Raw genomic sequence first — 55991 nt, 5'->3', positions numbered from 1 at the left:
GCGCTCGTGCCGGGCGACGATGCGCCCGTCGCGCATCACCACCACGCGGTCGGCGATTTGGGCGATCTCGTCCAGCCGGTGGCTAATATAGATGAAGGACATGCCTTCCGCCTTGAGCTTGCGGATTTGCTGGAACAGGAGCTCCGTTTCCTCGCCGCCAAGGGCGGCCGTCGGTTCGTCGAAGATCAGCAACTCGGCCTTGAGCGTCAGCGCCTTGGCGATTTCGACCTGCTGCTGGGCGGCGATACGCAGCGTGCGCACTTTGCGCTCCGGCGAGACATCGAGGCCGAGGCGCTTCAACTGGGCCGATGCCCGTGCATTCATTGCCGCGCGGTCGATGCGGCCGCCGCGCATCGGCAGGCGCCCCACATAGACGTTTTCGGCGACCGACAGATCGGGCAAGAGCTTAAGCTCCTGATGGATCATGCCGATGCCAGCGTCGATCGCCGCGGCAGGATTGGCGGGGGAATAAGCGCTCCCCCGCCAGGTGATGGTACCGGCATCGGGTTTCGTCGACCCGGCTATGATGTTCGAGACGGTCGACTTGCCGGCGCCGTTTTCGCCAAGCAGCGCCACGACCTCGCCCGGCCGCACCTCGAAGCTCGCATCGGCCAGGACCTGCACCGGCCCGTAGCTCTTGCAGAGGCCGCTGACGACGAGCCCGTTATGGGGGCTGTGCGTATGGCGAGGATCGGTGGACATCGTTGCGCTCGCTGACTGCCGGACTGGTCTTAATCAGGGATGTTTGGCGATGAACTGCTCGACATTGTCCTTGGTGGTCAAAGTCGCATCCTGCAGCTGTTCGGCGGGAATGGTCTCGCCGGCCACCAGCTTGATTGCCGCGTCGACGGCAAGCCGGCCCATGCCTTGCGTCTGCTGCGTTGCCGTCACGTCGAAGACGCCGTCCTTCAGTGCTTTAAGCGCCGCCACGTCGCCGTCGAAGCCGGCAACCCAGACCTTATGGCCCGGATTGGCGACCTTTACCGCCTGCGCCGCACCGAGCGCCAGCGCGTCGGCCTGGCCGATGACGATCGACACATCCGGATGCGACTGCAACAGATCCTGCGTCAGCTTGAAGCCTTCGTCCTGGTGCCAGCCTTCGCTCCACAATTCGCCGACCACCTTGATGTCGGGATAGCCCTTCAATGCTTCGCCACAGCCCTTCGAGCGATCGACCTCGGGCGTCGTACCCTTCTGGCCGTGGATGATGATCAACTCGCCCTTGCCGCCGGCCTGCTTGGCGATGTAGTCGCAAACCGCCTTGGCCGATGCCACGCTGTTGGTGGCGATGAAGGTGTCGCCGGGTGCGCCGTCGGCGTTGCGATCGACATTGATGACTGGGATGCCGGCCGCCTTGGCCGTCTTGGTCGGCACGGTGGCGGCGGTGGCGCCGGCCGGAATGTAGATCAGCGCGTCGATGTTTTGCGTGATCAGGTCCTGCACCTGGCTGACCTGGGTCGCCGAATCGCCCTTGGCATCGACGGTAACGACCTCGATGCCCTTTTCCTTGCCATAGGCTTCGACGGACTGCTTGATCTGGTTGAAGAAGTCGGCCTGCAGATTGGCGACGGCGAGGCCGAGCTTCTTGGCCTCCTTGGCCGAGGCCATATCGGGCAGGCCAAGCAGCGGGATGACGGCCGCGGCGGCAAGCAGCAATGAACGTTTGGTTAGCATGTTATTCCTCCGTTGATGTTCAATCTGTCCTGCCCGCGCATCGCGGCGCCCCTTGGCCGAACAACTCCCAGTTTCGGATCACCGATCCGTTTTCGCCCGAATATCCGGGTGAATCTCATTGAGCCCCATTCTTCATTGTGCCCATTCTTCATTGTGCTCGGCGCCGCCAGGTGTCGGTGGCCACCGCCAGCGCGATCACCACGCCGATAACCACTTGCTGGATGAAGGGCGAGACACCGAGCAGGTTCAGCCCGTTGCGCAGCACGCCGATGATGAGGACGCCGATGGCGGTGCCGCCGATCGAGCCGACGCCGCCCGACAGGCTGGCGCCGCCGATCACTACCGCCGCGATGGTGTCGAGTTCGTAGCCGAGGCCGGAACTCGGCTGGACGGAATCGAGCCGCGCGGCAAGCACGATGCCGGCGAGACCGGCCAGCACGGCGCAGATCGCATAGACCCAGTTCGTCAGCGACTTGACCGGTATGCCGGACAGCCGGGCGACTTCGGCACTGCCGCCGATTGCGTACAGGCTACGGCCGGTGGCGCGGTAGTTGAGGAAGATCGCGAAAATGACGGCAAGCACGATCATCAGCCCGACAGTGACCGAGAGGAAACCGAAATGCCGGATGATCGACAGGCTGGTGAACCAGTCGGGAAAGCCGACGATCTGCGAGCCGTCGGTGATCATGTTGGCGAGACCGCGCGCCACAGACATCATCGCCAACGTGGCGATGAAGGGCGGCAGCTTGGTGATCGTGACCAGCAGGCCCGAAACCAGGCCGCAAAGACCGGCGACAACGAGGGCCGCGGCGATGCCGGCGGGCAGGCCGAGATTGAGATAGTCCGGATGGGCGACGAAGCCCATCACCATGGAAGCCAGTGCCAGCACCGAGCCGACGGACAGGTCGATGCCGCCGATCAGGATGACCAGCGTCATGCCGATCGCCATGATGCCGAGCACGGTGACCTGGTCGAGCACGTTGAGGATGTTGCGGATGGTCAGGAACGTGTCGGTGGTCAGCGAGAGCGCCAGGCACAGCAGAACCAGCCCGATCAGCGGACCCATGGTTCCGGCAAAGACAGCTGAAAACCTTGCGCCCGCCGTAGCCTGTGCGCCAGCGCCTGCCTTCAACTCGCCTGCCTTCAAATTGCTTGTGTCGTTGCTCACAGCCACTCTGTCTCCTCCACAGCAATCCGGCGCTGCATCACCGGGCCACTTTGCTCACCAGGCTCCTCCCTGTGAACAATTTATCTTTAACATGCAATTTTGTTCAGCTAAACTGTTCGTCGGAAAATTGTCAAGGCCTGCCGCTTCATTCGAGGACGGGTTTGCGCTGTCCGCCGGTTTGGCTTACGCAAGGTCTCCGAAATCTTGGGCATTTCGAAGTCGCCGGATTGGAATTTCATGAGCAGAGCCGGCGGCTGCGGCAAGGCAAACAGATGACGATCGTAGAGAACGAAAGAGCCTCGCGCTTCCCCGACGCTGAACTCAAGGCCCGCGCCGCCTGGCACTATTACGTCGAGGGTCTTACACAGGAACGGATTTCCGAAATTCTCGGCGTCGGCCGCATCAAGGTGCATCGCATTCTCTCCGCCGCCCGCGAAGAGGGGGTCGTCCAGTTTCGCATCCGTGACAGCGTCGTCGAATGCGTGATTTTGGAGGAAAGCCTGAAGCAGCGGTTCGGGCTCAGCCAGGCCGTGGTCGTGCCGTCGGCAGCCGACCGAAGCAATGCGCCGCTGATGATCGGCCACGCCGCTGCCGCCTACCTGGCCGACCATGTGAATGCCGGCGATGTCATCGCGCTGGGCTGGGGGCGGACACTGAAATTCGCCATCAATGAATTGCCGCGGCGGCCCATCGCCAGGACGACGGTGGTTTCGATGCTTGGCGGCCTCACCCATGCCCAGCCGCTCAACCCGACAGAAAGCGCCTGGGATTTCGCCGAAAAGATTGGTGCGGAGTGCTTCCTGCTGCCGGTGCCGGTCTATGCCGACAGGCCGGAGCAGCGCGACGCCTTCATGAGCCAGCGCAGCGTTCAGGACGTCGTCTTCCGCGCACGCCGGGCAAACATCGCCGTGCTCAGCGTCGGCTCGTTTTCCAACGACAGCCCGATCGCCAATTATGGCTTCATCAAGCCAAGCGAACTGGAGGAATTGCAGGCGGCCGGTGCCGTCGGCGATATTCTGTGTCATTTCATCGACGCCGAGGGCCGCCCGGTCGACCACGAGGTCAACCGCCGCGTCTGCGCCTATCCGCTGCAGGATCTGTCGGATATCCCGAGCATCATCCTGGTGTCGGGAGGCAGCGAGAAGGTTGCGGTGATGCGGGCTGCGCTCGCCAACACCAAGGTATCGGTTCTGATCACCGACGAAGACGCGGCAAAGGGCCTGCTCAACCGCTAGATTTCGCCGAGAGCGCCGAGGCGGGTGTGGATATCGCGCGTCGCCCGGTAAAGGTCGCGGTAGATTGCCTTGCGGTCGCGATAGACGGCGACAAGCCCGTCGACCGGATCGACATGCCTGGTGGGAGCGGCAGCCATTACCTCTGCTGCGGCTTCCGGCGAGGCAAACCAGCCGATAGCCGCTGCCGCCAGCATGGCAGCGCCGAGCGCGGCGGCTTCGTTGACCGGCGAGACCGAGAGCGGCCGCTCGAGCACGCTTGCCATGATCTGCATGAGCAGCGCGCAATTGGTGCCGCCGCCGGCGGCAATCATCGCCGCCGGTCCGCCGGCCTGGGCTTCCATGGCCTCGGTGGCGACGGCCTGCTCGAAGGCGATGCCTTCCAGGACAGCGCGGAAGAGATGCTCCGGCCGGTGGTCGAGCGACAGGCCGACAATGGCGCCGCGCGCCGCACCGTCCCAATAGGGGCTCATGACGCCGGCCCAATAGGGCATGATGAGCAGGCCGTCGCTGCCTGCAGCAACATCCAGCGCCGCGTTCTCCAGCGCTGCCGCCGATGGCGAACCGGTCGTGCGAACGATCCAGTCGACCAGCTGCATGCCCGAGCGCAGCACGGTCTCAAGCATGAAACCGGAGCCGGTCGGCGAGACCAGCGTTCGAAAAGCGTCCGAGGTTTTCACCTTGCCGGAATAGCAGCCGCTGACCACGCCGGAGCCGAGCGAGAGATAGCTCTTGCCTTCCCCGTAGACGCCCATGCCGAGGCCCATAGCTTGCCCGTCACCGGCTCCTGCCACAACCGGCGTGCCAGCCTTCAGGCCGGTCAGTTGCGCAGCGGTTGTGGAAAGCCCGCCGCAAATTGCGCCCGGCGCGGCCAACTCGGGCAATTGCTCCATCTGCAGTCCGGCGGCCGCAACGAGGCGGGGATGCCAGGTACCTTTCTCGACGTCGAGCAGCCCGAGCGGATCCGCACTTGCGGTGCTGGTGACCAATCGCCCGGTCAGTCGCTGAACGAAGAATCCATGCACGTCGACCAGCGCCGCTGCCTGGCGAAGCACTTGCGGCTGGTGCTCGGCAAGCCAGGCGATGGCGTAGAGTGCCGGCGTCGGGTCCGGCGGCTTGCCGCTCCAGTCGCGGATCGCCTCGCGGCCGAGTTCGGCCGAAAGCCTGATAACCTGCGGACGGGCGCGTTCGTCCAGCCACAGGATCGCCGGGATGAGTGCTTTGCCGGCGCTGTCCACCAGCGTGAAGGTCTCGCGCTGATGAGCGATGCAGATCGCCGCCACCCGCGCAGCGCCGACCGCCTCGGTGACCTGCTTCAATGCGCCAAGCAGCGCCGTCCACCAATGTTCGGCGTCCTGCTCGAAATGGCCGGGCTTCGGATTTGAAAGCGGGTACGGCTCGCGCGCCTGGAACAGCTCCTCGCCGTCGCGCGAGAAGGCAATTGCCTTCACGGCCGTGGTCGAGGCGTCGATCCCGATTACGACATCTTCCATCAGGCGGAGATCCGGCGGGGTCAGGCCGCGTTGGTGGCGAACCGTCCGTCTGACTGGTCGAGACGGCGGCGGATCTGGGTTATCACCATCGAATCGTCGGGTACACAATTTTCATAGCTCAGGAAGTCGCCGGTCTTGAGCGGCTTGACCACCTTGGCGCGTTCAGCAAGGCCGAGCGGCAGGGCGCCGCGGGCGCGCGCATCCTCCCAGGTCATGGCGAAGCCACGATAGTCGTTCTCGCCGATCATGCCGAGAGATTGGCCAACGCCGAGATCGCTCTTGGCAACCGCCACCGCCTCGGCGACCGGATGGTCGAGCGGCTCCATGTCGGCACGCTTGTAGACGACCGCGCGCGCCGCCGACAGCGGCACTTCCAGGCTGGTCAGATGATAGGGCCGGAAGATCGTGAAATAGGGGCCTTGGCCGACCTTGAGGTCGATCATGCGCTCCAGCACACGCGGATGCCGGGTCTCGATGATGCAGAACACGCCGGGCGCCACACCCTTGCCGATCGAGTAATCGACAACGCCCTTGCGGTGCAGCACGCCGCCATCCTCGCGCGGGCAAAGCACGCTTGCCAGCTCGTCCAGCGTCGCGGTCGGGCCGTGCATGCCCGGCACATCGGGCACCAGGCCGGTAGCATTGGCGATTGCCACCATTTCGATCGCCGTCTTCGAGCCGTCGACGAATTCGACCAGCATGCGCGCATTCATGTTGCGCTCGGCCGCCTCCTTCTCGTAGTCGGCCGGCATGGCGTCGATCTTCAGCGGATTGTTCTTGCCCTTGCCGGCGGCGATGATGTTGAAGCCGAGGCTTTTGGCAAAGCCGATGATCTCCAGCGTGCAGGCGGGCTCGTCGCCGGCGGCACCGGTATAGACGACGCCGGCCTTGCGTGCCTCCTCCTTGAGGAAGCGGCCGATGGTGATGTCGGCCTCGACATTGAGCATGACGATATGCTTGCCGTTCCTCATCACTTCGAGCGCAAACAGCGTGCCGATATTGGGATTACCCGTTGCGTCGATGATGACGTCGATCCGGCCGGCCGCCGCCAGCGCATGCAAATCTTCGGTCACCGCGATCTTGCCCGCCTCGATGGCGCGGTCGATCGCCGCGGCATTGCCGGCCTGAACGATGTCGGAATGGTCATGGCCAGCGAGCAGCGCCGCGTCGATCGCTGCCTGCGGCCTGACTTCAGAAATGGCGCCGATCCGCATGCCCGGCATCAGCGCGACCTGGACGACGATGTCGGTGCCCATCTGCCCGGCGCCGGCAAGCCCGATGGTGATCGGCCCCTGCTGTTCAGCGCGCTGCAGAAGTTCCGCTGCAAATTGCGGATGGGACATGTCGCTTCCTCCAGTTCCTGACGCGCCGCAGCGTCCAAATCAGCGTTTTGAACATTTCTATTTGCAAATGAAAAATATTTCAACCGGCAATTGGGTATTGTCGCTCTGCAATCGGCCGAAGACGATTGGATGAGCGGTCAATCCACACGACCGTGCCTCCGCAGTTAGAAGGACGCGGCATATTCAGGTTGATTCGGTGCAACCTTATTGCAGCTCAGCTGCCGATTTCGAAGAAGGGCGCACCGAGCAGGCCGGGAACGACATCGATGCCGAGGCCCGGCCCATCCGGAATGCCCATACGGCTTCCCGAAACCGGCGGCATGTTGGATGCGGTGCGCACCGTCACCCATTCGTGAAAGGCGATGGCGTGCAGCCGGCGCTCCTCCGGCGTCGACAGCGACAGATGCGCCATGGCCGATGTGTCGATCTCGGCGCCGCCAGTGTCCTCGACCGTGATCATGAAGCCGAGGTCGACGGCAAGGTCGCGGATCTGGCGCGTTTTGGTGACGCCGCCAAGGCGTGAGATCTTCAGCGTCAGCCCGTCGGCGGCCCCCTTGCGATGGATGTCGAGCATATCGTCCAGCGAGGCGACGGATTCGTCGAGCACCATCGGCTTGTCGAGCGAGCGGCGCACCGACAGGCATTCGTCGATCGTCGTGCAGGGCTGCTCGAACGTGTAGTCGATGGTGCGCGTCGCATCGGCGAACTGGCGCGCCTGGTAAGGCGTCCAGCCGGCATTGGCGTCGCAGAAGATGACGGTGCCCTTCGGCACGGCGGCGGCGACGGCTGTGACGCGTTCGATGTCGTCATGGACGTTGCCGCCGACCTTGACTTGCAGCCGATGAAAGCCGTCGTTGACGATGCGCTTGGCGAGTGCGGCCATCGCGTCGACGGTGCCGTGGGTGACGACCTTGTAGAGTTCGGCCGTCTCGCTCTCGCGTCCGCCAAGCAGCGTGACCAGCGGCACGTCGGCGGCGCGCGCCGCGAGATCCGAGCATGCCATGTCGAGCGCCGACTTGACGTAGGGATGGCCCTTGAACACCGTGTCCATCAGCCTGTTGATACTGGCAAGCCCGCGTGGGTCATGGCCGATGAGATGCGGCGCGATCTCGACGACGCCGGCGCGCGTGCCGGCGGCGAAGGCAGGCGAATAGAAGTTGCCGAGCGGCGCCATCTCGCCCCAGCCGGTGAGCCCGTTATCGGTGGTGACGGCGACGATCACCGCGTCGAACGCATCGGCCACGCGCCCCTTGGACATACGATAGGGCCCGTCAACGAAGGGCTGCACGACATGGTAGGCCTTGATGGTTTTGATCTGCACGTTTTCTGTCCGTTATCTGCGGTATTAAGGGTGGCCCGCCAAGCTTATCGGGCTCGTCACGCGGTTTCTGGCCGGCCGCGGGTCAGGCTTGCACGATCAGCGTCATTTGGGCGGCATCGCTCCAGCCCGCGCGCATAGGCGAGCAGTTCTTCGAAATCGAAATCGATGTGCTCCTTGGCGTGGCGCTGGGCAGCGCGCATGTCGCTGCCCTTGAGCAGCCGTACATAGGTCTCGTGAGCATCTTCGGCAGGCACCGGCTCGTTGCGCGCCCGCTGGTGCAGCGCGAAATACATCTGCAGCCGGCTGGTCAGCCGCTGCCACGTCTCAAGCAGCACAGAATTGTCGGCCCATTCGTGGATCAGGCCATGCAGTTGCAGCGCCGTTTCGATCTGCCGCGTCGTGTCCAGTTCGCGCGTCGCCTGCTTCACCGCCGCATGGCGCCGGTCGAGCTCGTCGAAGAAGCGCTGGTCGCGAAGCGGCCATGTCCGCGCGATGGCGAATTCGTCGAGCACCTTGTTGAGCGAATAGGCATCGTCGATGTCCTTGGCGGTAACGTCGATGACGAAGGTTCCGGCGTAGGGGATGCTGGTCAGGATGCCTTCCTGCACCAATTCGCGCATCGCCTCGCGCAGCGGCGCGCGGCTCACCCGCATCTGCTCGGAAATCCTGAGTTCGTTGAGTTTCTGCCCCGGTTCCAACTGGCCGGTCAGGATCGCCCGCCGGAGCAGCGCCACGATCTCGGCGCGTCTTGTCGTGTCGGCGATCGGACTGAAATCCAGCGTTGCCATTCCGGCTGCTCCAGCAAACCGAAAGGAAAAACAGATTGTCGACAATCTTACAAGAGGCGGGTCGTGGATTTCTTGACTTCCGCTTGGCCGCGGCTTGCGGCGCAGGCAAGGCCGTCAGGCCGCACGGCAGCAAAAACCGACCCGCTGAACATCACGCGGGCTTCTCGAAGCCGGCCTATGTAGCGCTTTCCCCAGGGAATTGCGTAAAACGAAACATAGCAAAACGGCGCCCTTGGCGTGGGAGCCGAGGGCGCCGCGGGACCGGACCTGATGGGGGTTATCAGGTGGCCGGTTTCTCGGGCAGCGGCGAGACCGGCATTCCCGGGCCGATCTTCTGCAGATTGCCGGTAATGACCCGGTCGCCTTCGGCCACACCGCTCAAGATGGCGACCTGATCGCCATTGGTCGGTCCGAGCGAAACGATACGCTGGTCGACCGTGTTGTCCTTGCCGACGACATAGAGGTATTTGCCGAGCTGGCCTGAGCCGAGTGCCGTCTGCGGTACCATCAGCGCATCGGGCTGCTCTTTGACGTGCAGCCGGACGCGGACATATTGGCCGGGGAGCAGCGTGAACTTGGCGTTGCCGATCGTCGCCCGTGCCGTGATCGTGCCGGTCGAGCGATCGATCGTGTTGTCTATGAAGGTAAGATCGCCCTTCTGGCGCGGTTCCGTTTCACCGGGAAGCAGGACGTCGACGCTGATCGGTCCCGCGGCCCGGGCTTCCTCGATCTGTGTCAGGTCGGTCTCGCTCGGATTGAAGGTGACGTAGATCGGATCGAGCTGCACCAGGGAGTTGAGCACGGTGCCGGCAACGCTGACCAGCGTTCCGACGGAAGCCTGGCTGCGTCCGATGCGTCCCGCGAATGGGGCACGGATTTCGGTATAGCTCAAATTGAGTTCGGCGGTCCGCAAGGCGGCCTGGTTCACGGCGAGCGAGGCCTGAGCCTCACGCAAGGTGCTGGTGCGCTGGTCGAACACGTCCTTGGCGAGATAGCCGCTCTTGGCGAGCTCGCTGCCGCGCCCGAGATTGGAGCGCGCATAGTCGAGTGTTGCCGTGTCGCGCTGGATAAGCGCCTTCGCCTGCTCGAGGGCAGCCTGGAAATCCTCAGGGGCGATCTTGTAGAGAAGGTCGCCCTTCGCAACGTCACTGCCGTCGATGGCGACCTGCTCCTGCAGGTAGCCTGGCACGCGCGCCTGCAGCGTGATGCTGCGGATCGGCTCCACCCGGGCGGCGTAGTCGAGATAGATCGGGATCGTCTTCTTGACGACGCTCACCACCGGCACCGGCATGACGAAGGCTTCCGGCTTGGGTGTTGCCGCCCCGGCTGTGCCGGCGTTGAGGCTGAGGCTGCCCATGTCGAGCAGGTGAACGCTCGCCACCGAAATCGCCCCAAGGGCGACGGCCGTTCCCAGCGCGATTTTCCATTTACGCATGATCAATTCTCCAGTCCTATTCAGCCGCTTCGGCCAATGGCTCGAAGGCGGGTTCGGCAGTTGGTTGTTCGGTCGCTTCGGAAACCGGTTCGCTCTCGCTGCGGCGCTCGCGCAGCTGCTCGATCACCGCATAGAAGACCGGCACGAACACCAGCGACAGGATCGTCGCCGCGACCATGCCGCCAAAGACGGTGGTGCCGATCGACTGCCGGCTTGCGGCACCCGCACCTGTGGCGAACATCAGCGGCAGCACGCCGAGGATGAAGGCGAAGGCGGTCATCAGGATCGGTCGCAGCCGAAGCCGCGCCGCTTCCATTGCGGCGTCGACGATGCTGAGGCCTTCTTCGCGCCGGCGCCGGGCAAACTCCACGATCAGAATCGCGTTCTTGGCCGCCAGTCCGATCAGCATGACGAAGCCGATCTGCGAATAGACGTCGATCTGCATGCCGCGCAGCCACAGCACGACGAACGCACCGAACAATGCGAGCGGCACCGCCAGCAGCACCATGAACGGCATCGCCCAGCTCTCATACTGCGCGGCGAGGATCAGGAAGACGAAGACGATTGCAAGGCCGAAGACGACGGATGCGATCGATCCTGCCTTGAGCTCCTGATAGGTGATGCCGGTCCATTCGTAGCCGAAATCTCTCGGCAATGCCGTGGCAGCGGCACGCTCCATCGCCGCCACCGCCTGGCCGGACGAAAAGCCGGGGGCGGCGCCGCCATTGATCAGCGCCGACGCATTGTTGTTGTAATGCGGCACGGTCTCGGGGCCGACGATCGGCACGAGCTTGCCCAACGTGCTCAACGGCACCATGCCACCCGACGCATTGCGGACATAGAGCCGCGATATGTCGGCCGGACCGGCGCGAGAGTCCTTGTCGGCCTGGATCGTCACCCGGAAGGTGCGGCCGAACAGGTTGAAATCGTTCACATAGAGCGAGCCGAGATAGATCTGCAGCGTGTTGAAGACGTCCGGCAGGTTGAGCCCGAGCAGCTTCGCCTTGGCGCGATCGAGATCGTAGTTGAACTGCGGCGTCGAGGTCGAGAACGACGAGAACAATTGCTGCGGGTTGAGCTCCGGCTGCTTGCGCGCCTCGGCAATCACCGCTTGCGTCGCATCGTTGAGCGCCACGCTGCCGCGGCCGGTCAGGTCCTCGACCTGGAACTCGAAGCCACCAGTGGTGCCGATGCCCGGGATCGACGGCGGGTCGAAGCTCAGCGCAAAAGCCTCCGGAATTTGCAACAGCTTGTTGCGCACGTCGGCCACGAGCTTCGAGGCGCTCTGGTCGGGGCCGCGTTCGTCCCATGGCTTCAGGATCGCGAATTCGACCGCCGAGTTCGACTGCGCGGCACTGGTCAGGAAGTTCAAGCCGCTGATCGAGCCGACGATATCGACGCCGGGCGTGTTTTGCAGGATGTCGCGCGCCTTTTGCGCCACTGCATCGGTGCGTTCCAGCGAGGCCCCGTCGGGGAGCTGGATGACGACGAAGAAATAGCCCTGGTCCTCGACCGGAAGGAAGGTCGACGGCAGGCGCTGCCAGACGAAATAGGTCGCGACAAGTCCGGCCGCGAACACGCCGAGCATGATCCAGCGCAGGCGGATGAGAATGCGTACGCCATTCGCATAGGCATGCGCCAGCCGTTCGAAGCCCATGTTGAACCAGCGGAACAGCACGAACTGTGTTTCCGGCCGGTGGCGCAGGAAGGCGGCGCTGAGCGACGGGGTAAGCGTCAGCGAGACGAAAGCCGAGATGCCGAAGGAGATCGCCACGGTCAGGGCGAACTGGTTGTAGAGTCGGCCGGACACGCCGGGAATGAAGGCGACCGGCACGAACACGGCCATCAGCACGGCAGTCGTGGCGATGATCGGGCCAGTGACCTCGGCCATCGCCGTGCGCGTGGCGGCCAGAGGTTTGAGGCCGGCCTCAAGTTGGCGTTCGACATTCTCGACGACGACGATGGCGTCGTCGACGACGAGGCCGATCGCCAGCACCATGCCGAGCAGGCTGAGCATGTTCAGCGAGAAGCCAAGCATATGCATGACGGCCAGCGTCGTCACCAGCGACACCGGAATTGCGATCGTCGGGATGATCGTGGTGCGCCAGCTTTGCAGGAAGATGAACACCACGGCGACCACCAGGACCAGCGCTTCGCCGAGCGTGATCAGCACGTCGTGCATTGAGGCCGAAACGAAACGTGTCGTATCGTAATGCATGGCGTAGCTGACGCCCTTCGGGAAACGGGCTGACAGCTCCTGCATCTTGTCCTTGACGCGCTGCTGCAGATCGAGCGCGTTGGAGCCCGGCATCTGGTAGACCGCGAGCACCACCGTCGGGTCCTTGCCGAAGAAGGCCGACGACGAATATTGCAGCGCACCGAGTTCGATGCGCGCAACGTCGCGCAGCCTGACCAGCGAGCCGTTGGCGGTATTGGCCCGCACGACGATGTCGCCGAACTCCTTGGGATCGCTCAGCCTGCCGACGGCGTTGACCTGCATCTCGAAGGCAGTGCCGGCCGGAGCCGGTGATTGCCCGATCTTGCCGGCCGCCACCTGGACGTTCTGCTCGGCGACGGCGTTCTGCACGTCGACGGCGGTAATGCCGAGATTGGCGAGCTTGTCGGGGTCGAGCCAAATGCGCATCGAATAGCGCCGCTCGCCGAAGATCTGCACGTCGCCGACGCCGGGCAGCCGCTTCAGCGGATCGACCACCTGCAGATAGGCGAGATTGCTCAGCGCGACCGGGTTGACGGAACCGTCCGGCGAGGTGAGGTCGACGATCAGGACGAAGTTCGGGTTCTGCTTCTTGATCGTCACGCCGCCCTGATTGACGATGGCCGGCAACGAGGAAGCCGCCTGCGAAACGCGGTTCTGGACGTCGACGGCCGCCGTGCTCAGATCGTAGCCGACGTCGAAGGTGATGGTGATCGTCGACGAGCCGTCATTGGAGCTCGACGACGACATATAGATCATGCCTTGGACGCCGTTGATCTGCTGTTCGAGCGGTGTCGTCACCGTGTCGGCGACGACCTGCGCGCTGGCGCCCGGGTAGTGGGCGCTGACCACGACCTGGGGCGGCGTGATGTCCGGAAATTGCGAGACCGGCAGAAGGAAATAAGAGATTCCCCCGGCGAGCACCATGATGATGGCGATCGCCGACGCAAAGATCGGACGATGGATGAAGAAGTTTACCATGAGATGCACGCCTCGCCCGATGCTCTGGCCCGGCCGAAGGCCTTGGCCACCCTGGACAGCCGCCGGCTGCGCGTTGAGCCGGAATCTTCTAGAAAGCCGAAATCTTGCAGGGGACGACGCGGCGCATTGCGGCGCTCGGCCTGCTCGTCCGCCAGCGCACGCAGCATCGCCTCGAAAGACCGCGGGTCGACGCGGTCGGCTTTCATCAGCATGCGGATCATCGGATCCCTCACGACTTCATCGATCGTCAGATCATTGCGCTGCGACATCGAAGCGGCTCCTGGTTTTGGCGATCCGCGGCAAGCCGCGGATCGGGTGTTCTCTTGCTCGCCGGCCGAGGCCGTGAGGTGCGGTTCGTGCCCTTGCCGATCGGGGCGGGGCTGATCGCCGGCACTTGCGAGTTTGACATGATGCAATGCGGGTGTTACAGGTAAGTAACATCGGTAACGTTACAGACCGGTAACACCCTAGTCAAGAGGTGCACCGAGGGAATTTCGGAAACGCAATCACGGAGGTTTTGATGACAGACGGTGTTGTGGAGCGTGTTCGCCCCCGGGACAGGATCCTGGAGACGGCACGGGACATGTTTCACAAGCATGGCATTCGCGGCGTCGGCATCGACGCCATCACCGAGGCCGCCGGCACCAACAAGATGACGCTCTACCGGCATTTCGAGTCCAAGGACGACCTGATCATCGAATGTCTGCGGGCGACCGCCTGCAGCGCCAACGCGATGTGGGAGAAGTTCGAGGCCGAGAATCCGGGCGACAAGCTGGCGCAACTGCACGCCTGGGTCCGGATGGCCGCCGATTGCCTGATGTCGGATCGCCGCGGTTGCGACATGGCCAACGCCGCCATCGAGCTGAGCGAGGCCGATCATCCGGCAAGGCAAGTGATCAAGGAACTCAAGGAAGCGCAGCGCGAGCGTCTGGTCTCGCTGTGTCGCGACGCGGGTATCGGACAGGCCGAGCTTCTCGCCGATACGCTGTCGCTTCTGCTCGAGGGCGCCCGCGTCAGCCTGCAAAGCGTCGGCGCCGAGGGCCCGAGCGCGCAGTTCGTCCGCATGGCGGAAGGCCTGATCACGTCTTTCAGGGCCAGATAATCTCGCAAGCGGCGAAACGATCCGCGGCGTTTCGATTGCGCGCCGTGCCGCCGGGTGATGTCTCGTCCATCGCGATGTGCCATCTCGCGTCCCCCTTGCCCCAACAGCATTGCTGGCGCGGCGTTGTTTGCTGGTCGTGAGGCAGGATAGGGCCGCTGGCGAACCGGTGAGAGTGACAAGTGTGACAGGATTCCGCCCCGATAAGCCGCGGCAGTCGCAGCGAAGCTCATCGATCCGCGGATCAGCAATTGTGTGCGGTGCCAGTCACGATCCCAGCATCGCCCGCTATCCCGGCGCCGGAACAAAAAAAGCCCGCTGCCGGGAGGAGGTGGCAGCGGGCTCGATTTCGAATACGGCACGGGAGGAGGTGTACCGCACTCAGCGTCGGCATCGCATCTGGGAGGAGTAGATGGCCGACACCTGCGAAACTATCAATTGCCCAATGATTCGGCAACCAAAAAAGTTGCATAGGTGATGTGCAGATTTGCGGTATCAACCGAATCTTAACGATCAAGGCCCGAGCGACCATCGCCCCCGCACGACATCACTGCACCGGGACATTTTCCTTGAAGATCAGGCGCGGCTCGATGAATTTCCGCGTCAGATAGGGCGCCGAGGAGGCGATCGAGCCGAGCAGGCGAATGACCGACTGTTCGGCGATCAGCCGCGCATTCTGGTCGATAACGACGTCGAGCAGATCGTCGACCAGATAGCCGCGCGTCTCGCGCGTCAGGTCATGGCAGATGAACACCGGCTTCGTCCGCGGCCTGGCTTCGAGCAATGCTTTTGCCACGCCCGAGCGCCCGGCCCCGATACAGTAGATCCCGAGCAGCTCCGGCTCGTTGTGCAGCGCCTTCATGGTCGCGGTATAACTGACCTCCGGCTCGTCGTTGATCTCGACGGCGCTGGTGACGGTCAGATTGGGGAACTCCTCGCCGAGCACGGAGCGAAAGCCCATCTCGCGTTCCTCATGGCCGCGATAGGAGCGTGATCCGACCACCATCGCCAAATGGCCCTGGCGGCCGCCGAGGAATCGTCCCATCAGCAGCGCCGCGGTGCGGCCGGCCACTCTGTTGTCGATGCCGACATAAGCTGAGCGCGGCGCGCCGGGAACGTCGGAAACCAGCGTGACCAGGCGGATGCCGGCCTCGACGATCTCGCGCAAGATGTTGCGCGTTCTCGGATGGTCGATGGCGATGACGCCGACACCGTTCGCCTTGAGAGAGAGGTTTTCGACGGCCATCTGCAAGGCACTCGGCGAGATGCCGGCGAGCTTGTGGATGCGGCAGGAGGCGACCAGCGGCAGGCGCGCCGCATAATCCTCGATGTGCCTGGCCAGATCGGCCATGAAGGCATTGCTGCCCATCGGCAGGAAGAATTCGAGATGTGCCGGCCGCGAGGGCAACGCGACCTGGTCGACGACCGGCAGATAGCCGAGCTGCTTGGCCGCCTCCATCACGCGCTGCCGGTTGGCGGCACTCGCCCCCGGCCGGTTGTTGAGCACACGGTCGACCGTCGCGGTCGACAGGCCGCAGCTCCTGGCAATATCCGAAACGGTGGCTTTCATGTCGCAACCATGTGGCGATGCGATCCAGTGCCTCGACGATAAGCCCGGCCCGGCTGCTCAGCCGGGCCGTTGCGTGCCCTCGGCCAGCGCGTCACGGATCTCCTTGTCCGACATGCCGGTGATGACGCGCTCGACTTCGGCGACGCTGGTCTTCTTCGGGTCGATATCGTCGGCGACCACCTTGCCGCGGCGCATGACGACGATGCGGTCGACCACCTGGAAGACATGATGGATGTTGTGGGCGATGAAGATGCAGGAATGGCCGGAATCGCGGGCACTGCGCACGAAGCTCAGCACCCCTTGCGTTTCGGCGACGCCGAGATTGTTGGTCGGCTCGTCGAGGATGATGAGGTCGCTGTCGAAATGCATGGCGCGCGCAATCGCCACCGCCTGCCGCTCGCCGCCGGAGAGTGAGCCGATCGGCGTGGTCGGCGGGATGTTCTTCGAGATGCCGACCTGCTTGAGCAGGTCACGGGCAACCACGTTCATCGCCTCCTGGTCCATGCGGTTGAGGAAACGCGGCGGCTTGATCGGCTCGCGTCCAAGGAACAGGTTACGGGCGATCGACAGCTGCGTCACCAACGCGGAATCCTGGTAGATCGTCTCGATGCCATGGGCGATGGCGTCGCTGGTACTGCGCAAATTCACCTTCTTGCCGCGGATAAAGATGTCGCCGCTGGTCAGCGGGACCGCGCCCGACAGCACTTTGATCAGCGTCGACTTGCCGGCGCCGTTGTCGCCGAGCAGTCCGACGATCTCTCTTTCGTTGACATGGAAATTGGCATCAACCAGCGCCTGCACGCGTCCATAGGACTTGCGGATATTTTCCATGCGGACAAGCGGTTCGGCCATGGTTCAAGTCCCTGCCTGATGCCGGCGTTCCAGCCATGAGTGGAGCGCCATCATGCCGAGGATGATGGCGCCGATGAAGATGTTGTAGGCAAGGCCCGGCACACCGATCAGCACGATGCCGTTGCGCATCACGCGCAGGATCAGGATACCGAGCACCGTGCCGATGATTGTGCCGCGCCCGCCGGTCAGCGCCGTGCCGCCGATCACTACCATGGCGATGACTTCGAGCTCGTAGCCGGTGCCGCTGTTGGGGTTGGCCGCCGAGGTACGCAGCGAGGAGATGACGCCGGCGAGCGAGGCCAGGATCGACGACAGGATGAACAGGCCGATCTTGACGCCGCTGACATTGACGCCGCGCGCCCTTGCAGCACTCGGGTTGCCGCCGGCCGCCTGGATCCAGTTGCCGGTCCGGCTCTGCGTCAGCACGTAGCCGAGCGCGATTGCGGCGGCGATGAACCAGAACAGCGACATATAGATACGGAACGGCCCGATGAAGAAATCGCCGACCAGGGCTTCCGCCAGCCAGCTGCCCTCGGCGCTCCAGGTCCGCTGCGGAAACCCGCTGGTGACGAACAAAGCGGTGCCGCGCACCACCAGCAGCATGCCAAGCGTCACCAGGAAGGACGGGATCTTGAGCTGCGTCACGAACCAGCCATTGACCAGTCCGATGAAGGCAGCGACCACCAGCGCAACGACGAAGGCGGCTTCGAGCGAGGCGACGCCGCTGTTGAACAAGGTCCACATCAGGACCGGCGAGAAGCCGAACACCGAGCCGACCGAGAGGTCGAATTCGCCTGATGTCATCAACAGCGTCATCGCCAGCGCGATCAGCCCGAGTTCGACCGTGAAGGCCAGCGTGTTCGAGATGTTTTGCGGCGACAGGAAGTCGTGGTTGATGCCCCAGAACACGGCGATCTCGATGACGAGCAGCACGAACGGCCCGAACTCAGGCCGCGCGATCGAGCGTTGGATAAGAGAACGATTTTCCACCTTGGACCCGCGATAGGATTGGATTTGGCCGAGACAGCAAGCGGTTCGGCGGAATGATGAGACTGTCACGGCCGCCAAAGCGGCCGTGACCAACTCGATCGCGGACCTATTTGCCGGACAGGATCTTGTCGTATACCGCGGCGGTGTCCTTCTCGTAGAGCGCGCCGGTGATCACGTCGAAGCCTGGCGGGATACCGCTTGCCGCCATGTTGGCGAGCGAGAGCGCGACGTAGCTGGTCGCCTGCGGATCCTGCCACTGCGCGGCATTGACGTAGCCGTTCAGCACTTCCTGGGTGGTGTCGAGCGAGTTGCCCCAGCCGACGACCGGGATTTCGCCCGGCTTGACGCCGACCTGGTCGAACACCCGCTTGATCGAACCGGTGACCAGGTCGCCGAGGCCGATAACCGCCTTGACCTTGGCCCTGTTGGCGGTGAGGTAATCGACCATGCGGTTGATCACTTCGGCCTGGTCGAGCGTCGCTTCGGTGATCTCGTAGGTGATGCCGAGCGGCTCGAACACGCTCTTGATGCCTTCCTCTTCCTGGACGCCATAGGTGGCGCCGGGAACCTCGACCGGCATCCAGACGAAGTCGCCCTTCTTCACAAGGCCCTTGTCGACCAGATACTGCGCCCAGTGCTTGCCGAAGGTGACGTTGTCGCCGCCGACATAGGCGTTGAAGTCCGCCTTCGGGTCGGGCGTGTTGAAGTTGATGATCGGGATGTTCGCCGCCCGCGCTTCCTTGACGATCTCGACAAGGCTGCCCGGATCAGGGCTGGTCGTGGTGATGCCGTCGGCCTTCGCGGAAATCGCGGCGCGAATAGCCTCCTGCTGCGACGCCACGTCGCCATTGTGGAACGATGTGTTGACAGTGTTTCCGGTGTCCGCCGCCCATTGCTTGGCGCCGGCAAGGAAGTAGGTCCAGACCGGATCGGCCGGGCCGCCATGCGAAATCCAGTAGAACGTCTTGGCCTGTGCCGCGGCCGGAATGGCCAGCGCCACTACCAAGCCAAGTACAAGCAGTCTTAGCCTCGTCAGCATTTGATTTCCTCCCATTTGAACCGAACTCCTCCTCCGACGACGATCACCGCGAAAAGCCGTGCGCGGCCAAAACGGTGGTCGCATTTTGCCAGCGTCGACCTGGGCGCATTAGAGCATTCCCTTTTTCGATCGATGGCAAGCCTCGATTGTCAATGGACGTTGGCGCAAAGCACGACGCCATCAGCAATCCCATCAGATTGCATCAGTTAGGCTGATATTTTCCGGGCGGCCGACGATCGGCCCTGCGACCGTCACGCAATGCCGCGCGGCGGCGCGCCGAGCACGGATTGCTCTAGGTCGATAAGCGTCCCGGTCATCAGCCCGGAGGCGTCGCTGAGCAGGAACAGCGTTAGCTGGGCGACTTCGTCCATGGTCAGCAATCGACCAAGCGGCAGGCCGGCGGCGGCGATCTTTGCCCAGTTTTCGCCCTTGCCCAGCGTGCGCGCCTGCATCTCTTGTTCGGCCGGCGTCGCTACCCAGCCCATGTTGATGCCGTTGACGCGGATGCGATCGGAAAGATGCGCGTTGGCAATGTTTCTGGTCAGCGTCGAAAGCGCGCCCTTGGTGGCGGAATAGATGGCAAGGTCCGGCGCACCGCAATGCGCATTCACCGACAGTATGTTGACGATGGCGCCCGCCGCCTGCCGTGTCTTCATGTCGGCTACGGCCGCTTGCATGAGGAAGAACGGCGCGCGCGCATTGACGGAAAACAACCTGTCCCAGTCGTCGATTGTGCCAGTTTCCAGCGAGGCCCGGTCGGTGAGGGCCGCAGCGTTCACCAGACAATCGATGCGGCCGAGTCTTTTGATCGCTTCCGCCATGACAGCTGCAGGCGCGGCCGGATCTCCAAGCTCGGCCTGGATGAAGACGACGGGCCGGCTTGGTCGTGAAAGCTCTTCGGCGATGCGTGCGCCACGCTCGGCATTGCGGCCGACAATGGCGATCCCTTCGCCGCCGCCGGCTGAGGCCAGCCGGGCGATGGTCTCGCCAAGCCCTTGCGTCCCGCCGGTAACGACAAGGGTCTTGCCCTCAAGAGCGACGATCAATGGACTCTCCCGAATGCCGACGAGCAGGTAATTTCCAATCAGAGAATTCTAGATCTATCGGATGTTAGGCTGGGGGACTAGATGAGGTCGGCCCTTGCGAGGTCACGCATCAGATGGCTGGCGCCGTAGGTCCAGTGTGGGCAGTCGGGTGACAGCCGCACGCGGTTGACCAAGGCACCGAACTTCTCCGAGGATATGGTGACGATGTCGCCGACCTTGTGGGTAAAGCCCTTGCCTGTTTCGCCGCGATCCTTCGACGGCACGAACATCGTGCCGAGATAGAGCGCCAGCCCGTCCGGGTATTGGTGATGTGGCCCCATGGCGGCGGCGACCAACTCTTCTGGCGAGCGGCTGATCTCGGCCATCGAACTGGCGCCTTCCAGCGAGAATCCATCCTCGCCTTCGACTTTCAACCGTACGATCGCCTGCTTCACGTCGCCGATGGAAAATGTCTCATCGAACAGCCGGATAAAGGGGCCAAGTGCTGCCGAAGCGTTGTTGTCCTTGGCTTTGCCGAGCAGCAGCGCCGAGCGCCCCTCGACGTCGCGCAGATTGACGTCGTTGCCGATCGTCGCCCCGACGATCCTGCCGCTGCTCGCGGCGATCATGGCGATCTCCGGCTCCGGATTGTTCCATGTCGAAACCGGATGCAGGCCGACATCGGCGCCGAAGCCGACCGAGGCCATCGGCTGGCATTTGGTGAAGATCTCGGCATCGGGGCCTATGCCGACTTCCAGATATTGCGACCAGGCGCCGCGCGCAATCAGCTTGGCCTTGATCTCCATCGCTTCCGGCGAGCCGGGCTTGAGCTTCGACAGATCGTGGCCGATCAGCCCGGCGATGTCGGCGCGAATGGCGTCGGCCTTGTCGGCTGAACCGCGCGCCTGCTCCTCGATCACCCGTTCGAGCAGGCTGACGACAAAGGTGACGCCAGACGCCTTGATCGCCTGCAGGTCGACGGGGGACAGCAGGTACGGTTTCCCCGGATCGCGCGCTGTCTCGAAACTGTTGGCCGCAATGGCGTCGAGCGGGCCGATCGGCCGCCCCTTTGCCGAGCGGACGTGTCCTGCCGGATCCGGCAATTCGCAAACGTCGCGTACGGTCGGTGCCACATTTGACGTGATGTCGAAGACCGTGCCGTCACGCACCGTGACCACCAGCGGATGGGAAGCATCGCTCGCCCGGGCGCGGCCCACGAAGAGGCCTTCGGCGGGCAAATGTGTGGCGTTCGTCATGGCTTGTATTTCCTGTTGTCTTGTCCTTCGGCCGCGGCACTTTCAACAAATTCCCGGCAAAGGTCTATCCCGTTTCGAAGGCCAGCTTTGTCAATCTGTTAAGGTCGTCTTGCGCTGCTGGATCGTAATCGATTTCGCCCTGCGCCAATGGCGAGCCGAAAACAGGCTGTCAAATCCATGAAATCGTCATTAGGATTTTCACTGAAAAGCGCAGCCCAGGTGACCCTTGTCCTTACGGTTTTCCGATCCGATCTGGCAAAGGCCGCGGACAGCCACCGCGTTCCAGTCGCTTTGTCCAGCCGGCCGACGCGTCGATGTCGTCATCGTCGGCGGCGGCATCCTGGGGCTGTCGACGGCCTTGCACGCTGCCCGGCTCGGCCTTGCGGTCCAGGTGCTGGAGGCCGGCGAAATTGGCAATGGCGCGTCCGGTCTGAACGGCGGTCAGGTTATTCCTGGCCTGAAATACGATCCGGACTGGCTGCTGGAGCATTTTGGTCTCGAACGCGGTGAGGCGCTCGTCAACTTTGCCGCCTCGACGGCGGACGCCGTTTTCGAAATGATCCGCGACGAAAGACTGGCGGTGCCGTTCGTCCGTAATGGCTGGATCCAGGCCGCACGCACCGAGACCGCGCTGAAAGCGGCGGCGAACCGGGATCGGCAGTGGCGGGCGCGGGGCGCCGATGTCCGGTTGCTGAGCGGGACGGTGATCGCGACGATGACCGGCGCGCAAGGCTATCTCGGCGGCTGGCTCGATCGCCGTGCCGGCGTCATCGATCCGCTCGCCTACACGTCGGAGCTGGCGCGCGTCGCTGCAGCGGCAGGCGTGAAGATCGCCGAGCGCCAGAACGTGATGCAGATCAGCAAGAATGCCGGCAATTGGCACGTTTTTACGGAAAGCGGCGCCGAACTCAAGGCCAAGGCGATTGTCCTGGCGACCAACGCCTATACCGGCGGCCTGCTTTCCGGCCTCGCCGAGACGATCGTCCCGCTGCATTCCTTTCAGATCGCGACAGCGCCGCTATCGTCCAATCTCGCGGCGGCGATCCTGCCGGAGGGGCAGGCGGTTTCGGATTCGCGCCGCATCCTCGTCTATTACCGCAAGAGTGCCGATGGTCGGCTGGTGCTTGGCGGACGCGGCCGCATGGCCTTGCCGAACAGCCCGGCCGACTGGGCGCATCTGGAACGCGCGCTGCTGCGGCTCTACCCGGCGCTGTCCGACGTGGTCATCGAAAAGCGCTGGTTCGGCCGGGTGGCAATGACGCCGGACCATCTCCCGCATATCCACGAGCCAGAGAAGGGTCTGCTGGCGGTGGTTGGCTGCCAGGGCCGCGGCATCGGCCTGATGACCGCGCTTGGCGAGCGCATTGCCTCCTATTTGTCGAGTGGCGACACCAGGCAATTGCCGTTCCCGGTCTCGCCGATCCGGCCGATTCCGTTTCACGCCTTTCGGCAGGTCGGCGTTGCCGCGACCATCGCCTGGTACCGGATGCTGGACGCCTTCGAACGCTGACGTTCATTCCCAAACGTGAAACAGCTTGACAGCTTCACGAATATGAAAAAAGCTTAGCCGATTTCAAATACCATAGGCAGTCGATGTCGACCATCGCCGCAACGCAGCCGCTGCCGGAACCCCGGTCTTCGCCGGGATTCCGCTTCGCCATGCTGCTGCCGGGCGGGCTCGTCACCTTTCTGCTGATCCTTTTCGCCCTTGGCCTGGCGTTCTTCCTGGCCTTTCGCGGCAATGACGGCTCGCTGCTGGGGACTGGTTTCACCCTTGCGAATTTCGTCACGGTGGCCACCGATCCGCTGTACTGGACGGTTACGCTGCGCTCGCTGGGCATCGCCGGCCTGGTAACGCTGGCAACCGTCGTCACGGCATATCCTGTCGCCTATTATCTGGCTTTCCATGCCGGGCGGTGGCGTGGGCTGCTGCTGTTCCTGCTGACCCTGCCGTTCTGGACCAGTTATCTGCTGCGCGTCTTCGCCTGGAAGATCGTACTTGCCTATAATGGCGTGCTGAACTCGGCGCTGATCGAAAGCGGCATCTGGTCGGAGCCGACATTGGCCTTCCTTAATACGCCGGCAGCGGTCATCGTCACGCTTGCCCACGCTTATGCCCCGTTCGCCATCCTGCCCATCTATGTGGCGCTGGACACGATCCCGAAATCGCTGCTCGAAGCCGCTTCCGATCTCGGCGCAAAACCGTTCACCAGCTTCCGCCGCATCGTGCTGCCCAATTCGATGCCGGGCGTGCTGGCGGCGGCCCTCGTCGTCTTCGTGCCGACCGTCGGCGACTATGTCACCCCGGCGTTGGTCGGCGGCCCGGCCAGCACCATGATCGGTACGCTGATCCAGGCCGAGTTCGGCAAGGCAAATGACTGGCCGTTCGGCGCCGCACTCGCCGTCGCCGTCATGCTGGTCATCCTCGCCGTGGTGCTGGTGGTGCGCTTCGCCGACCGCCGATACGGCAGCCGCACATGAACGCGGCGCGTGTCGATGCAAAACAGGGCGGCGGCTGGCTCGGCGCCTATGTCCTTGCCTATTTGATATTCCTGTATTTGCCGATATTGCTGATCCCGCTGTTTTCCTTCAACGATTCGATCCAGGCGGCGTTTCCGCTGCAAGGCTTCACGCTTGAGTGGTACGGCACGCTTTACGGCAATTCGGCGCTGTCCAGCGCGCTTGCCACCAGCCTCGTCATCGGCGCAATTGCTGCCACCGGCGCAACACTCTGCGGCGTGACCGTGTCCTATATGGACCTCTACGGCCGCTCGCCGCTGGCCGCCACGATCAGTGCTATAGCGCGGCTGCCGATCCTGATCCCAGGCGTCATCGTCGGCATATCGCTGCTCATCCTGGTCAACCTCGCCGGCTTTGGGCCGTCGCGCATTGCCATTGTGCTCGGCCATGTGTTGGTGGCGCTGCCGACGACGGTGGTGGTCATGCGCAGCCGCTTCGCCGCCATCCCGAAGACCATCCGCGAGGCAGCGCTCGACCTCGGCGCTTCCGACTGGACGACCTTCAGACGGGTGATGCTGCCGCTCAGCCTGCCTGCCATTATTTCGGCGTTCATGCTGGCCTTCCTGACCTCCTTCGACGAGTTCATCGTCGCCTTCTTCCTTGCCGGCACCGAGCCGACGCTGCCGCTTCATATCTGGAGCCAGCTGCGCTTCCCGAAATCGCTGCCGACCGTCATGGCGCTCGGCACTTCGATCCTGGCCGTGTCGTTCCTCATCGCCGCGCTCGCCGAAATGCTGCGCCATCGCGGGCTTGCTGCCACCCGGCGGTCAGCGCCCGCCAACCTGTCAAAACCAGAAGAAACCGAAGGAGGAGAACTGCAATGGCATTCGACCTGAAATCGATAACGGCAAAGACAGCGAAAACCGGACTGGCTGCCTTCGCGCTGGCGCTTGCGTCGACTGTCGCCTTTGCCGGGGACAAGCTGCAATATTTCACCTGGTCGGGTTATGAACTGCCCGACTTCAACAAGAGCTTCCTCGCCGCGCACCCCGACGGTGTCGAAGCCTCGATGTTTGGCGACGACGATGACGCTTTCACCAAGGTCAAGGCCGGCTTCCGCCCCGATATCGCGCACCCATGCTATGACAAGGTGGCGCGCTGGAACAAGGAAGGCCTGCTGCAGCCGATCGACACCAAGCGCATCAAGAACTGGGATTCGATCTTCCCGGTCTTCAAGAACCTGCCCGACCTGCAGGCCGGCGACGGCAAGGTCTGGATGGTGCCGTGGGACTGGGGCAACACCTCGATCCTCTACCGCACCGATCTGGTGAAGAACCCGGAAGCCAGCTGGAACCTGCTTTGGGACAAGCAATATGCCGGGCGTATGGCGACCATCGATGCCGTCCACGACACACCGGTGGTGGCGGCCCTTCTCGCCGGCGTCAATCCATTCGACATGACACCGGAACAGATGGACAAGGTGGCAGAAAAACTTCGCGAGCAGCGCCCGCTGCTCTCGAACTACACCACCGACATGACCTCGGTCGAACAGGCATTGGCAAGCGGGCAGCTGGTCGCGGCCATGACCTGGAACGCCTCGGCCACCTCGCTGAAGAAGCAGGGCGTGCCTGTGGAGTTCATGAAGCCGAAAGAAGGCATGCTGACCTGGGCTTGCGGCTTCGTCATGCTCAAGGACGCCAAGAACGTCGACCTAGCCTATGACTTCATCAACAGCCGGCTGGAGACGGATTCCGGAAAGTATCTGATCCAGGCCTACGGCTATGGAAGCTCGATCAGCTCGGCTTTCGCCGCCGTGCCGAAGGAGGAGTTGGAGAAACTGCAGCTGCCTTCCGATCCCGAGGTGATGCTGAAGACCACGATCTTTACCGGGCCGATGAAACAGAATGACGAACTCGCCAAGATGTTCGAGAAGGTCAAGGCAGGCGGCTGAGTTCGTACTTCCTTCTCCCCTTGCGGGAGAAGTGTCGCCGAAGGCGACGGATGAGGGGTGTTCCAGATGGCACCGACGGCACTCCGGCCAACACCCCTCATCCGTCTCGGCACTTCGCGTCGATCCACCTTCTCCCACAAGGGGAGGGAAAACCTTACCAAACAAGGACGAACGAATGGACATGCTGGACGAAGCGGCTGAGAAGCCGAAGGACGACGCCGACGTCAGGGTCGGCCGGCGCGTGCGGGCGCTCAGGCTGGAGCGCAATCTCTCGCTGGCCGAACTCGCCGCCAAAGCCGGTGTGTCGATCGGTGCGCTGAGCCAGATCGAGCGCGGCATGTCGTCATTGCGGGTGCGAGTGATCTGGCCGCTCGCCGCCGCACTCGACATCGAGCCGTCGGCGCTGATCGTTGACGGCAACGATGCCGGCAACGATCTTTATTGCGTGCGCGCCAACAGCCGGCGTCAGATCCCGGTCAAGTCGGAAGGCATCGCCAAGGCGCTGCTGTCGCCGCCGGCTGCCACGCTGACCGGCATGCTGGTGACGGTGGAAGCCGGTGGCGGCACCGCCGAAGCCTACGCCCATGCCGGCCATGAATTCGGCTTCGTACTGTCGGGCGAGGTCGAGCTGGTGGTCGATTCGACCAGATACGGGCTGAAGGCCGGTGACAGCTTCGCCTTCAAGAGCACCTTGCTGCATGCCTTCCGCAATCCGGGCAGCGAGCGCTGCCAGATCCTGTGGGTCAACACCACCAAGCCGTCCGAGGTTCGCGATGGCGCCTGATCCGCTCGTCCGGCTGGACAAGGTCTCCAAGATTTTCCCCGGCGGCATCGTCGGGCTCGACACCGTCGATCTCGATATTTCGCGCGGCGAGTTCCTGACCCTGCTCGGACCGTCCGGCTGCGGCAAGACCACCAGCCTGCGGGTCATCGCTGGTTTCGAAAGCCCGTCGAGCGGCAGGGTCCTGCTCGAAGGGCGCGACATCACGGGGCTCAGGCCCTTCGACCGCCCGGTCAACACCGTATTCCAGGACTACGCGCTGTTTCCGCACATGAACGTCGCCGAAAATGTAGGCTTCGGCTTGTCGCTGCGCAAGCTCGCGGGTGCCGAACAGGCAAAGCGCGTCGGCGCAGCGCTCGACATGGTCGGCCTTGCCGACAAGCTCGGCGCCCGCGTGTCCGAATTGTCGGGTGGCCAGCGCCAGCGCGTCGCGCTTGCCCGCGCCATAGTCTGCGAACCGCGCGTGCTGCTGCTCGACGAGCCGCTGTCGGCGCTCGATGCGCATCTGCGCGAACAGATGCAGGTCGAGTTGAAGCGCCTGCAGTCGCGCCTCGGCACCACTTTCGTCATGGTCACGCATGACCAGACCGAGGCGCTGTCGATCTCTGACCGCATCGTCGTCATGAACAAAGGCCGCATCGAGCAGATCGCGCCGCCGGCGACCCTCTACGACCGGCCCGCCACCAAATTCGTCGCCAGCTTCATCGGCACGATGAACCTTCTGCAGTCGCGCTTTGTCGGCCGCGACGGCGAGCGCTTGCGGTTCGCCGCCGGCGCCCTGCCGCTGGAAGCGGTTTCGGAGACGGGCGAATTGCCTGGCGAGGGCACGGTGCGCACCATCGGCGTGCGTCCGGAGGATCTTTTGGCGACGACCGAGGCCACGGCCGGCACTGTACCGGTGCGGGTGAACAGCATCGTCTTCCACGGCCGCACCTTGCGCCTTCATGCAGAGCTGGGGCAGGGGACACAGGTGGTGATCGACGCGCCACGCCCGACAGAGGGTTTTCAATTCAGCGTCGGCGATGTGGCGCATATCAGCCTGCGCCGCGGCGCCAACTGCCCTATGCTGCCCAGCTAGTCTGATTTTCAACTTCCAGAAAACCGGAGTGTTCCCCACATTATCGGCAACGGCGGCGCAGACTTCGAATTCCTGCTCGGCAGGGCTTCCTCGACCGCTGAAATCGCGGGTGTTGGCGCGGAACGCATTCAGCGCCCGTTGCGTTTCCATTTGACGAGTTCTCTGTTTGTTCTAAATCTCTCGGTCGGATACAATTTGCCGGACGAGAGATCAATTATGAGTGGGCAACCTGCATTCGGAACCGCGAACAACGGCCAGACCTTTTTCCGATGGGAGGGGTCCAAGCGACGTTTCGACGACCGCATATTCTTCGCCATCTTGGCTGAGAGCGCGGTCGCTGGTCCCTTGGCGCGAAAGGCTATCGCCTTGGATCGAGAGTTAGGGCTGCAAGGCTGGTTTGTTCCGGAAAACCACATCCATATCTCGCTCGTCGGCCTCGGTGACCATGATGGGTATCCGGAAAAGCTGGTTGAAATCGCTCGGCATATCGGCTCGATGATCGTTGCAAAACCGTTCGATGTTTCTTTCGATCGCCTGACGGCTTTTGGTGGTGGTTCGCTGGTTCTGCGCAACGGTGACAGCAATCCAGCGCTCCAAGAATTCTGGCGCAATCTCACCGCTCTGATTTCCGACAGCCCGCTAAAGCTCTTTCTCACGAAGTCCATTGAACCGCATGTTACGCTGCTTCGTGACGAAGTCCGTGTCCCCAGGATTCGCGAACGGTCGATTGATCCAATTGGCTGGACAGTCCGGGATTTTGTGCTGATCCACAGTGTAATCGGCAAGGGGATTTACCGCGAGAGCGCACGTTGGCAATTGAACGGCCAAGACGATGCCTTGGCCGGGATGTAGAGCCCCCGCACGATATTCATCATCCTGACATGGTATGTCAGCTGTCTCGGGATTGACGATGGCAGGCCAGCACGCGACCCGCTACTTCCAATGCGTCTTAACAGGAGGAACCCCATGACGATCACGGAAATTGCCAAGGATTTCACCGAGCTCCTCAAGCAGGGCGATCACCAAGGTGCTGCTGAGAAGTATAATGCCGACGACGTCGCCAGCTACGAAGCCATGGAGGGGCCGATGGCCGTCTCCCGTGGCAAGGACGCTCTGAAGCAAAAGAACCAGTGGTGGCAAGAGAACAACGAAGTGCATGGCGGTTCGGTCGAGGGCCCATATGTCAACGGCGACCAGTTCGCAGTGCGCTTCAAGTTTGACATAACGCCCAAAGCTACCGGCGAACGTGCCACCATAGATGAGGTTGGTCTGTACACGGTCAAGAACGGCAAGATCACCGAAGAGCGGTTCTACTATTGAGGCCGGAAATACCACCGGCTTCCGGGAGCCGCTGCAAGGTTGAACAATAAGCATGGCGGCCGGGAGGATGACCTGGCCGTCTTCGAGAGGCTCAGATCGTTTTGACATAGCCCGCCAACTGATTCGCCACCGTGCCCCAGCCGTCGTAGAAGCCCATCTCCTCGTGGCTGTTGCGCGTGGCTTCGTCGCGGTGGATGGCGGTCGCGGTGTAGCGCGTCGCCTCGCCCCGCGATTGCAGCGATATGACGGCTGTGATGAATGGGTCGCCTGACGGCCGGTAGCCTGGCAGCAGCGCATCGGTCCACACCAGCCGCTCGTCCTGGACGATCTCGAGGTAGCAGCAACGCCTGTCGTTGACTTGCCTGCCGTCGGGCGACTGCATGCGGGTGCGGAACAGGCCGCCGGGCCGCAGGTCGATCTCGCAATCGGTGATGATCCACGGCTTCGGCGTGAACCATTGGCGGACATGCTCGGGCTTCGTCAAGGCCATCCACAGCAGTTCGCGCGGCGCCTCGATCGACCGTTCGAGCACGAGGTCGAGCTTCGGATCGGGTTGGAACAACGGAGCCATGTTCATCTGTCTTTCTCCTTGAGTTTCAGCACGTAGTCGTCGAACTGGTCGAGACGGCGCTCCCACAGCGCCCGCTGCTCGGCCAGCCAGTTTTCCGCGAGCTTCAGCGGCTCCGGCGCGAGCCGGTAGGTCCTGACGCGGCCTGCCTTCTCCGAATGCACCAGCCCGCAGCCTTCCAAAACCCTGAGATGCTCGATGAAGGATGGCAGGGCCATCTCGAACGGCTGGGCAAGCTCGCTGACCGAGGCGGGGCTTCGGTTCAGTCGCTCGACCACGCGTCGCCGGGTCGGATCGGCGAGCGCCCGGAAAATGCCGTCGACGGGCGGGGGGCTTTCGGTCTGCAGGCTCGTCATAGTCGTTTCCTTGCCTCGGCCATTCCGTGTGACCAGAGCTAGCTTAGAAACACTTAGGGAAATTCCTTACTATTGGCAAGGGCGAAAATCATGGATGCCTGGCAAGCCGCTGGAAAACTGAGAGGTGCGGTTTTAGGGTGCCGTCAGATTCGACCGGCCCGAGGATTCGTTTTTGACGATCACCATGTATGGCATCACCAATTGCGACACGATCAAGAAGGCCCGTTCCTGGCTGGCGAGCCATGATGTTGCCTATCGCTTTCATGACTACAGGGTCGACGGGCTGGATGCGGATCGGCTGAACGGCTGGTCAGGCAAGGTCGGTTGGGAAATTCTGCTCAACAAGGCGAGCACGACGTTTCGCGAACTGTCGGAGGAGGACAGGATGGGCCTGGATGAAAGGAAGGCCAAGGCGCTGATGCTGGCAAAGCCGACGATGATCAAGCGTCCGGTGCTGGAACTTGGCGATAGGATTCTCGTCGGGTTCAAGCCCGATGTTTATCAGCAGGCGGTTGGCGGGAAGTAGAACCGACCGACCGCCATCCGTCGCGCCCCCCTCTGTCCTGCCGGCATGAATATCGATCGTATCAGACGCTTGTGGTTTTCCCATGCAAATAGCTTGCCAGCGCGACCGCATTATTATGGGCCTCGTCATGCGCGCCGTAGAGCAGCGTCACCTTGCCCTCACGCAGCAAGGCGCGCAGTTCCGCCACCGCCTCGCCGTTCCGGTCGAGCTCATCGCTGTATCGCCGCTGGAACTCCGCCCAGCGCGCCGGCTCATGGCCAAACCATTTGCGCAACGCGTCGCTTGGCGCGATGTCCCTCAGCCATAGCGTCAGCGCCGCGTCCTGCTTGGCGATGCCGCGCGGCCATATGCGATCCACCAGCACCCGCTGCCCGTCATCGGGCGCCGGCGGCTCATAGATGCGCTTGACCGCGAGTTCCATTGCCAACCCCGCATGCGTCACAGGCGCGGCTGCGTGCTGGTGCTCTTAAACCCACTCGCCCTTGCGCATCACCGGCACGCGGCTGCTGTCCTTGTGGACGCCGTCTACATCGATCTTGTCCGAACCGATCATCCAGTCGATGTGGATGAAACTCTTGTTGCCGCCGTGCGCCGCGATCTCGTCCTGGCTGAGCGAGGCGCCGTCGACAAAGCACTTCGAGTAGCACTGGCCAAGCGCGATGTGGCAGGCGGCGTTCTCGTCGAACAGCGTGTTGAAAAACAGCAGCCCGCTCTTGGCGATCGGCGAGGAGTGCGGCACCAGCGCCACCTCGCCGAGACGGCGCGAGCCTTCGTCCGTATCGAGCACCTTCTGCAGCACATCCTCACCTTTCGAGGCCTTGGCCTCGACGATGCGGCCCGCCTCGAAACGCACCGCAATGCCGTCGATCAGCGTGCCCTGGTAGGACAGAGGCTTTGTACTCGTGACATGACCTTCGACGCGCCTTGCATGCGGCGTGGTGAAAACCTCTTCGGTCGGGATGTTCGGGTTGCAGGTGATGCCGTTCTTGGCGGTCGAGGCGCCGCCCATCCACTCGTGGCCGTCGGCCAGCCCGACGGTCAGGTCGGTGCCGGGGCCGGTGAAATGCAGTGCGTGGAAATTGTGGCCGTTCAGCCATTCGGTGCGGCTCTTCAACGCCGCATTGTGCGCCGTCCAGTTGCCGATCGGGTCTTCGACGTCCACCCGCGAGGCGGCAAAGATCGCGTCGGCGAGCTTGGCTACGGCGACGTCTTCGGCATCGTCCGGGAAAACCTGCTTGGCCCACGCCTGATCAGGATAAGCCACAATGTTCCAGTTGATGTCGAAGCCGGTGATCTTCTCCAGCGCCGGCTGATAGGCCATCGAATTCGCCTTGTTGGCACGCGCCACCTTTGCCGGGTCCTGAGAAGAAAGCAGCGAGGGATCCTCGCCGCGCACGGCAAGCCTCGCCGCATTGTTGGCGAAGGCTTTTGCCATGCCTTCATAGAGCCAGCCGGCGGCGCGGTCGAAACCGGCGTCGGCGCCGTAGCGGAAGCGCGCGAGAGTGATCTCGTCGTCGTTGAAGATCGGCGTCACCAGGCCGGCACCTGCCTTGTAGGCGTGCTCGACGATCCGCCGCGTCAGAGGCAGCGCGGCGATAGACGAGGTCAGCACCAGATCCTGACCCGGCTGCAATTGCAGCCCGACCTTGACGGCGACCTCCGCCAGCCTGTCGAGCTTCACCGGGTCGATGGTTGCGGAAACGCCGCGCGAATGTGTGGTCATGATCCTGCCTGCCGTGATTGGGGACTGTGTCTTACATAGACCGGCGCTACCGACCTTTCCACTCTGATGACGCCGGCAGCCCTAGGCCGTGAACTCATAAATTGGGGAAGACTGGGATCGGTGGGAAACGGACGCTCCGGACTTCCTGTACTGGGCGGCTTGGATAGGTGCCATGGTCGTCGAGGTCTGACGACCCTTATTTCAACCGCACTCAGTCGCGGTAGCGCAGCGTTTCCAGCACGAGTGCGAAAGCCGGCGAGTGTTGGCGCCGGCTTGGATAATACAGGTGATATCCCGGCCGGAGGGGGCACCAGTCCTCAAGAACACGCACTAGGCGACCCTCTTCAAGAGGGTAGGCCACCAGATCCTCGGGCAGATAGGCGAGCCCGAATCCCTCAAGGCTGGCCTGACGGATCATCGCGAGGGTGTTGAACGCGGCGTGTCCTTGAACGCGCACCTTCAACTCCCGCCCCTGCTTGCGAAACTCCCACGGTGCAAAGCCGCCTGTGGGCAGTCGCAGGGGTATGCACGCATGATCGGCAAGGTCTTCAGGAGTGACCGGACGGGAGCGGCTTACGAAGTATGAAGGCGCTACAACAACCCCCATGCGGAAGTCTGGCCCAATCCGCGCCGAGATCATGTCCTTGTCCACCTGTTCGCCAAGCCGTACACCCGCGTCGAAGCGATCGGCCGCAATGTCTGCTAAGCCGTAGTCATGGATAATCTCGACCCTGATGTCGGGATAGTCGCGCATGAGCCCGACCATGGCAGGCCAGATGATGGTCTCGCCGGCATGCTCCACGGTGGTGATCCGGACTGTGCCGGCCGGCTTGTCGCGCAGGGCGCTGAGGGCGGCAATCTCGCTTGCAATCTCATCGAACTTGGGAGCGATGCTTCGAAACAGGCGATCCCCCGCTTCGGTGAGCGAGACGCTGCGGGTCGTGCGGGTCAGCAGCCTAACGCCGAGGCGCTCTTCCATCGTCCGGATCGAATAGCTCAGAGCCGACTGCGACAGGCCGAGCATGGCGGCCGCCTTCGTGAAGCTGCGCTCGCGGGCGACGGCGATGAAGGTCAGGAAGTCATCCAGACTGTCGCGACGCATTCATCAATCCCATTTCTAAGCCCATGCAGATTATACCATCTAATTGCATGCCGCTAAAGGAGCTAACTTCCTGACTCAAGGCCAGACGGTCCACCGGAGCAACTCTCCGCCCAATGCCTACCGTCCAACTGGCCCACTGAAGGAGAACAAAATGAAGAAGGTAATCGTCGGCGCGCTCGCCGCCCTCACCATGATCGTGAGCCCGGCCGCCTTTGCTCAGGAAGCGACGGGCGCCGCCCCCCGCGCCTACATGATCGGCAGCTATGACATCAAGGATCAGGCGGTGTTTCAGCAGTACATCGAAGCCGCCTCGCCGCTCGTCACCAAGTATGGCGGCCGCGTGATCGTATACAATCCCAATGTCACTGCCATCGAAGGAAGCTCGAGATCGGTGATCGCCGTCGCCGAGTTCCCGAGCCTTGCTGACGCCCAGCGCTACTACGACTCGCCGGAATACACGGCGGCCCGGCAGTTTTTCACCAACTCGACCGAAGGATTTCGCATCATCACCGAAGGCGCCGGCCTTCCGCAGTGACGCAGTCCGCTGGCGGATGGATACCAGCATGGCGTCAGTCCCTGCTGGCCATCGCGTCCGAATTCGAGGCCGAGCTGCGGCCTAGAGAACAGGAGCCCAATATGAGTGTTTGGTTCATCACCGGCGCAGGCCGGGGCCTCGGTCTGGATATCGCCAAGGCCGCGTTGGCGGCGGGCCACAAGGTGGTGGCAACCGGCCGCAACACGGAAAAGGTCGCAAGGGCCGTGGGAAAGTCCGAGAACCTCCTTATTGTCAAGCTGGACGTGACGAGCGCGGCCGACGCCGAAGCCGCTGCCCATGCCACGCTTGACCGGTTTGGCCGCATCGACGTGCTGGTCAACAATGCGGCGAGTTTCTTTGCCGGGTACTTCGAAGAGTTGACCGCCGAACAGATGCAACTGCAGCTCAGCACCAGCCTCGTCGGTCCCATGAACGTGACGCGGGCCTTTCTGCCAGCGATGCGCAACCAGCGGTCCGGCAGGGTCATTTCGATCTCCTCGACGGCCGGGCTAATGGGTTTCGAGTTCTGCACGGCCTATTCAGCCTCGAAGTTCGGCCTCGACGGCTGGATGGAGGCGCTGCAGACCGAAGTCGTGCCGTTCGGCATCGAGACGATGATCGTGAACCCCGGCTTCTTCCGCACCGAGCTTCTCACGGAAGAGTCAACCAACTATGCCGCGCCTTCCGTTGAGGACTACCATGAGCGGCGGACGGCGCAGATCGCCTTCTGGCGTTCTCAGAACGGCAAGCAGGGGGGTGATCCCGCCAAGCTTGCGCGCGCCCTAATCACGCTCACGGCTGAGGACGTGCTGCCCCAGCGTTTCCTTGCCGGTGCCGACGCCATTGCCACGGCAGAGCAGAAGATTGCCATTCTGCAGCAGCAGATCGATGCCTATCGCGAGCTCTCGAGTTCCCTCGCCATCGACGAGGGTGCTGGCGGCTGAAACCCAATGGCACTGCAATTCCGAGGTGAAGACTTCGTGGCTGCGGCACTCCCAAGACCACCTGTGAATTGATCAAATACGTCCGCTAAGAGGTCGATTGTCGACTGGCGGCTTTCCTATTGCAGGGGAATCTGATTCCAGACTCTGCATGAGCCGATATGACCTGACCGACTTCGAATGGCACGTGATCAAGCCACTTTTGCCCAAAAGGCCACGAGGTGTGCCGCGTGTCGATGATCGGCGCGTGCTATCACCAAAGTCCATGACGGCAAGGTGCAGATGATCGACACCTCTATTGTTCCCGTCCATCAGCAGGGCGCGACGGCAAAAAAGGGGATCGAGATCATTGTCTCGGTCGTTCCCGAGGCGGGCTGACAACCAAAATCCATGCTCTTGTCGGCGCCAAAGGCATGCCGATCAAACTGATGCTCACGGCAGGTCAGATGAGTGACATTACCTCGGCCGCGGACCTGATCACGGATTTGCCGGAGGGTGCCATGCTACTCGCCGACAAGGGCTATGATGCCGACGCCTTGCGCAATGCGGTCAGCGAGCGAAAAGCATGGGCCAACATCCCGCCCAAGGCCAACCGCAAGGACCCGATCTGCTTCAGCCCCTTCTTGTATAAGGCCCGCAACTTAGTTGAGCGCTTCTTCAACAAAGCGAAGCAATTCGGCCGCATCGCAACCCGCTACGACAAGCTGGCCGAGAACTATCTTACCGCGCTCAAACTCGTCGCAATCCGCATCTGGCTACGCGGTAATGAGTCTACGTCCTAGCTGGCCCTCTCGAGCGATCTGACTGCGCCATCGTCGCCTCGATCTCTTCGCGCACCCAGATCTTGAAATCCCTGACCTTGCGGCTTTCGCCCTTGCTGGCCGAAGTCACCAGCCAATAGCCGAGGCCGCTCTGCGCGCGTACGCCGAACGGCGCGACGAGCCGGCCGTCGGCCAGTGCGTCGGCGGCCAGCAACTGCCAGCCGAGCATGACGCCGTGACCGGCAATCGCCGATTCCAGGCACAGCATCGGATCGGTGAAGCGCGCCCCCTTCATGAAGGTGACCGGCTCCACCCCCGCCGCTTCGAACCAGCTCTCCCAGCTGATCATCGACCTTTCGTCGGTGATCGCACAGGTCAAAGCAAGGTCCTCGATCGATTTCAGCTTGCTGGCGATCGCCGGTGCACAGACCGGAAACACCTCCTGCGCCAGCAGCAATTCGGCCCGCCCGCCCGGCCACTTGCCGTCGCCGAGCCGGATGGCGACGTCGATGTCCGAACGATCGAGATCGGCAAGCCGCACCGAGGCATCGATGCGCAGGAGCACGTTCGGATGGCGGGCAAAATGCCGTGACAGCCGCGGCAGCAGCCATTTCGAGGCGAAGGCCGGCGCCACCGAAACCACCAGCGTGCACTCCGAGCTTTCGTCGGCAAGCGCTACCGCCTGTGCGAGCTCGCGGAAGCCTGCGCTGAGCCGCGCGGTAAAGACGGTGCCGAATTCCGTGGCCACCAGGCCAGCTGGCGTTCGTTCGAACAATGCCCGGCCGAGCTGCTTTTCGGTCCGGTTGATCTGCTGGCTGACGGCGCTGACCGAGACGTTGAGCTCGCCGGCCGCCGCCGCAAGCGAGCCCAGGCGCGCGACGGCCTCGACGGCGCGTAAGCCGTTGAGATGGACACGGTTCAGCATAGCCATACAGTTTTTCTAAACTGGAGCGGCGGAAATCTCAATTGCCAGACACTGCCGAACGGCGGATTTTAAGTGGGTTACTCAAAGTGAGGAGGCAAATCCGATGAAGATTTTATCATGGCTCGGCGCCTTTTCCCCGATCGGGATGCAGCCACACCGGCATGACAGCGAGGCCATCAATTGGGTGACCGATCCGCTGGCGCATCCGCTCCTCGATACCATGTCGGAGCGCGAACTCGCCGACATGCCGTTCAGGCTGACTGCGCGTCGCACTCGCTTCGAGACGGCCTCGACAAGAACCTGCTGCGGTTGAGTCTCCTGAAGAAGCACCTTAGGCGAGCCAACCGCCGACGCGGCTGCGCAACCTTCTGGCCCAACAAAAGGCGGATTGTCTCACCGGCAGGCGCACCTATTGTGCACCGCGATGAACATCGCTTCGCCTTTGCGCCTCGCAATCGCCGGCATGATTGCCCTGGCCGTTGCCATGGGCATCGGCCGCTTCGTCTATACGCCGATCCTGCCCGGCATGATGGAAGAGCTTCGCCTGTCGCCGGCCGATGCCGGCTGGATCGCATCGGCCAATTATCTCGGCTATCTCATCGGCGCGCTTGCCGCCACCGGCGGCTGGGCGCAAGGCCGCGAGCGCCAGCTGATGCTGGCCGGCCTTGCCGCCACTGCGATCCTCGCCGGGCTGATGGGCCTGAGCGGCACGATGGCCGCCTTTCTCCTCATCCGCTTTCTTGCCGGCGTTGCAAGCGCCTTTGTCCTGGTCTTCATGACCAGCATCGTTTTCGGCCACCTCGCCGCGGCCGGTCGAAACGACCTGCAGGCGCTGCATTTCGGCGGTGTCGGCCTCGGCATCGCGGCGTCCTCGGCGCTGTTGGCAGTCCTCGTCACCGAACATGCCGGCTGGGCGGCGGGCTGGCTGTGGTCGGCGGTGATTTCGGCCTGCGGCTTTGCCGCCGTCGCCTTGCTGGCCGGCGGCACCTCGGCCGCGAACAGCGCCACCGGGAGCGAGCCGGCCTTGCCGAAAAACCGCTCGCTGGTGAAGATCATTGTCGCCTACGGCCTGTTCGGCTTCGGCTACATCGTCACGGCGACGTTCCTGGTTGCCATCGTCCGGCAGGGCGGCGGCGGCCGCGTCTTCGAGGCTGTGGTCTGGATGGTCACCGGCCTTGCCGGTTTCCCGTCGGTCTGGCTGTGGCAGAAGCTTACGGCCAGGACCGGGCTCTATGCCACCTACGCGCTGGGGTGCCTGGTCGAGGTGGTCGGCGTCAGCGCCAGTGTCGTCATGGGCGGGCGCACCGGGCCGCTGCTCGGTGGCCTTCTTGTCGGCGGCACCTTCATCGCCATCACCGCGCTTGGCCTGCAGGCCGGCAGGCAGCTTGCTCCGCAAGCACCACGCCGGATGCTGGCGGTGATGACAGCCGCCTTCGGCCTCGGCCAGATCATTGGCCCGATCGTCGCCGGACTGCTCGCGCAGGCCTCGGGTAACTTTTTCCTTGCCTCGATCGTGGCCGCCGCCGTCCTGCTCGCTTCCGGCGCGATCGCCTGGTCGGCTGCGCCAAAATCGCCATGATTATGGTCTTGCTCGGCGCCGGGCACCGGGCACGGCATTTTCTTTCCCACTAATGTGTGACTTTATGCCCGCTGAACCCACTGATTGCGCATCGACCGAGGATTTTCCCACAGTGTTTGTATCGTTTTTTCCGCAGCCGAAGCTGTTTTTCACCTCGGCGGCCGTCTGGAGCCTTCTGCTCGTTGTTCTTTGGTTTTTCGGCGGCGAACACCTCGGCACGATGCTTGGCATGCCGCCAGTCGATCCGCAGGCCGCGCCTGTCATAAGCCCAGTGAGATTCCTGACGCCGTCATTCCTCTGGTTCTACGGATATTTCTTCGCCGGTATCGGCATATTTTACCTTTTTTGGGCGCTGTACGCCCCCCATCCCTGGCAGAACTGGTCGATCCTTGGTTCTGGTTTGGTTGTTTTTGTCACTAATTTCATCGTCCAGATAAGTGTGGCGCTGAACGATTGGCGTGGCATGTTCTACGACATGGTGCAGAGGGCCCTGACCACGCCCAGCTCCGTCACGCCTGCCGAGCTTTACTACGGAGTGTGGCAGTTCCTCTCTTTGGCGCTGGTCTATATGACCATCGCGGTTTTGAACGTCTTCTTCGTCAGGCACTATGTCTTCCGCTGGCGGACGGCCATGAACGACTATTTTACCGCCTATTGGCCGAGGCTACGTCATATCGAAGGAGCGTCGCAGCGCGTTCAGGACGACACGATGCGCTTCTCGAGCACAATGCAAGGGCTGGGAGTGAACTTCATCGATTCCGTTATGACCCTCATCGCATTCCTGCCCTTGCTGGCAGCTCTGTCTCGTCATGTCCCAACCCTTCCCATCGTCGGAGCGATTCCCTATCCGCTGGTCATCGCCGCAATCGTTTGGTCGTTGTTCGGCACTGGGTTGTTGGCCGTGGTCGGGGTCAAGCTTCCTGGCCTGGAATTTCGGAATCAACGGGTTGAAGCCGCTCTGCGCAAGGAACTTGTCCTTGGTGAGGACGATATGGCAAGAGCGCAACCGCCAACCCTAGCTGAGCTGTTCGCGAATGTTCGGAAGAACTATTTCACCCTCTACGCTCATTATGTCTACTTCGACATGGTCCGGTATCTCTATCTCCAGGTAGACAATGTTTTCGCCACACTTATTCTTGTTCCGACTCTCGCTGTAGGCAAGATAAGCTTCGGCATTTTTCAGCAGGTCGTCTCCGCCTTTTCCCAAGTCGCCAGTTCGTTCCAGTATCTCGTCAATTCCTGGCCTACTATCGTCGAGTTGATTTCTATCTACAAACGTCTGCGCGCGTTCGAAGCGACCCTTGAAGGGGCACCGCTGCCGGTAATCGATCAGCACTATCTGGAACGGGAGCAAGCTGGCCTGCGCCCTGAGGATCAGCCAGCAAGCTAAGAAAATCGGGCGGGCGAGCGCTTCCGCTCAGCCGCCCACCGCCGCCTGCCGTTCGCCTCGCCGCGCGACATAATCGCGAAAACTGATGCACTCGACGTCCGCTTTGACGCAGACCTCGCCGGCAAAGCGTTCCAGCGCGTTCCAGTAGGCGCCGTCGTTCATCAGCGTGAAGTGGAAGCCGAGCTCAAGCGGAATGCGCTTGCCCTGGTATTGCGCATCGAAGGCGGCGCGGAACGCGTGATAGGTTCGATCGGCGAACTCTTCTGCCATGCTCGGCCGCTCGAAGCCGCCGGAATGCCTGACATAGAGATTGTAGTCCATGGCGATCACCCGCCTTGAGCTCGGCCCTTCCGGGATCTGCGGCAGCGAAAAGCGCGTGATGCCGTTGATGGTCGGCGGCTCGACCGGTCCGCGCGAGACGCCGCTTGCGTCGAGCAAGAAACCGGCCGCGGGCAGCACCTCGTAAAGCGCCTTGTTTGCCGACAGATAAGGCGCGCGGAACCCGACCACCGCCTTGCGCGCGAAATCGCGCCATCCCTTTGGTTCGGGTGCGATGCCGTTGATCGAATAGGCGTTTTCGAGAATATGCTTGAACGAGCCGAACTCGCTCAGCCAGTCGGCGTTGCTCCAGTCCTTGCCGTCGAAATGGCCGCAGCCATGGCTGCCGATATCGTGGCCTTCGGAGGCGGCAAGGTTGATCTGCTCGAGCCGCTCGGCGACTTCCTGTTTGGAAGCGGCGAAGCCGATATTCGATTTGCCTTCTGTCTTGCCTGGCGCGGTGTATTCCTTGCGCGTCTCGGGCGATAACAGGAACACGCAGGAGACGAAATAGGTGAAATGCGCACCTGTGCGTGCGGCCAGCTCCCGGCTCCGCTGCCACTGCGAAATGTCGCGGGCGCTGTCGAACGAGATGATGACGATCTGCTTCGGTTTTGCCGGCGGCGCCGGCGGGTCGGCAAAAGCCGCGCCGGCGGCAAGCGACGCGAGCGAAAACGCAATAACGCTGGACAAACGGGGCAAAGGCATCTGACTTGATTAGGGAATGTAGAAGCACCGCCTACCGGCGAAATGTGGCGTGGGTACGATCGACCTTTTCGGTCGCTGCTCCCGGTAACTGCCTCATGAATGGGCGATTTTCCTGCCGAACCCCTTCCATGCCGGCAAAATTTCGCTAAAACGCGGGCTCATCAACCGCCCCGGCCGGGGCATGAATGGTTTTGATCCATGTCGGACGACAGTTTTATCCGCGAAGTCAACGAAGAGATTCGTCGCGATCAGGCGCATGCGCTGTGGGACCGTTTCGGTCCCGCCGTGCTTGTGCTGGCCGTGCTGGTGGTGCTCGGCACGGCTGCTGTCGTCGGCTACCGCTATTGGGATGAGACCCGCGCCAACCGCTCTGGGGATGCCTTCTCGCAAGCGCTAAAGCTTGCCAATGAGGGCAAGAACGACGAGGCGCTTGCCGCTCTGGAGGGGCTTGAGAAGGACGGCTACGGCGCCTATCCGCTGCTCGCCCGCATGCGTGCGGCAACCGTCAAGGCGGACAAGGGCGACGTCGATGCCGCCGTCAAGGATTTCGACGAGGTCGCCGCCGACACCAAGATCCCCTCCGGCATTCGCGACATGGCGCGGCTCAGGGCAGCGCTGCTCCTGGTCGACCATGGCACTTTCGCCGATGTCTCCAGCCGCGTCGAGGCGCTCACCGCCGACACCAACACGCTGCGCCATACGGCGCGCGAGGCGCTTGGCCTTGCCGCCTGGAAGGAAGGCAAGGCGGCGGATGCATTGAAGCTGTTCGACCAGATCGCCGCGGATGACGGCGCCCCGCGCAACACGCGAGAGCGGGCGACACTGATGTCCGAGCTGATCCGCGGCTCGGGCGGTGTATCGTAATGCATGTCGCCCAAAAGTGCGCAGCGGTTTTGGGGCAACGACATGCATAGCAGGGCCGGATGACCTTCAAAGTCGCCATCATCGGCCGGCCTAACGTCGGCAAATCGACCCTTTTCAATCGGCTGGTGGGAAGGAAGCTGGCGCTTGTCGACGACACGCCCGGCGTCACCCGCGATCGACGCGTCCATGCCGCAAAGCTCTACGATCTGCATTTCGACGTCATCGACACCGCCGGTTTCGAGGATGCGGCCGCCTCGACGCTGCCCGGCCGCATGCGCGCCCAGACCGAGATCGCCATCCGCGAGGCCGACCTGATCTTTTTCACGATCGACGCCAAGTCCGGGCTGATGCCCGACGACAAGACTTTCGCCGAGATCGTGCGCAAGTCCGGCAAGCCGGTTGTCGTCGTCGCCAACAAGGCCGAGGCGCGCGGCGCCCAGGGCGGCATGCTGGAGGCATGGGAACTCGGCCTTGGCGAGCCGATCCCGGTCTCGGCCGAACATGGCCAGGGCCTGCCCGATTTGCGCGATGCGGTGATCGCCGCACTGGGCGAGGCGCGCGCCTTCGGCGAGGACGAAGAGGCTGGCGAGGAGGAGATCGCCGCCAGCGAGGTGCTGATCGGCGAAGACATCACCGACCCGGACGCCGAGCCGAGCTATGACGATACCAAGCCGATGCGCATCGCCGTCGTCGGCCGTCCCAACGCCGGCAAGTCGACGCTGATCAACGCGCTGATCGGCGAGGAGCGGCTGCTGACCGGCCCTGAGGCCGGCATCACTCGCGATTCCATCTCGGTCGACTGGGACTGGCATGGCCGCCGGCTAAAACTGTTCGATACCGCCGGTATGCGCCGCAAGGCCAGGATCCACGAAAAGCTCGAGGTGATGTCGGTGCAGGACGGCTTGCGCGCCATCCGCTTTGCCGAGATCGTCATCATCGTGCTCGACGCGACTATTCCCTTCGAGAAGCAGGATCTGCAGATCGCCGACCTGATCATCCGCGAGGGCCGTGCCCCGGTGATCGCCTTCAACAAATGGGACCTTGTCGATCATCCCCAGGAGCTGCTGGCCGAGCTGCGCGAGAAAACCGAGCGGCTTCTTCCACAGGCGCGCGGCATGCAGGCGGTGCCGGTGTCAGCCGAGACCGGGCGCGGGCTCGACAAGCTGATGGATGCTGTCATCAGGACGCATCGAGTTTGGAACAGCCGTGTCTCAACCGGCAAGCTCAACCGCTGGCTGGAGGGCATCCTGGCGCATCATCCGCCGCCCGCCGTCGCCGGGCGTAGGCTGAAGATCAAATATGTCACGCAGGCCAAGACGCGGCCGCCCGGCTTCGTCGTCTCCTGCTCACGCCCCGATGCGATGCCGCAATCCTATGTCCGCTATCTCTCGAACAGCCTGCGCGAGGCTTTCGACATGCCCGGCGTGCCGATCCGCATCGCCTTGCGCACCTCGGACAACCCGTTCGCCAGCAGGGCAAAGAAGCGCCGCTGAGCTGCGGGTCCTCTGGGCGCCAGCATCAGGCTACGCTCCGCAGGCCGCTCGCGGGCAGCGCCTGCACATTTTCGGGGAGGCGATTCCACCGACACCTGCAGCAGGATGTTGGCAAGTCGCGCCGCCGCCGGGTCTGGCTCGGCCTTCCTTGCGATGCGGGAACAGCGCCATCTCAGGCAGTGCGGGCAGCCCGGCGATCTCCGGCGTCATCGCCCTGACGCTGGCCGGCGCGAGTGGGGGCCGCCTCTGCACCTAATGGGCGGTGTAAGCTCCGTCCACCAGATGGTAGCTGCCAGTGATAAAGCTGGCCTGGTCGGACAAGAGGAAGCATACAAGAGCCGCTACCTCTTCCGGTTTCCCGCGCCTGCCCATCGGCTGAAGACCTGCCATGCGCCGGCTGGCTAATGCCTCCATTTGCTCCGATAAAAGAGGCGTTTCGATCCAGCCGGGGCCGACGACATTGATCCGGATGCCCATCCTCGCATATTCAATCGCCGCAACCTTGGTTAATCCAACGACCCCGTGTTTCGCTGCCGTGTAAGCGGACGCAGTTGGCAAGCCGACGGAACCGAGAACGGAGGACATGTTCACGATGGCGCCTCCGCCTCGATCCAGCATCGCGGCGATTTCGTACTTCATGCTGTAGAAAACGCCATTTAGATTGACGTTTATCAGCTTGTGCCAGTTGTCGAGCGGATAGTCTGCCGTGGCTTTTCGAATGCCGTCGATACCTGCATTGTTTACCGCCATATCCAGTCCGCCGCATTTCTGGACAGTGAACTCGATCAGCTTTTCCACGGCTGCCGCATCCGTGACATCTACCGCAAAGTCGTAGGCCCTGCCGCCTTGCGAGCTTATTTCGGCGGCTCTGCAGTGCGCGGCCTCGGCATCAAGGTCGGCGACAACAATCTCGGCTCCTTCTTGCGCGAGTTGCCGTGAAACAGCCGCCCCTATTCCGGAGCCTGCGCCGGTCACAATCGCGACTTTACCATGGAAGTCAGGCTTCATCGTCTCTGTCCTATGCCAATTTTGACATAACCGAACAGAGGCAGACGGTTATCGCAAGAAGTTTCGCTCCAATTCGCTTGTCAATCCTGTGAATTCATTTTGCCATCACAAAGCGAGACTTGGCCCGCAGGCCTTGGAATGGTAGAGACGAGGGCGGCGGTAGATGACCAGTTTCCTAGCAGGTACAAATGGAAGAACACCACATTGCGCGCCGGGGGCTCGTGCTGGGTAGTCTGGCTCTGATGGTCTCCGGATGTACGTCGATTTCATCCGCGTTCGGACCAAGGCTTGGCCTGAATCCTCGTTACCGACGGCAGCATGTGCGGTACGACGGAAACGAGCCGGCCGGAACGATCGTCGTCGATACTTCGCAACGTTTTCTCTATGCCGTCGAGACGGACGGGTGGGCGACGCGCTACGGCGTCGGCGTCGGCGAGCAGGGACTTTCGTTCAAGGGTACAGCGACCGTCGGCCGCAAGGCGGACTGGCCGTCGTGGACACCCACCGCCAGCATGATGCAGCGCAAGCCGCGCCTGGTGAAGTATGCAGGGGGGGTCCCTGGCGGACCAAACAACCCGCTTGGTGCGCGTGCCCTTTATCTCTATCAAGACGGGCGCGACACCCACTTCCGGATACATGGTACAAACGAGCCATGGACGATAGGCACAGCGGTATCGAACGGGTGCATCCGTATGATAAATGACGACGTCATTGACCTCTACGACCGTACTCCTTTGGGCACGACGGTGGTGGTTGTTTGATGGTGGGCAGGCCTGATCTCCGTTGGATGGTGAACCCTGCCAGCACGTCACCGCAAAGGTGCCGCCGGCAACTGGATGCCAACTGTGTCATTTCTGCACTAGGCGTTGGTGTAGATCGCAGCTAACTTGGTGGGGCTGCATATCGTTTTAGTTGTGGCGATTCTATAGGCTATTCCGCCCCCGGGGAAAGGATTGCTTGATGAACAGGATATTGGTTGCAATGGTTGCTGTGCTCGCCGTTGCCAGCCTGAGCGGCTGCGCGAACGACTGGATCGGCAAAGGAAAGGGTAAGGCTCCGGCACCCGCTCCGGTAGAGGAACCAGTGATTAAGTAAGGACCGGCTTGTATGGGGAAGGGGTGCCAAGCCCTTCCCCATACATACGCAGCCGGGGCTTTGGCCGGCTTCATAGCGTACGGCGCGGTTGGCGGGCATAGGCCGTTATTAGGTCTGTGCATTGTGAAGTTCGGGAATGGACGCGGCGATGACGCTTGTAAGTAGCCGTCTCTTGCTTGTGGCGTTGGTGGCCCTCCCGGCAGCGGCATGTCAGACGAAAGACCTGCCGCCCCAGCCGAATTTCGTATCTTATGCCGATGGCGGAGCTGCGCCTAAAAAAAACGACGAGCGGTACTTCATCGAGTTCCGCTCCCGCTACGCCCTAAGCTACGGCCACACCTACGCAGTTTTTGGGCGCCTGGACCGGGCCGGGAGAATGATCGATCCCCAAGTCGCGGGCCTTCATCCGGCTTCGAACAGTGCGGTTCCCTATGTTCTGGGCCATATCGTGCCGGTGCCAGCCGAAACCGGGTGGAGCGACGGTGATCTGGAAGAACCATACAGATCCGCAAGCTGGCAAATCATATTGACCCGGGCCGAATACGACAAAGTCGTTGCCTACATCCGCAAGCTGCAGGCGAGCTCGCATGTCTGGCAGGCGACGGTCTTGAACTGCAACGGCTTCGTGGCGGACATCGCTCATTCCATGGGATATAAGACTCCCGCCATTCAGCTCCGGCCGCAACAATTCATAACCAAGCTTCGGGAGATGAATACATAACCAAGATTCGAGGGATGAATGGGACCGAATGCGATCGGTACTGCCCCTCCGGCTTTCGCGTGTGCGGACTAACTCGGAGAGGATCGCTGCGCCTGAAGGTAGGCCGGTGACGAAATCGAGGCGATGGGTGAAGTGGCCATACTCAGGGGCAGCTGCTACAGTCGCGATCGCAGAAAGGGCGCTGGTGACCTGAAGTGACCATTGCTTTAGCCTCACTTGGCGAGATCATATGGGTGATCGGCATCGTCGCTTGGTACGTGATCCGGTATCCCTTCGAGCGCCGGGCAAGGCGCGTGCGAATAGTAGCTGGCGGCCGCTCAAGTTCCGACACCGTCGGGCTTGCATCGGCTCTCCTTGGCCTGGCGATCCTGCCTGGCTTCTATGTCGCCACCGGCATCCCCGCAGCGGCTGATCATCCGGCCAGCGTGTGGTCGGTGGCGCTCGGAACCATCATCTTCTGCTCGGCGCTGTGGATTTTTCGCTTATCCCACAAGGAACTTGGCCGTAACTGGTCGATTACGCTCGAGATTCGCGAACGGCATGAACTGGTCAGCGCCGGGCCATACGCCTTGGTCCGTCACCCTATGTACACCTCTTTCCTGCTTATGGGGCTCGGCCAGCTCTTTCTGCTGCCGAACTGGGTTGCGGGCATATCGGGTTTGGTTGGTTTCGCAGTCCTTTTCCTGCTGAGAGTGGATAAGGAAGAGCGTATGATGCTGGAGAATTTAGGCTCGCAATACCGTGTCTATATGGAAAGGACCAAGCGAATATTCCCTTATCTTTATTAGAGGTCGTTTTATGCGAGGCCGAGCCCTCAAGCTTTCCGCGCCCCGGCGCCTTGTTGGCGACCTGATGAGGTTTTCGATCGGCGTGCCACGGGTCGCGGTGCAGCGTCAGATGAATCTCGGCCCACTCGTAAGGGCTAGAATGGCGCAGCAGACCAGGCCCTCGTGGACCGCGATCTTCCTGAAAGGGTATGCGCTTCTTGCCCTAGAGACCCCGGAGTTGCGGCGCGCCTATGTCAAGTTGCCCTGGCCGCAGCTTTACGAGTATCCGGCAAGCGTAGCCTCGATTGCCCACGAACGCGAATATGATGGCGAGCCGGCCGTTCTGCTGAGCTGCATCAAATGCCCGGAGCGCTACTCCATCACGGAACTTGAGCGATCCATCCACGCGGCTCGATCACGGCCGATCCAGGAGGTCCCGGAGTTTCGGCGTGCCTTGCGCATGGCAGGTGCGCCCGCGCCAGTCAGGTGGCTGCTTATGTGGCTAGGGTTGAACATCGCCCGGCAAAGGGCAAATTACTTCGGTACCTTCCAACTGTCCGTCTATTCTGGTCTCGGTGCGGAATCACTCAACCCGCTGACACCACTGACCACCCTTCTAAACTACGGTCCGATCGGCAAAGACGGATCGGTGAATGTCCGCATCCACTACGATCACCGGGTCATGGATGGAGCGAACGTCGCACGAGCACTGGAGAGATTCGAAAAGATTCTGAACGGCACTGTCGCCAATGAAGTGGTGCTGCTCGGTCAAGGTGTTTCCGCTCCTGCAAGACAGAGGAACGCGACGTGATTTCGCACTGTGAATTCCGGCCAGCTATCGTCGTGATTGGCGGTTCGGGTGGAATTGGCCGGGCGATTGCGAGCGTCGCTGCAAGGGAGCGCGGTGCGGTTGTGCTGGTTGCCCGCTCGCCTGAGGGTTTGGCCGCCGCGGCGTCTGAGGTTAGGGAGGCCGGCGGCGAGGCATTTACGCTCGAGTTGGATCTCGTGGCAGGCGATGCGCCAACGCGCCTGGAGGGCTTTCTGTCCGCACACGGCCTGGTCTGTGATGTCCTGGTCAACAGCGCCGGCTATGGCCTGCGGGGCGCGACGACGGCGCTGCCTATTGATGGTCAACTCGGCATCATCGATCTCAATATACATTCCCTCACAGAACTGACCCTTCATTTTCTGCCGGGAATGGTAGCGCGCCGACGGGGCGGGGTGCTCAATCTCAGTTCCTTGGCCGGGTTCGTTCCCGGGCCTTATATGGCTCTGTACTTCGCTAGCAAAGCTTTCGTGCGCTTCTTCTCAGAGGCGCTTCACCAGGAATTGCGCCGAACCGGTGTGACGGTCACATGCGTTGCACCAGGCCCGGTGTCCACGGAGTTTCTCGCAAGATCAGGCGCCAATCAGACGGTGCTCTTCAACATCTTGCCCAAGGTGGATCCGAAGTATGTGGCCGAACAGGCGTGGCGAGCGTTCAAATCCGGTCGTCGCCTCGTCGTACCGGGAATCTCGGGCAAGTTGGCTGCCCTAGCGGCAGCGCTCCTGCCTTCCGCGGCGCTGCTGCCCCTGGTCGGCCGGCTGCAGCGCGGCGGCAATGATCAATGTCCTTGCGGTTCAGGTATGAAGTTCAAGAAATGCTGCGGTACCCGCCAGATTCAGCTACGCCGGGGCCCTCGGGGAATTATCCCCTGAACCGGACCAGCACGTCACCGAAAAACCTCATTGAAACAAGAGACCGCTCGCCGATGACGGGCGTTAGGTAAGCATGTTGGTAGCATAGAGGCGGCTTTCGACATGCCCGGCGCGCCGATCCGCATCGCTTGCGCACCTGGAACACCTGTTCGCCGGCCGGGGGAGATTGGCCGTTCCCTCCGCTTTTAGCCAATCTCCGACGCCGAAAGACGGGTGGGACGGCGAAGCTGCCAACCTCCCCCTCGTGCGGCCCTCGAGGGGGAGATATCCGGCAGGACAGAGGGGCGCGAGGGATCGCCAGCATTACTGCTTCTTCGACCGACTAAGTTATGGAGCGCCTGCGGCCCTTTCGGCTCGTCTGCGCTAAGCCGCTTTCCTCAGACCATCCGCGTCGCCACTTCCCGGCAACGCTTCCAGCGCCGCCTGCAGCAGGATGTCGCCAAGCCGCGCCGCTATCGGATCGGGCTCGGCCTCCTTGCGATGCAGGAACAGCGCCATCTTGGGCAAGGCGGGAAGCCCGGCGATCTCCGGCGTCATCGCCCTGACGCTGGCCGGCAGGCCGATATCGGTGCGGATCGTCAGTCCGAGCCCGGCGGCGACGGCTGCCCAGATGCCGCCAAGGCTCGGGCTGGAGAAGGCCATCCGCCATGCCAGGCCGGCGCGGTCCAGCGTCTCGGTCGCCACGCTGCGCAGCAGGCACGGCGCTTCGAGCGCCACCAGCGGCAACGGCTCGCCATCGCGCAGGCAGGTCTCGATCTGTTTTGCCGGGCCGATCCAGCGCATCTGGACGTCGGCGACATGCCGGCCGTAGGGCAGCGTCGCGCCATTGTGCCAGGCAAGCGCGATATCGAGGCTGCCCGAAATGATCCTTTCGGCAAGCTCATGGCTGCGTGCGATCCTGGCCTCGATCTTGACCTTGGGATGGGCGCGGGCGAAGCGCCCGAGCACCTCCGGCAGCACCGCCTCGCCGAAATCCTCCTGTAGCCCAAGCCGTACCCAACCCTCCAGCTCGACATCGTGGATGGCGGACGCGGCCTCGTCATTGAGCTCGATCAGCCGGCGCGCGTAGCCGAGCATGGTCTCGCCCGCGTCCGTCAGCGCCAGGCCACGCCCAGATTTGCGGAAGATCGGCGTCGCCGCCTGCTCCTCCAGCTTCTTTAATTGCGCACTGATTGCCGAGGTCGAGCGGCCGAGCCGGTCGGCGGCCTTGGCGAAGCTGCCCAGCTCCATGCCGGCAACGAAGCTGCGCAGAACGTCGAGATCGAATGTCACGCGTCGCATAGCAATAATCCTGATATTTGGGACGTTAACTGAAAAACTTCCTGATATTCAGTACGAAGTTATGGCGGTAGAGACAGCGCGTCAAGAACCGAACGCAACCAGCCCATGCAGGAGCTGAACCATGTCCGCTGTCGCCATACGAGCAGATTGCAAACCGCGTCGCCCGGCCGCCGTTACCACGCTGTCAGAGGCGGCGGTGCTTCGACCCAATCATCGCTGGAAGGTGCTGGGTATCGGCGTCGCCGCCAACGCCTGCTTCTCCGCGACCTTCTCCGGCATTCCGGCCACGGCGGTGTTCCTACGCTCGGGCTATCATCTCTCCAATGGCGAGCTCGGTCTGGCGCTTGGCCTTCTCGGCTTGGGCGTGGCGCTGAGCGAGTTGCCGTGGGGGCTGCTGACCGATCGCTGGGGCGACCGCCGCGTGCTGCTGACCGGGCTCGGCGCAACCGCGGTGTGGCTGCTCGTCATGGCCGCGCTGGTCGTGCCGTCACCAACCCAAATTCCCGGCGTCGCGCTTCTCGCCGCTGCCCTGCTGGTCACCGGATTGCTCGGCGGCAGCGTCAACGGCTCCAGCGGCCGCTCCATCATGGCCTGGTTCGGCGAAGGCGAGCGTGGCTTTGCCATGAGCATCAGGCAGACGGCGGTGCCGCTTGGCGGCGGGCTTGGCGCGCTGGTGCTGCCGCTCGCTTCGGCCCATGGCTTCACGGCGGTCTTCGGACTTCTGGCGGCTGCATCCGCCGTCTCGACCTCACTCGCCTGGCGCTGGCTGCATCAGCCGCCGGCGCACGACGATGCCCATTCGAGCAGCGCGGCAAAGCCGGCCGGCCCCGCGCCGCTGCGCAACCCGGCCGTCTGGCGCATCGCGACAGCCATCGGCCTGCTGTGCTTCCCACAGGTGGCCGTGCTCACCTTTGCTTCCGTCTTCCTGCATGATTTTGCCGGCATGGGAACAGCCGTGATCAGCGCCAGCCTGGCTGCCGTGCAGGTCGGCGCCATGGTCATGCGCGTCTGGAGCGGCCGCTACACCGACCGTCACCGCAACCGCCGGTCGTTCCTGCGTCTGTGCAGCATGCTGAGCGTGGCCGCCTTCACCGTGCTTGCGGCGCTCGTCTTGTTTTCGGCCCAACTCTTGTCAGGCCAAGCGCCGATGCTGTCGCTGGCGATCGTTGCGATGCTCGTCGTGGCCGGCATCTGCGTCTCCTCCTGGCATGGCGTCGCCTACACCGAGCTTGCGACGCTGGCCGGCGCCAGCCAGGCCGGAACGGCGCTCGGCCTTGCCAACAGCCTGGTCTTCATCGCCTTCTTCCTGGTGCCGATCGCCATTCCCGGGCTTCTCGTGCTCTGCTCGTGGGCAGGCGTCTGGCTGGGTGCGGCTATTTGCGCGCTGATCGCCTGGCCGATCTTTCTTCCGCCAACGGGCAGCCGCAAAAGCGCCTGACTTCGACACGAGATGGGAAAACAAGGTTCTAAGCTGTTAACGCCCCATCAAGGTTAATGCATCATTGTAGCTCTCCAGTGGGGTCCGTTGCGTTTCTGGAGAGTTCCGTGCATCGACGTGTTTTGACGCGGCTTGTCGCCGCCGCCGGTGAGAAAAAGCGTTCCTTCCTGTCTCCGTTTATTATTGGCCTTGGCATCTGGATCGGCTTTCCGAGTGTCGTTGCCTATCAGGACATGACAAGCCTGGTCTCCGGTCTTGAGGCGCCGAGCGTCCGCTGGAACGCCTATGTCGAGAAATCCGTCGCCGGCTCCGTTCACGCCGCCGAAATGCCCTTCCTCGATTCCAGCAGCACCGGCTCGCTCTCCGGCTCCGGCGTCCAACTGCCCGGCATCGGCTCCGTCTCGTTTCGCGGCAAGGGCGGCATCGCCGGCACGTCGCCGGACGAGAACCGTATCACGCGTGCCGACAAGAAGGGCCGCATCATCCAGGTCTCGCCCGTCTCGCCACCGAAGAACTTCAACGCCGGCTCGATCTTCGAGCGAACCTCCTCGCTGCTCCGCCCCAGCATGGACAGCGGCCTGAGGATGGCCTTCGCCAAGCCCGAGATCAAAGGCAAGGAAATCCAGATCGCGGCCTCCTTCCACACGCGCGTCGACAAGAAGCCGGATTCCGGCGTGCCGGCGATGCTTGCCGCGCTGGTCAACAACGATCATCCCGACGTGCTGGCGACCGCCTATGCCTCGTCGGCCCCCGATTACGCCAAGGCGTCGCCTTTCGAGGCCTTGCTGCAGGACGAGGACCCGAACGATGGCCGCTTCATTCCGCCGCTGAGCAAGGGCGATCATTCTTGGATGCAGACGCCGCTGCCGGCGAGCGTCTTTTCCAAACCGGAGCAGGCCTGTCTCGCCAACGGCATCTATTTCGAAGCGCGCGGCGAGTCCGTGCGCGGCCAGGCCGCCGTCGCCCAGGTCATCCTCAACCGTGTCCGCAACCCGGCCTATCCGAACTCGATCTGCGGCGTCGTCTACCAGAACGACAACTGGTTCAACCGCTGTCAGTTTTCCTTCGCCTGCGACGGCAGGAAGAAGCGGATCGACAACCCCGCTGCCTACAAGACCGCCCAGGATGTCGCCATGGCCGTGACAGCCGGCAAGATCTTCATTCCGGAAGTCGGCTCGTCGACCCATTATTACGCCAACTACGTCCATCCGGGCTGGGCGCGGACGATGCAGAAAATGACCAGGATCGGCCTGCATATCTTCTACCGCACCTATGGCGGCGGCTGGAGCTAAGCGCTCTGGCGGCCCTTGCATCTTTCCCGCGAGAGCGGCCGATGGAAGACGCATCGCTGTGGGGATTCGGCCGCAGCCCGCCGGAGACCGCGTCGGGCACGATGTCGCACCCAGGCAAGTAGCTGATTCATAACGAAAAAATACTTGAGCTTGAAGATCCGCCCGTGGCTTGACGGGCGCGGACCCTCTAACTATGTTGCCGGCGACTTTAAGAAGCGGACGGACGGTGACGGTCTGACCGGGCAGGGGGGTTGCGTGGCCGACAAGAATGGGCCAGACGGAACCGGCAAAACCGGCCGCGGCAAGCAGCATGAAGCCGACATCCGCGACGACGATCTTGAGCGCCGCCGGCGCGACCTTGAAGCATCGCTTGCGACAAGGCGGCCGGATCGGCTCGAGGGGAAAGACGACGCGAAAACGGGCAGTGTGGCCGGGTACGGCCAGGCGCTCAAGCTGTCCAGCGAGTTCATCGCCGGGATAGTGGTCGGTGCGGCTCTCGGCTGGTTTATCGATCGCGTGGCGGGGACATCGCCATGGGGTCTGATAGTCGGGCTGCTGCTGGGTTTTGGCGCCGGCGTGCTCAATGTCCTGCGTTCAGCCGGGCTTGTGTCGGAATTCGGAACGGGCGACAAACCGCGCGATCCGAAAGAATGAATTGAGGCGCCGCATGCCGGCGCATTGAACAGAATGCTGAAGCCGTCTGCGGCTTTGATGGGGATTTAAAGTGGCTGCTGACAAGGTCGATCCGATCCACCAGTTCCAGATCCATCCGATCGTTCCGATTCACATCGGCGGCTACGACCTGTCTTTCACCAATTCGGCTCTGTTCATGCTTGCGACGGTTGCCGTCGCGGCGGCGTTTCTCTATCTCAGCACGTCGAGCCGCAGCCTGGTTCCGGGCCGCCTTCAGTCGGTCTCGGAAATGGCCTACGAATTTGTCGGCAATATGCTGAGGGACGCCGCGGGCACGCAGGGCATGAAGTTCTTCCCGTTCGTGTTCTCGCTGTTCATGTTCGTGCTTGTCGCCAACCTGCTTGGCCTGTTCCCGTATTTCTTCACCGTCACCAGCCACATCATCGTCACTTTCGGCCTCGCCGCGCTGGTGATCGGAACGGTCGTCGTCTACGGCTTCACCAAGCACGGCCTTGGCTTCCTGAAGCTGTTCGTCCCGCATGGCGTGCCGGTCTACCTGCTGCCGCTGGTGGTGCTGATCGAGGTGATTTCCTTCGTCTCGCGTCCGGTCAGCCTGTCGGTTCGTCTGTTCGCCAACATGCTCGCCGGTCACATCACGCTGAAAGTGTTCTCGGGATTTGTCGTCAGCCTGAGCGCGCTCGGCGCGGTCGGCGTGGCGGGCTCGGTTCTGCCGCTGGCGATGGCCGTGGCGCTGACGGCGCTGGAGCTGCTGGTCGCGTTCCTGCAGGCCTACGTCTTTGCCGTGCTGACCTGCATGTATCTCAACGACGCCCTGCATCCCGGGCACTAACTAGGTTCCGGCATTGCCGCCGGATCGAATTTGCAACGGAATTTTAGATCCAAAGGAGTTGAACAAATGGACGCAGAAGCAGCAAAGTACATCGGCGCCGGCATCGCATGCCTCGGCATGGGCGGCGCGGGCGTTGGCCTCGGCAACATCTTCGGCAGCTATCTGGCGGGCGCGCTGCGCAACCCGTCGGCCGCCGACGGCCAGTTCGGCCGCCTGATTTTCGGCTTCGCCGTGACCGAAGCGCTGGGTATTTTCTCGCTTCTCATCGCGCTTCTCGCCCTGTTCGGCTGAATATTTGTTCGGCTGAACATTGGGAAGAATAGAACAGGCCGGCCGCGATCCTGCGGCGGGCCTGAATTTCGGGGATAGTCCATGTTCGTGACATCTGCCTTTGCGCAAGAGTCCGCGCCCGCCGCAACGGAAGCCGACACGCACGCCGCCACCGGCGTGCCTGCCGAGGCGCACGGCACGTTCCCGCCATTCAATCCGGCAACGTACCCGTCACAGCTGGTGTGGCTGGCAATCACTTTCGGGCTGTTCTACCTCTTCTTGAAACGGGTAGTGATGCCGCGCGTCGGCGGCATCATCGACGTTCGCAACGACCGTATCACGCAGGATCTCGATCATGCTGCCCGGCTGAAAAGCGAGGCCGATGCCGCCGTTGCCGCCTATGAGCAGGAATTGGCGGAAGCCAAGGGCAAGGCCAATGCGATCGGTCAGCAGGCCAACGATGCGGCGAAGGCGGAAGCCGAAGCTGCCCGCAAGACGATCGAGGCAGCGCTTGACCAGAAGCTTGGCGAGGCCGAGGCGCGTATTTCTTCCATCAAGGCCAATGCCATGAAGGAAGTCGGCGCGATCGCCGAGGACACCGCTTCGGCCATCGTCGAGGCGCTTGTCGGCGGCAAGGCCAGCAAGGCCGAAATCGCGGCCGCGGTCAAATCCGTGGCCGGGTGAGGAGCGCATCATGGACGCCACATCTCTCGCGACGCTTTGGGCAACGGTTGCCCTCGTAATCTTCCTCGGCATCGCCATCTACATCAAGGTGCCGGGCATGATCGCCAAGGCGCTCGATGCGCGGGCCGACAAGATCAGCTCCGAGCTCGAGGAGGCGCGCCGGTTGCGCGAAGAGGCACAGCAGCTGCTTGGCCAATACCAGCGCAAGCGCAAGGAAGCCGAGCAGGAGGCGGCGGCCATCGTTGCCGCCGCCAAGCGTGAAGCCGACATGCTTGCCGCCGAGGCGCACCAGAAGACCGAGGACTATGTCGCCCGGCGCACCGCCTTGGCCGAGCAGAAGATCGGCCAGGCCGAGCGCGAAGCGATCGGCGAAGTGCGTGCCAGCGCTGTCGACATCGCGGTCGAAGCCGCGCGCGCGCTGCTGGCCGGCAAGATCGACGCCAAGGCCGGCGCCGACCTGTTCAACGCCTCCCTGCAGGATTTGAAGTCGAAACTGAATTAAGCGACTTCGTCGAGAAATTCATCGAAAGCCGCCCGGGGAACCTGGCGGCTTTTTTGTTGGCGAAAGCGGCAGAGCGCATAATCTCCCCCCTTGAGGGGGAGATGTCGCCAAAGGCGACAGAGGGGGTCGGTACGTCCTGGCGCGACACCACGTGGGACGAAAGAGAACGTTGGCGCTTCACGCGAGGCGACCCCCCTGGCCTGCCGGCCATCTCCCCCTCGAGGGGGGAGATTACGCGCTCAGCCGCTTTCGCCAATCTCAATCCAAACCCGAAAAACCCTCTTCCTCCAGCACCTCGGTGCCGCCGAACCGGAACGGCGCGAAGGAGGCGCGGTGGAGCCGCGCCACCGGCCCGTGCAGATCGATCGCCGTGCGATGGCGCACAGTGGCGTAGCCCATATGCAGTTCGAAGCCGTAACGCGCATGATGGCTGCCGCAGCCGCACATCATTCGGTCGCGCAACACCTTGGCGACGATCGAGGCTGCGGCGATCGACTGCGAGCGCTGGTCGCCCTTGATCAGCGCTTTGCCCTCGCAGGGCAGGCCGGGCGGCACGTCGCGGCCGTCGGCCAGTGCCAGCTTCGGCCGGATTGACAGGCCGGCCACTGCACGGCGCATCGCCTCCAGGCTGGCCCTGAGAATGTTGGAGGCATCGATGCCTTCGGCGCTGACCGAGGCCATCGACACGGCGAGTGCGGAGCCGAGAATTTTCATGAACAGCGCCTCACGCTGCAAATGTGTCAGCCGCTTGGAGTCATCGAGGCCGTCGGGGATGTTGGCGGGATCGAGCACCACCGCTGCCGCCACCACCGGCCCGGCGAGTGGGCCGCGGCCGGCCTCGTCCATCCCCGCCACCGGCCAAAGGCCTTCGGCCATCGCTCTCGTCTCGAAC

The 55991-nt window shown here is 62.8% G+C and carries 57 protein-coding genes and 1 pseudogene (2 of these 58 cut by a window edge); 32 read left to right on the top strand and 26 right to left on the bottom strand.

Going from position 1 to position 55991, the window contains the following annotated elements:
- From NKH83_RS24065 to NKH83_RS24055, 3 genes are all read right to left on the bottom strand, one after another.
- On the bottom strand, window positions 1–702 hold the 5' portion of the coding sequence (locus NKH83_RS24065) for a sugar ABC transporter ATP-binding protein (RefSeq protein ID WP_352807856.1). 807 nt of this gene lie to the left of the window's left edge; the window shows 702 of its 1509 coding nt (coding positions 1–702); its start codon is at window positions 700–702; its stop codon lies beyond the left edge, outside the window.
- A gap of 33 nt (window positions 703–735) precedes the next feature.
- Window positions 736–1674 carry a sugar ABC transporter substrate-binding protein gene (locus NKH83_RS24060; protein ID WP_352807855.1) on the bottom strand — a complete coding sequence of 313 codons (939 nt, stop codon included), beginning with the start codon at window positions 1672–1674 and terminating at the stop codon, window positions 736–738.
- 148 nt (window positions 1675–1822) lie between these two features.
- Complete coding sequence (locus NKH83_RS24055; protein WP_502895613.1) at window positions 1823–2806, bottom strand: ABC transporter permease; 984 nt, start codon at window positions 2804–2806, stop codon at window positions 1823–1825.
- Window positions 2807–3114: 308 nt separating this feature from the next.
- Here NKH83_RS24055 and NKH83_RS24050 point away from each other — a divergent pair, with 308 nt between their 5' ends.
- Window positions 3115–4077 carry a sugar-binding transcriptional regulator gene (locus NKH83_RS24050; RefSeq protein WP_031211026.1) on the top strand — a complete coding sequence of 321 codons (963 nt, stop codon included), beginning with the start codon at window positions 3115–3117 and terminating at the stop codon, window positions 4075–4077.
- Here the strand turns inward: NKH83_RS24050 and NKH83_RS24045 are convergent.
- The 7 genes from NKH83_RS24045 to NKH83_RS24015 form a co-directional block, all read right to left on the bottom strand.
- The gene (locus NKH83_RS24045; protein WP_352807853.1) at window positions 4074–5567 is read right to left on the bottom strand and encodes a xylulokinase; all 1494 of its coding nucleotides are present in this window, start codon (window positions 5565–5567) and stop codon (window positions 4074–4076) included. The genes NKH83_RS24050 and NKH83_RS24045 overlap by 4 nt on opposite strands.
- Window positions 5568–5587: 20 nt before the next feature.
- The gene (locus NKH83_RS24040; protein WP_352807852.1) at window positions 5588–6910 is read right to left on the bottom strand and encodes an NAD(P)H-dependent oxidoreductase; all 1323 of its coding nucleotides are present in this window, start codon (window positions 6908–6910) and stop codon (window positions 5588–5590) included.
- Window positions 6911–7124: 214 nt separating this feature from the next.
- Complete coding sequence (locus NKH83_RS24035; RefSeq protein WP_352807851.1) at window positions 7125–8231, bottom strand: mandelate racemase/muconate lactonizing enzyme family protein; 1107 nt, start codon at window positions 8229–8231, stop codon at window positions 7125–7127.
- A gap of 56 nt (window positions 8232–8287) precedes the next feature.
- Window positions 8288–9019: a GntR family transcriptional regulator gene (locus NKH83_RS24030; RefSeq protein WP_352807850.1), complete on the bottom strand. Its 732-nt coding sequence runs from the start codon at window positions 9017–9019 to the stop codon at window positions 8288–8290.
- A 280-nt stretch (window positions 9020–9299) separates the two neighbouring features.
- Window positions 9300–10454, bottom strand: coding sequence for an efflux RND transporter periplasmic adaptor subunit (locus NKH83_RS24025; RefSeq protein WP_254820387.1), 1155 nt, complete (start codon window positions 10452–10454; stop codon window positions 9300–9302).
- Window positions 10455–10470: 16 nt separating this feature from the next.
- A complete protein-coding gene (locus tag NKH83_RS24020; RefSeq protein WP_352807849.1) occupies window positions 10471–13650 on the bottom strand; it encodes an efflux RND transporter permease subunit in 3180 nt (1059 codons plus the stop codon).
- Complete coding sequence (locus tag NKH83_RS24015) at window positions 13644–13919, bottom strand: hypothetical protein (RefSeq protein ID WP_352476600.1); 276 nt, start codon at window positions 13917–13919, stop codon at window positions 13644–13646. Before NKH83_RS24015 ends, NKH83_RS24020 begins: the two co-directional genes overlap by 7 nt.
- 251 nt (window positions 13920–14170) lie before the next feature.
- Here NKH83_RS24015 and NKH83_RS24010 point away from each other — a divergent pair, with 251 nt between their 5' ends.
- A complete protein-coding gene (locus NKH83_RS24010) occupies window positions 14171–14752 on the top strand; it encodes a TetR/AcrR family transcriptional regulator (RefSeq protein WP_031211029.1) in 582 nt (193 codons plus the stop codon).
- A 544-nt stretch (window positions 14753–15296) separates the two neighbouring features.
- On the opposite strand, the gene NKH83_RS24005 is transcribed toward NKH83_RS24010, so the two are convergent.
- The 6 genes from NKH83_RS24005 to NKH83_RS23980 form a co-directional block, all read right to left on the bottom strand.
- Window positions 15297–16319: a LacI family DNA-binding transcriptional regulator gene (locus NKH83_RS24005; RefSeq protein ID WP_352476602.1), complete on the bottom strand. Its 1023-nt coding sequence runs from the start codon at window positions 16317–16319 to the stop codon at window positions 15297–15299.
- Window positions 16320–16376: 57 nt separating this feature from the next.
- The gene (locus NKH83_RS24000) at window positions 16377–17171 is read right to left on the bottom strand and encodes an ATP-binding cassette domain-containing protein (protein ID WP_254820391.1); all 795 of its coding nucleotides are present in this window, start codon (window positions 17169–17171) and stop codon (window positions 16377–16379) included.
- A gap of 3 nt (window positions 17172–17174) precedes the next feature.
- Window positions 17175–18161, bottom strand: a complete 987-nt coding sequence (locus tag NKH83_RS23995; protein ID WP_254820392.1) for an ABC transporter permease — start codon at window positions 18159–18161, stop codon at window positions 17175–17177.
- Between the two features lie 106 nt (window positions 18162–18267).
- The gene (locus tag NKH83_RS23990) at window positions 18268–19200 is read right to left on the bottom strand and encodes a sugar ABC transporter substrate-binding protein (RefSeq protein WP_254820393.1); all 933 of its coding nucleotides are present in this window, start codon (window positions 19198–19200) and stop codon (window positions 18268–18270) included.
- A 251-nt stretch (window positions 19201–19451) separates the two neighbouring features.
- Window positions 19452–20246, bottom strand: a complete 795-nt coding sequence (locus NKH83_RS23985; RefSeq protein WP_254820394.1) for an SDR family oxidoreductase — start codon at window positions 20244–20246, stop codon at window positions 19452–19454.
- A 77-nt stretch (window positions 20247–20323) separates the two neighbouring features.
- Complete coding sequence (locus tag NKH83_RS23980) at window positions 20324–21481, bottom strand: fumarylacetoacetate hydrolase family protein (RefSeq protein ID WP_352737098.1); 1158 nt, start codon at window positions 21479–21481, stop codon at window positions 20324–20326.
- A 226-nt stretch (window positions 21482–21707) separates the two neighbouring features.
- Between NKH83_RS23980 and NKH83_RS23975 the strand changes: the two genes are divergently transcribed.
- From NKH83_RS23975 to NKH83_RS23940, 8 genes are all read left to right on the top strand, one after another.
- Window positions 21708–22991 (top strand): NAD(P)/FAD-dependent oxidoreductase, encoded by a 1284-nt coding sequence (locus tag NKH83_RS23975; RefSeq protein ID WP_352807848.1) that lies wholly within the window; start codon window positions 21708–21710, stop codon window positions 22989–22991.
- Between the two features lie 83 nt (window positions 22992–23074).
- Window positions 23075–23962, top strand: a complete 888-nt coding sequence (locus NKH83_RS23970) for an ABC transporter permease (protein ID WP_352807847.1) — start codon at window positions 23075–23077, stop codon at window positions 23960–23962.
- On the top strand, window positions 23959–24837 hold the full coding sequence (locus NKH83_RS23965) for an ABC transporter permease (protein ID WP_352807846.1): 879 nt from the start codon (window positions 23959–23961) through the stop codon (window positions 24835–24837). Before NKH83_RS23970 ends, NKH83_RS23965 begins: the two co-directional genes overlap by 4 nt.
- Window positions 24822–25892, top strand: coding sequence for an ABC transporter substrate-binding protein (locus NKH83_RS23960; protein ID WP_352807845.1), 1071 nt, complete (start codon window positions 24822–24824; stop codon window positions 25890–25892). The genes NKH83_RS23965 and NKH83_RS23960 overlap by 16 nt, the downstream gene beginning before the upstream one ends.
- Window positions 25893–26067: 175 nt before the next feature.
- Window positions 26068–26676, top strand: coding sequence for a cupin domain-containing protein (locus NKH83_RS23955; protein ID WP_254820400.1), 609 nt, complete (start codon window positions 26068–26070; stop codon window positions 26674–26676).
- Window positions 26666–27751, top strand: coding sequence for an ABC transporter ATP-binding protein (locus NKH83_RS23950; protein WP_352807844.1), 1086 nt, complete (start codon window positions 26666–26668; stop codon window positions 27749–27751). Before NKH83_RS23955 ends, NKH83_RS23950 begins: the two co-directional genes overlap by 11 nt.
- Window positions 27752–27967: 216 nt before the next feature.
- A complete protein-coding gene (locus NKH83_RS23945) occupies window positions 27968–28603 on the top strand; it encodes a 2'-5' RNA ligase family protein (RefSeq protein ID WP_352807843.1) in 636 nt (211 codons plus the stop codon).
- A 114-nt stretch (window positions 28604–28717) separates the two neighbouring features.
- On the top strand, window positions 28718–29071 hold the full coding sequence (locus NKH83_RS23940; RefSeq protein WP_352807842.1) for a SnoaL-like domain-containing protein: 354 nt from the start codon (window positions 28718–28720) through the stop codon (window positions 29069–29071).
- Between the two features lie 91 nt (window positions 29072–29162).
- Here the strand turns inward: NKH83_RS23940 and NKH83_RS23935 are convergent, their stop codons facing one another.
- Entirely contained in the window at window positions 29163–29642 is a 480-nt protein-coding gene (locus NKH83_RS23935) for an SRPBCC family protein (RefSeq protein WP_352807869.1), read from the bottom strand.
- Between the two features lie 2 nt (window positions 29643–29644).
- On the bottom strand, window positions 29645–29995 hold the full coding sequence (locus tag NKH83_RS23930; protein ID WP_254820403.1) for an ArsR/SmtB family transcription factor: 351 nt from the start codon (window positions 29993–29995) through the stop codon (window positions 29645–29647).
- A 172-nt stretch (window positions 29996–30167) separates the two neighbouring features.
- On the opposite strand from NKH83_RS23930, the gene NKH83_RS23925 reads away from it, so the two are divergent.
- Window positions 30168–30521 (top strand): ArsC family reductase, encoded by a 354-nt coding sequence (locus NKH83_RS23925; protein ID WP_254820404.1) that lies wholly within the window; start codon window positions 30168–30170, stop codon window positions 30519–30521.
- Between the two features lie 61 nt (window positions 30522–30582).
- Here NKH83_RS23925 and NKH83_RS23920 read toward each other — a convergent pair whose 3' ends face one another.
- The 3 genes from NKH83_RS23920 to NKH83_RS23910 form a co-directional block, all read right to left on the bottom strand.
- Complete coding sequence (locus NKH83_RS23920) at window positions 30583–30948, bottom strand: DUF488 domain-containing protein (RefSeq protein ID WP_352807841.1); 366 nt, start codon at window positions 30946–30948, stop codon at window positions 30583–30585.
- 39 nt (window positions 30949–30987) lie between these two features.
- The gene (locus NKH83_RS23915) at window positions 30988–32244 is read right to left on the bottom strand and encodes an aminopeptidase (RefSeq protein ID WP_352807840.1); all 1257 of its coding nucleotides are present in this window, start codon (window positions 32242–32244) and stop codon (window positions 30988–30990) included.
- 211 nt (window positions 32245–32455) lie between these two features.
- Window positions 32456–33346 (bottom strand): LysR family transcriptional regulator, encoded by an 891-nt coding sequence (locus NKH83_RS23910; RefSeq protein ID WP_352807839.1) that lies wholly within the window; start codon window positions 33344–33346, stop codon window positions 32456–32458.
- A gap of 151 nt (window positions 33347–33497) precedes the next feature.
- Between NKH83_RS23910 and NKH83_RS23905 the strand changes: the two genes are divergently transcribed.
- The 3 genes and pseudogenes from NKH83_RS23905 to NKH83_RS23895 all read left to right on the top strand — a co-directional run bounded on the left by NKH83_RS23905 (window position 33498) and on the right by NKH83_RS23895 (window position 35604).
- Window positions 33498–33881 (top strand): DUF1330 domain-containing protein, encoded by a 384-nt coding sequence (locus tag NKH83_RS23905; protein ID WP_352807838.1) that lies wholly within the window; start codon window positions 33498–33500, stop codon window positions 33879–33881.
- A gap of 101 nt (window positions 33882–33982) precedes the next feature.
- Window positions 33983–34825, top strand: coding sequence for an SDR family oxidoreductase (locus tag NKH83_RS23900; protein WP_352807868.1), 843 nt, complete (start codon window positions 33983–33985; stop codon window positions 34823–34825).
- 148 nt (window positions 34826–34973) lie between these two features.
- A pseudogene (locus NKH83_RS23895) lies at window positions 34974–35604 on the top strand (IS5 family transposase).
- On the opposite strand, the gene NKH83_RS23890 reads toward NKH83_RS23895, so the two are convergent.
- Window positions 35594–36514 carry a LysR substrate-binding domain-containing protein gene (locus NKH83_RS23890; RefSeq protein WP_352807837.1) on the bottom strand — a complete coding sequence of 307 codons (921 nt, stop codon included), beginning with the start codon at window positions 36512–36514 and terminating at the stop codon, window positions 35594–35596. The pseudogene NKH83_RS23895 and the gene NKH83_RS23890 sit on opposite strands and share 11 nt — an antisense overlap.
- 97 nt (window positions 36515–36611) lie before the next feature.
- Between NKH83_RS23890 and NKH83_RS23885 the strand changes: the two genes are divergently transcribed.
- The 3 genes from NKH83_RS23885 to sbmA all read left to right on the top strand — a co-directional run bounded on the left by NKH83_RS23885 (window position 36612) and on the right by sbmA (window position 39477).
- Window positions 36612–36821, top strand: coding sequence for a hypothetical protein (locus NKH83_RS23885; RefSeq protein ID WP_352807836.1), 210 nt, complete (start codon window positions 36612–36614; stop codon window positions 36819–36821).
- A 111-nt stretch (window positions 36822–36932) separates the two neighbouring features.
- Window positions 36933–38087, top strand: a complete 1155-nt coding sequence (locus NKH83_RS23880) for a YbfB/YjiJ family MFS transporter (RefSeq protein WP_352807835.1) — start codon at window positions 36933–36935, stop codon at window positions 38085–38087.
- 112 nt (window positions 38088–38199) lie between these two features.
- Entirely contained in the window at window positions 38200–39477 is a 1278-nt protein-coding gene (gene sbmA / locus NKH83_RS23875; RefSeq protein WP_352807867.1) for a peptide antibiotic transporter SbmA, read from the top strand.
- A 27-nt stretch (window positions 39478–39504) separates the two neighbouring features.
- On the opposite strand, the gene NKH83_RS23870 is transcribed toward sbmA, so the two are convergent.
- Window positions 39505–40503 carry a polysaccharide deacetylase family protein gene (locus NKH83_RS23870; protein ID WP_502895612.1) on the bottom strand — a complete coding sequence of 333 codons (999 nt, stop codon included), beginning with the start codon at window positions 40501–40503 and terminating at the stop codon, window positions 39505–39507.
- 198 nt (window positions 40504–40701) lie between these two features.
- Here NKH83_RS23870 and NKH83_RS23865 point away from each other — a divergent pair, with 198 nt between their 5' ends.
- The gene (locus NKH83_RS23865; RefSeq protein ID WP_352807834.1) at window positions 40702–41367 is read left to right on the top strand and encodes a tetratricopeptide repeat protein; all 666 of its coding nucleotides are present in this window, start codon (window positions 40702–40704) and stop codon (window positions 41365–41367) included.
- 59 nt (window positions 41368–41426) lie between these two features.
- The gene (der, locus tag NKH83_RS23860) at window positions 41427–42860 is read left to right on the top strand and encodes a ribosome biogenesis GTPase Der (RefSeq protein WP_352807833.1); all 1434 of its coding nucleotides are present in this window, start codon (window positions 41427–41429) and stop codon (window positions 42858–42860) included.
- A 252-nt stretch (window positions 42861–43112) separates the two neighbouring features.
- Here the strand turns inward: der and NKH83_RS23855 are convergent, their stop codons facing one another.
- A complete protein-coding gene (locus tag NKH83_RS23855; RefSeq protein ID WP_352476622.1) occupies window positions 43113–43868 on the bottom strand; it encodes an SDR family NAD(P)-dependent oxidoreductase in 756 nt (251 codons plus the stop codon).
- Window positions 43869–44056: 188 nt separating this feature from the next.
- Between NKH83_RS23855 and NKH83_RS23850 the strand changes: the two genes are divergently transcribed.
- From NKH83_RS23850 to NKH83_RS23825, 6 genes are all read left to right on the top strand, one after another.
- A complete protein-coding gene (locus tag NKH83_RS23850) occupies window positions 44057–44629 on the top strand; it encodes a L,D-transpeptidase (protein ID WP_352476623.1) in 573 nt (190 codons plus the stop codon).
- 199 nt (window positions 44630–44828) lie between these two features.
- Entirely contained in the window at window positions 44829–44963 is a 135-nt protein-coding gene (locus NKH83_RS23845; RefSeq protein WP_254820414.1) for an ABC transporter, read from the top strand.
- Between the two features lie 148 nt (window positions 44964–45111).
- Window positions 45112–45684: a hypothetical protein gene (locus tag NKH83_RS23840; protein WP_352807865.1), complete on the top strand. Its 573-nt coding sequence runs from the start codon at window positions 45112–45114 to the stop codon at window positions 45682–45684.
- 200 nt (window positions 45685–45884) lie between these two features.
- Window positions 45885–46472, top strand: a complete 588-nt coding sequence (locus NKH83_RS23835) for a protein-S-isoprenylcysteine O-methyltransferase (protein ID WP_254820426.1) — start codon at window positions 45885–45887, stop codon at window positions 46470–46472.
- 10 nt (window positions 46473–46482) lie between these two features.
- Window positions 46483–47262, top strand: coding sequence for a hypothetical protein (locus NKH83_RS23830; RefSeq protein WP_352801461.1), 780 nt, complete (start codon window positions 46483–46485; stop codon window positions 47260–47262).
- Window positions 47259–48149 (top strand): SDR family NAD(P)-dependent oxidoreductase, encoded by an 891-nt coding sequence (locus tag NKH83_RS23825; RefSeq protein ID WP_352807832.1) that lies wholly within the window; start codon window positions 47259–47261, stop codon window positions 48147–48149. Before NKH83_RS23830 ends, NKH83_RS23825 begins: the two co-directional genes overlap by 4 nt.
- A 363-nt stretch (window positions 48150–48512) precedes the next feature.
- Here the strand turns inward: NKH83_RS23825 and NKH83_RS23820 are convergent, their stop codons facing one another.
- On the bottom strand, window positions 48513–49430 hold the full coding sequence (locus tag NKH83_RS23820) for a LysR substrate-binding domain-containing protein (protein ID WP_352807831.1): 918 nt from the start codon (window positions 49428–49430) through the stop codon (window positions 48513–48515).
- A gap of 121 nt (window positions 49431–49551) precedes the next feature.
- Between NKH83_RS23820 and NKH83_RS23815 the strand changes: the two genes are divergently transcribed.
- From NKH83_RS23815 to NKH83_RS23785, 7 genes are all read left to right on the top strand, one after another.
- The gene (locus tag NKH83_RS23815) at window positions 49552–50868 is read left to right on the top strand and encodes an MFS transporter (RefSeq protein ID WP_352807830.1); all 1317 of its coding nucleotides are present in this window, start codon (window positions 49552–49554) and stop codon (window positions 50866–50868) included.
- Between the two features lie 107 nt (window positions 50869–50975).
- Window positions 50976–52160 (top strand): cell wall hydrolase, encoded by a 1185-nt coding sequence (locus tag NKH83_RS23810; protein ID WP_352807829.1) that lies wholly within the window; start codon window positions 50976–50978, stop codon window positions 52158–52160.
- Window positions 52161–52415: 255 nt separating this feature from the next.
- Complete coding sequence (locus NKH83_RS23805; protein WP_254820419.1) at window positions 52416–52814, top strand: AtpZ/AtpI family protein; 399 nt, start codon at window positions 52416–52418, stop codon at window positions 52812–52814.
- A 70-nt stretch (window positions 52815–52884) separates the two neighbouring features.
- Window positions 52885–53643 (top strand): F0F1 ATP synthase subunit A, encoded by a 759-nt coding sequence (locus tag NKH83_RS23800; RefSeq protein WP_352807828.1) that lies wholly within the window; start codon window positions 52885–52887, stop codon window positions 53641–53643.
- Window positions 53644–53709: 66 nt separating this feature from the next.
- The gene (locus NKH83_RS23795; RefSeq protein ID WP_254820421.1) at window positions 53710–53934 is read left to right on the top strand and encodes a F0F1 ATP synthase subunit C; all 225 of its coding nucleotides are present in this window, start codon (window positions 53710–53712) and stop codon (window positions 53932–53934) included.
- Between the two features lie 81 nt (window positions 53935–54015).
- Entirely contained in the window at window positions 54016–54597 is a 582-nt protein-coding gene (locus NKH83_RS23790) for a F0F1 ATP synthase subunit B (RefSeq protein WP_254820422.1), read from the top strand.
- Between the two features lie 10 nt (window positions 54598–54607).
- Window positions 54608–55099, top strand: a complete 492-nt coding sequence (locus NKH83_RS23785; protein ID WP_352505249.1) for a F0F1 ATP synthase subunit B — start codon at window positions 54608–54610, stop codon at window positions 55097–55099.
- 258 nt (window positions 55100–55357) lie between these two features.
- Here the strand turns inward: NKH83_RS23785 and rnhB are convergent, their stop codons facing one another.
- Window positions 55358–55991 carry the 3' portion of a ribonuclease HII gene (gene rnhB, locus NKH83_RS23780; RefSeq protein ID WP_352807827.1) on the bottom strand. It continues 62 nt past the right edge of the window, so only the last 634 of its 696 coding nucleotides appear in the window; its start codon lies beyond the right edge, outside the window; its stop codon occupies window positions 55358–55360.

It is taken from the genome of Mesorhizobium sp. M0909 (assembly GCF_040319515.1).
GTDB lineage: Bacteria > Pseudomonadota > Alphaproteobacteria > Rhizobiales > Rhizobiaceae > Mesorhizobium.
This window is presented reverse-complemented; position numbering and strand designations above follow the sequence as displayed.

Bases quoted from the DNA above. Each gene is read 5' to 3' on its own strand.
- NKH83_RS24060 (WP_352807855.1), bottom strand. From the start codon at position 1,674: ATGCTAACCAAACGTTCATTGCTGCTTGCCGCCGCGGCCGTCATCCCG.
- NKH83_RS24050 (WP_031211026.1), top strand. From the start codon at position 3,115: ATGACGATCGTAGAGAACGAAAGAGCCTCGCGCTTCCCCGACGCTGAA.
- NKH83_RS24045 (WP_352807853.1), bottom strand. From the start codon at position 5,567: ATGGAAGATGTCGTAATCGGGATCGACGCCTCGACCACGGCCGTGAAG.
- NKH83_RS24040 (WP_352807852.1), bottom strand. From the start codon at position 6,910: ATGTCCCATCCGCAATTTGCAGCGGAACTTCTGCAGCGCGCTGAACAG.
- NKH83_RS24030 (WP_352807850.1), bottom strand. From the start codon at position 9,019: ATGGCAACGCTGGATTTCAGTCCGATCGCCGACACGACAAGACGCGCC.
- NKH83_RS24025 (WP_254820387.1), bottom strand. From the start codon at position 10,454: ATGCGTAAATGGAAAATCGCGCTGGGAACGGCCGTCGCCCTTGGGGCG.
- NKH83_RS24020 (WP_352807849.1), bottom strand. From the start codon at position 13,650: ATGGTAAACTTCTTCATCCATCGTCCGATCTTTGCGTCGGCGATCGCC.
- NKH83_RS24015 (WP_352476600.1), bottom strand. From the start codon at position 13,919: ATGTCGCAGCGCAATGATCTGACGATCGATGAAGTCGTGAGGGATCCG.
- NKH83_RS24010 (WP_031211029.1), top strand. From the start codon at position 14,171: ATGACAGACGGTGTTGTGGAGCGTGTTCGCCCCCGGGACAGGATCCTG.
- NKH83_RS24005 (WP_352476602.1), bottom strand. From the start codon at position 16,319: ATGAAAGCCACCGTTTCGGATATTGCCAGGAGCTGCGGCCTGTCGACC.
- NKH83_RS24000 (WP_254820391.1), bottom strand. From the start codon at position 17,171: ATGGCCGAACCGCTTGTCCGCATGGAAAATATCCGCAAGTCCTATGGA.
- NKH83_RS23990 (WP_254820393.1), bottom strand. From the start codon at position 19,200: ATGCTGACGAGGCTAAGACTGCTTGTACTTGGCTTGGTAGTGGCGCTG.
- NKH83_RS23980 (WP_352737098.1), bottom strand. From the start codon at position 21,481: ATGACGAACGCCACACATTTGCCCGCCGAAGGCCTCTTCGTGGGCCGC.
- NKH83_RS23970 (WP_352807847.1), top strand. From the start codon at position 23,075: ATGTCGACCATCGCCGCAACGCAGCCGCTGCCGGAACCCCGGTCTTCG.
- NKH83_RS23965 (WP_352807846.1), top strand. From the start codon at position 23,959: ATGAACGCGGCGCGTGTCGATGCAAAACAGGGCGGCGGCTGGCTCGGC.
- NKH83_RS23960 (WP_352807845.1), top strand. From the start codon at position 24,822: ATGGCATTCGACCTGAAATCGATAACGGCAAAGACAGCGAAAACCGGA.
- NKH83_RS23955 (WP_254820400.1), top strand. From the start codon at position 26,068: ATGGACATGCTGGACGAAGCGGCTGAGAAGCCGAAGGACGACGCCGAC.
- NKH83_RS23950 (WP_352807844.1), top strand. From the start codon at position 26,666: ATGGCGCCTGATCCGCTCGTCCGGCTGGACAAGGTCTCCAAGATTTTC.
- NKH83_RS23945 (WP_352807843.1), top strand. From the start codon at position 27,968: ATGAGTGGGCAACCTGCATTCGGAACCGCGAACAACGGCCAGACCTTT.
- NKH83_RS23940 (WP_352807842.1), top strand. From the start codon at position 28,718: ATGACGATCACGGAAATTGCCAAGGATTTCACCGAGCTCCTCAAGCAG.
- NKH83_RS23935 (WP_352807869.1), bottom strand. From the start codon at position 29,642: ATGGCTCCGTTGTTCCAACCCGATCCGAAGCTCGACCTCGTGCTCGAA.
- NKH83_RS23930 (WP_254820403.1), bottom strand. From the start codon at position 29,995: ATGACGAGCCTGCAGACCGAAAGCCCCCCGCCCGTCGACGGCATTTTC.
- NKH83_RS23915 (WP_352807840.1), bottom strand. From the start codon at position 32,244: ATGACCACACATTCGCGCGGCGTTTCCGCAACCATCGACCCGGTGAAG.
- NKH83_RS23910 (WP_352807839.1), bottom strand. From the start codon at position 33,346: ATGCGTCGCGACAGTCTGGATGACTTCCTGACCTTCATCGCCGTCGCC.
- NKH83_RS23905 (WP_352807838.1), top strand. From the start codon at position 33,498: ATGAAGAAGGTAATCGTCGGCGCGCTCGCCGCCCTCACCATGATCGTG.
- NKH83_RS23900 (WP_352807868.1), top strand. From the start codon at position 33,983: ATGAGTGTTTGGTTCATCACCGGCGCAGGCCGGGGCCTCGGTCTGGAT.
- NKH83_RS23890 (WP_352807837.1), bottom strand. From the start codon at position 36,514: ATGGCTATGCTGAACCGTGTCCATCTCAACGGCTTACGCGCCGTCGAG.
- NKH83_RS23885 (WP_352807836.1), top strand. From the start codon at position 36,612: ATGAAGATTTTATCATGGCTCGGCGCCTTTTCCCCGATCGGGATGCAG.
- NKH83_RS23880 (WP_352807835.1), top strand. From the start codon at position 36,933: ATGAACATCGCTTCGCCTTTGCGCCTCGCAATCGCCGGCATGATTGCC.
- NKH83_RS23870 (WP_502895612.1), bottom strand. From the start codon at position 40,503: ATGCCTTTGCCCCGTTTGTCCAGCGTTATTGCGTTTTCGCTCGCGTCG.
- NKH83_RS23865 (WP_352807834.1), top strand. From the start codon at position 40,702: ATGTCGGACGACAGTTTTATCCGCGAAGTCAACGAAGAGATTCGTCGC.
- der (WP_352807833.1), top strand. From the start codon at position 41,427: ATGACCTTCAAAGTCGCCATCATCGGCCGGCCTAACGTCGGCAAATCG.
- NKH83_RS23855 (WP_352476622.1), bottom strand. From the start codon at position 43,868: ATGAAGCCTGACTTCCATGGTAAAGTCGCGATTGTGACCGGCGCAGGC.
- NKH83_RS23850 (WP_352476623.1), top strand. From the start codon at position 44,057: ATGGAAGAACACCACATTGCGCGCCGGGGGCTCGTGCTGGGTAGTCTG.
- NKH83_RS23845 (WP_254820414.1), top strand. From the start codon at position 44,829: ATGAACAGGATATTGGTTGCAATGGTTGCTGTGCTCGCCGTTGCCAGC.
- NKH83_RS23840 (WP_352807865.1), top strand. From the start codon at position 45,112: ATGACGCTTGTAAGTAGCCGTCTCTTGCTTGTGGCGTTGGTGGCCCTC.
- NKH83_RS23830 (WP_352801461.1), top strand. From the start codon at position 46,483: ATGCGAGGCCGAGCCCTCAAGCTTTCCGCGCCCCGGCGCCTTGTTGGC.
- NKH83_RS23820 (WP_352807831.1), bottom strand. From the start codon at position 49,430: ATGCGACGCGTGACATTCGATCTCGACGTTCTGCGCAGCTTCGTTGCC.
- NKH83_RS23815 (WP_352807830.1), top strand. From the start codon at position 49,552: ATGTCCGCTGTCGCCATACGAGCAGATTGCAAACCGCGTCGCCCGGCC.
- NKH83_RS23795 (WP_254820421.1), top strand. From the start codon at position 53,710: ATGGACGCAGAAGCAGCAAAGTACATCGGCGCCGGCATCGCATGCCTC.
- NKH83_RS23790 (WP_254820422.1), top strand. From the start codon at position 54,016: ATGTTCGTGACATCTGCCTTTGCGCAAGAGTCCGCGCCCGCCGCAACG.
- NKH83_RS23785 (WP_352505249.1), top strand. From the start codon at position 54,608: ATGGACGCCACATCTCTCGCGACGCTTTGGGCAACGGTTGCCCTCGTA.